Raw genomic sequence first — 57,671 nt, forward strand, 5'->3', positions numbered from 1 at the left:
GATGGGTCGCCGAGGACCCGTGGATCAACGAGGACCCGTGGGGCGCCGTCGCCCTACGGCGTCTCCGACTTCACCCTCGCCTTCTCCCGCGCCTCCACCGGGTCCGGCTCCTTCACCTTCACCGGCTCCGTCCCCGCCGCACTGTGCCGCGCCGCCCAGTTCTCCAGGGCCGTGCGGCAGGCGTGGTCCAGGTGGTGCAGGCCCGCCAGGTGCAGTTCGATCGGGCGGTCCTGGGGGAGGGCCTCCAGACTGTCGAGGATCTTCGGCAGCCGCAGGAAGGTCGCGTTGCCCGACAGGTACACCTGGACGGGACCGGCGCCCTTGTCGATGACCTCCAGCTTGACGTGCGAGGCCTCCCAGGCGGTCTTGACCACGGACAGCGCCAGGCCGATCAGGACACCCTCGAACATGTTCACCGCGACGATGGACACCGCCGTGACGATCAGGATCAGTGCCTCGCCCCGGTGCGACCGCCACAGCGAGGCCACGCCCTTGAACGGGATGAGCTTCCAGCCCGCGTGGACGAGGATGCCGGCCAGGGCGGGCAGCGGGATGTACGCCAGCACGGACGGCAGCAGCGCGGCGAACAGCAGCAGCCAGACGCCGTGCAGGACCCGCGAGGCCTTGGTGCGGGCGCCCGCCGCGACGTTGGCGGAGCTGCGCACGATCACCGCGGTCATGGGCAGCGCGCCGAGCACTCCGGACACGGTGTTGCCCGCGCCCTGCGCCATCAGTTCCTTGTCGTACTGGGTCCGTGGCCCGTCGTGCAGCCGGTCCACGGCCGCCGCGCTGAACAGCGACTCGGCGGACGCGATCAGCAGGAAGGCCAGGACGGTGCCGAGCAGGGCGGGACTGGCGAGCTCACCGAAGGCGTCCAGGCCGGGCGGCTGGACGGACTGCAGCAGTCCCTGTACCTCGACGGTGGCGACGGGCAGGCTGAACACCAGCGTGACGACGGTCGCCAGGATCACCGCGGCGAGTGCGCCCGGAACCGTCTGCACGGCCCCCGGCAGCTTCTTCCACAGCACCATCACGGCGATCGTGCCCGCGCCGACCGCGAGCGAGGCGAGGGCGGTGGTGCTGCCCACGGCGTCCACGGCCGCCCCCGGCAGCCCGAGGATCTTGTCCACTCCGGAGGCGGGTGCCTCCAGGCCGGCCGCCGAGTACAACTGGCCCGCGATGAGCACGAGCCCGATACCGGCGAGCATGCCCTCGACCACGGAGACCGAGATGGCCCGGAAGTAGCGGCCCAGCCTCAGCGCGCCCATGGCGAGCTGGAGCAGGCCCGTGACCAGCACGATCACACCGAGCACGGGCAGCCCGAACTCGCTGACGGCCTCGAAGACCAGCACGGTGAGGCCCGCGGCCGGTCCGGACACCTGGAGGCTGCTGCCCGGCAGGAGACCGGTCACGAGACCGCCCACGATGCCGGTGATCAGGCCGAGTTCGGCCGGCACACCGGACGCGACGGCCACGCCCACGCACAGCGGGAGGGCGACCAGGAACACGACGAGCGAGGCGGTGAAGTCCTGCCGCAGGTGGGGGAACCTGGGCGTACGGGGTGCCTCGGCGGACTGCCGGGGCGCGTCGGGCGCGTTGGTCGTCGTAGACATCGCGCCGCTCACAGGGACTGGAACGTGTCGGTGTCCGCGCGGTGCTCGCGCACGGCTCCGGTGTGCACTTCGTAGTACCAGCCGCGCAGCCGGAGCCGTCCCTCGGCCAGGCGCCGTTCTATACAGGGGTAGGACCGCAGCCGGAGCAGCTGCGACAGCACGTGGTGCTGCACGGCCTCCGCGACGGTGGGATCGCCGGCGTCTGCGGTCTTCGGGTCGTCGCAGGAGTGCGCGAGCCAGTCCCGGACGGCGGGTACGGCGGTCAGGTCGTCGCCGCGGACCAGGGCGCCGACGGCGCCGCAGTGCGAGTGTCCGCAGACCACGATGTCCTTGACGCCGAGGACCTCCACGGCGTACTCGATGGTGGCCGCCTCACCGGTGGGGGTGCCGGAGGCGTACGGGGGGACGACGTTGCCCGCGGTGCGCAGCTCGAAGAGCTCGCCGGGGCGGGCGCCCGTGATCAGGGCCGGAACGACCCGGGAGTCGGAGCAGGTGATGAACAGGACGTCTGGCGACTGGCCGGCCGCCAGAGCGGCGAACTCCTCAGGGCGCTGTCCGAACGTGCGGGCGTTGTCGATGAGGGGCTGCATGTGGTGACTCCTCCTGGCGCGCCGTCTCGGCGCGTCGGGCTGACAAGACAGAGTGTGGGGGGCGGACTCTGCTGCTCAGCAGCGGAATACCTGGAGCGCGGCCGGGGTGTGGGCCGCCCTGGATCTCGCCGGATGGGGCGAGGACGTGGAGGGGACCGGCGGACGAGCGGAGGTCGGGCCCGTCTCCTGCGGCGGGCGCTCGGGCGCCGGAGGCGCGTGGACGGCGGTGACACCGCGATGCCGGTCGCGGGTGCGGAGGGGATCGGTCGGGTCCCCCGCCGGGCCGCAGCCGCGGTGGGTGACGGCCTCGCCGCGCAGCGCCGTGCCCGTGAGTCCGTTTCCGGGCTCGGCCTGGACCTCGGCATGACGGTCCGTGTGCGCGGATGCGAAGGAAGCCGTGGACGCGAAGAACTGGAGGCAGAGCAGCACGGCGACGAGGACCTTGATCGCGTTCCGGGCCGTCGAGCCTCGCAACTTGCCTCCCCCGAGCCTTTACTTATCTCTTCTACGCGTCAACAGTTGGTCAACAACGGGTCAAGAAGAACGTTAACCTGGCGAAGTTGTTTGCTGGGTTAACTTAGCGTTGCGAGCTGAAGACAGCCTGAAAAGCGGCCCTGGCCTGGCTTGAATCGCACCTTGATGTGCGGTGACCGGCTGGCCGGCTAGCACAACGGAAAGCCCCCTGGCGCCTGAGGCGACCAGGGGGCGTCGGGTCCGCGGCTCACTCCGGCCCGACGAGACCCTTGGCGTCACGCGCCAGCGCGGTGAGACGGGAAATGGCGCGGAAGTACTTCTTCCGGTAGCCGCCGTTCAGCATCTCCTCGCTGAACAGCCGGTCGAAGGGCAACCCCGAGGCGAGCACCGGCACTTCACGGTCGTACAGCCGGTCGGCGAGCACGACGAGCCGCAGCGCGGTGGACTGGTCCGGGACGGGGCGCACATCGGTGAGGCACACGGCCTTCACCCCGTCCGTGAGGGCGCCGTACCGGCTCGGGTGCACGCGCGCGAGATGCTCCAGAAGCTGCGGGAAGCCGTCGAGGGAGGCGCCCTCGGTGGCGTACGCGGCCTTGGTGACCTGTTCGTCGGCGTACGGCGCCGGGGCCTCGGGCAGCCCGCGGTGACGGTAGTCCTCGCCGTCGATGCGCAGGGTGCGGAAGTGCGCGGACAGGCCCTGTATCTCGCGCAGGAAGTCGGCCGCCGCGAAGCGGCCCTCGCCGAGCTTGCCCGGCAGGGTGTTGGAGGTGGCGGCGAGGGCGACCCCCGCGTCCACGAGCTTGCCGAGGAGCGACGACACGAGGACGGTGTCGCCCGGGTCGTCCAGCTCGAACTCGTCGATGCACAGCAGCCGGTGGCCGGAGAGCGTGGCGACGGTCTGCTGGAAGCCGAGGGCACCGACCAGGTTCGTCAGCTCCACGAAGGTGCCGAACGCCTTGAGCGCGGGCTCGGCCGGCGTCGCGTGCCAGAGAGAGGCCAGCAGGTGGGTCTTGCCGACCCCGTACCCGCCGTCGAGGTAGACGCCGCGCGGACCGGAGGAAACCTTCTGCCGGTTCTTGGCCGCCCTGCCGAAGCCGAAGAGCCTGCGCCGCCCGCCCGCACCGCCCGCGTGCGCACCGTCCAGACCCGCCGCGAACGTACTCAGGACCCGGACGGCCTCGGTCTGGCTGGGCTGGTTCGGGTCCGGTATGTACGTGTCGAAGCGCGCCCTGCCGAACCGGGGCGGCGGCACCATCTCGGCCACGAGCCGGTCGGCGGGGACATGCGGCTCGCGGGCGCACAGGGACAGGGGGGCCGCTTCGGGTATCGGACGGATCCCGGACACGGTGGAGGACGACGACACGGTCACCCACTTTAAAGGCCGTGTCACACTGCACGGCATGCGACGCCTGCTCCCTGTGACCGAAGAGACAGCCGCCCGAGGGACCGCGGACGCCACCGACCGCGAATGGGGACTCGACGAGCTGGCGGAGGCGTACGCCTACCCCGTCGCCGCCCCCGGCGCGCGGCCCCGGCCCTGGCTGCGCGCCAACATGGTGTCCACCCTCGACGGCGCCGCCCAGCACGACGGACGGTCCCAGCCCATCTCCCACCCGGCCGACATGCGGGTCTTCGGCACGCTGCGAGGGCTGGCGGACGTGGTGATCGTGGGCGCCGAAACGGTACGCCAGGAGGGGTACCGCCCGGCACGCGCGCGGGAGGCGTTCGCGGCCCGCAGGGAGGCGGCCGGACAGGGTCCCGCACCCGCCGTCGCGGTGGTCAGCGCCGGTCTCGACCTGGACTTCTCGTTGCCGCTCTTCACCTCGCCGCTCGTCCCCACGCTCCTGCTGACCGGTGCCGCCGCACCGCCCGACCGGGTGGCCGCCGCGGAGAAGGCGGGCGCCCGGGTCGTGATCGCCGGGGACGGCCCGGGCGTGGAGCCCGCCCGGGCCGTACGCGCCCTCGCCGCCCTCGGCCACACGCGGCTGCTGACCGAGGGCGGCCCGCGCCTCCTCGGCCAGCTGGTGGCGGCCGGTGTGCTGGACGAGCTGTGCCTGACGGTCTCCCCGATGCTCACCGCGGGGGACGCGCAGCGCATCGCCGGGGGCCCCGGGGTCGCCGTGCCGGAGCGCTTCGAGCTGGTGTCGCTGCTGGAGGAGGAGGGATTCCTGTTCAGCCGGTACCGGCGGCGCTGACACGGGGCCCGCGGGGTACGCGATACCCAGCCCCGGCCCCATCACGGGGCAGGATGGTTTCCGCGGTACCGCGGGGTCCGGTGCGGCCCGCGGAGGAGTGAGGGCCCCGGCCCTCGGAGGGAGAAGGGCGCCAGTCGTGTTCACGAGCGTTTTGATGATCGAGAAGGCCCTGACGTCCGTCGACGTGGAGTTCGTCACCACCTTGCACGGTGATGAACCGGTCTCCTTCCACGTACTGCTCCAGCCCCGCGGCGACCAGGCCGACCGCCTGCTGCGCGCCATCGACGACGTCGCCCTCGGCGAGCTGGACGAGGCGGCCCGCGAGGGCGAGACACCGGAGGGCGACGAGGCGAAGGGCCCGGCCCAGCAGGCCCTGGACGTCTCCCTGGTCGCCCTGCGCGCGTCCGGCAGCGAGGCGAGCGGCCGCCTCGTCGAGGACCACCCGCTGGACGCGCTCAAGTCGCTGGTCGAGGAGGTCGGCGCCGACGAGGTCATCGTGCTGACCGACCCGCACTACGTGGAGGAGTTCTTCCACCGCGACTGGGCGTCCAGGGCACGGCACAAGGTCGGGGTGCCGGTGCTCAAGCTGTTCTCGCACGCCAAGGCGCGGTGACGGGCGGCCTGGCGCGGGTGACCCGGCGCGGGTGACCTGGCGCATCGGGGCCGGTACGAGTACGGACCCGCGCACCCGGGGGCATAGGCTGGGCGGCTGAACGTCCGCCTCACCCGTACGCACAGGGAGACACGCATGGCACCCGGCCTTCCCACCGCCATGGTCCGACCGCACTTCATCGGCATCGGCGGCGCCGGAATGTCGGGGATCGCGAAGATCCTCGCCCAGCGTGGCGCCCGGGTGGCGGGCAGCGACGCCAAGGAGTCGGCGACCGCCGGGGCCCTGCGGGCGCTCGGCGCCACCGTGCACATCGGGCACGCGGCGGAGCACCTCGCGGACGACGCGACCTGCGTGGTGGTCTCCTCGGCGATCCGCGCGGACAACCCGGAGCTGGCCCGCGCCGCCGAGCTCGGCATCCCGGTGGTCCACCGGTCGGACGCCCTCGCCCGGCTGATGGACGGGCTGCGCCCGATCGCGGTCGCGGGCACCCACGGCAAGACGACCACGACGTCCATGCTGGCGGTCGCGCTGACCGAGCTGGGCCTGGCCCCCTCGTACGCGATCGGCGGCGACCTCGACGCCCCCGGCTCCAACGCGCTGCACGGCACGGGCGAGATCTTCGTGGCCGAGGCGGACGAATCGGACCGCAGCTTCCACAAGTACGCCCCCGAGGTCGCCATCGTCCTCAACGTCGAGCTGGACCACCACGCCAACTACGCCTCCATGGACGAGATCCACGAGTCCTTCGAGACGTTCGCGGGCCGTATCGTGCCCGGCGGCACCCTGGTGATCGCGGCGGACCAGGAGGGCGCGCGGGAGCTGACGCGGCGGCTGGCCGCTTCGGCTCCCGGCACGCTGCGGACGGTGACGTACGGCGAGTCGCCGGACGCGGACGTCCGCATCACCTCCGTCGTGCCCCAGGGCCTGAAGAGCGAGGTGACCGTCGAGCTGGACGGCGAGCCGCTCACCTTCACGGTCTCCGTCCCCGGCCGCCACTACGCGCACAACGCGGTCGCGGCGCTCGCCGCGGGCGTCGCCCTCGGCGTCCCGGCGGCGGAGCTGGCCCCCGCCCTGGCCGCGTACACGGGCGTCAAGCGCCGCCTCCAGCTCAAGGGCGAGGCGGCGGGCGTCCAGGTGATCGACTCCTACGCCCACCACCCGACGGAGATGACGGCGGACCTGGAGGCCATGCGCGGCGCCGCCGCCGACGGCTCCCGCATCCTGGTCCTCTTCCAGCCGCACCTGTTCTCCCGCACCCAGGAGCTGGGCAAGGAGATGGGCGAGGCGCTGGCCCTGGCGGACGCCTCCGTGGTCCTGGACATCTACCCGGCGCGCGAGGACCCGATCCCGGGCATCACCAGCGACCTGATCATCGAGGCGGCGCGCGCGGCGGGCGCGGACGTGACGGCGGTGCACGACAAGGACGGGGCCCCGGCCGTGCTGGCGGGAATGGCCGAGCCGGGCGATCTCGTTCTCACCATGGGAGCGGGCGACGTCACCGACCTCGGCCCGCTGATCCTGGACCGTCTGTCGCAGCAGCAGTGACAGCACAGAGCAACAAGGGGCTGAGCAGCATGTCGTACGACGTCGAGAAGCCGGACGAGCAGTGGCGCGAGGAGCTGACCCCGGCCGAGTACGCGGTCCTGCGCCAGGCCGGCACGGAGCCCGCGTTCACCGGTGAGTACACCGACACCAAGACGAAGGGCGTCTACTCCTGTCGCGCCTGCGGCGCCGAACTCTTCACCTCGACCACCAAGTTCGAGTCCCACTGCGGCTGGCCGAGCTTCTACGACCCGAAGGACTCGGACGCGGTGGAGCTGCTGGAGGACCGCTCCCACGGGATGGTGCGCACGGAGGTGCGGTGCGCCCGGTGCGGGTCGCACCTTGGGCACGTCTTCGAGGGCGAGGGCTACCCGACGCCGACGGACCAGCGGTACTGCATCAACTCGATCTCGTTGCGGCTGGCGCCGAGCGAGGACTGAGGTCCTTCAAGGCGAGCGACGGGGCCGGTTCCGTATGGGGCCGGCCCCGTCGGTTGTCCATCTGGATCACACTGACGGCCCGAACGGAGCCGGCTGGTGTGCCTCGCGAAGTGATCAGTGTTCGATGTGGTACCGGCTTTGAGCAATGACGGCTTGACGGACTCTGGTGGTGAACTCCGGAGTGCGGGCGATGCGGTCGACACCGCCGGCCTTGCTGTGACGTAAAGCTGTTTTGAAGTTCTGCTCCAGGGTGCCGGCCATGCGGGACATCAGATCGTCGCTGAGATGGTCGTTCGCCTGCAGAATCACCAGATCGATCTTCGATGCTCGTGACGGCAGGAACTGGTGGGAGTCAGCAGTGACGTACCGCTCGTCCACGAAGGTCCAGATGCCGTCGATACCGCAATCGTGGGCTCCGTCCACGATGCCGTCCATGATCTCGTCGTTGTCGAGGTCCAGACTCTGCAAGGCCTTGTCCGCTGCGAAGAACGTGAAGAAGTCGTCCCGGCTCTTCTCAGGAGCCGGCTTCCGATGCTGATCTCCCAGGATGCGGTCGAGTAGACGCTGATCGTTGTCTTGCGTAGACGTCACGAAACACTTCCACCATGACCCAGGACCCTGGGCGTGTAATCCTGACATCCCGGTTGAAGGGTGAACACCCGGCCGGTTGGCCGGGATGAGACTGAGCGGCTTCCGCGGCTCTGGCGATGGCCGGACGTTTGTATGGTGATGCGGTGGGCCGGGGGCAGTGATGCCGCTCCCGTTTCCGATGCACGACCAACTCCGTCAACGTGCCGACAGGTGCTGGCAATATAAGAGTTCCCTTTGCTGCTCGGCGCCGTACGTTCGGATGAGGAGCGTGAACTGGGAGATCAACGTTCATCCGGCGGTTGAGCTGTGGCTGCTGAAGCTGGCGGAGGAAGATCCGGGAAGTGCGGATCTGGTCGAAGCGGCGATCGACACCCTTGCGAGGGAGGGCCCGACGCTCGGACGGCCGCTCGCAGACCGCATTCACGGTAGTCGCGTCCACAACCTCAAGGAGCTGCGTCCGGCGAGTGTCGGCCGCACGGAGGTGCGCTTCTTGTTCGTGTTCGATCCTGCTCGGGAGGCGATACTTCTCGTGGCGGGAGACAAGGCCGGCCGTTGGAGCCAGTGGTACGTCGAGGCGATCGTGCTCGCTGAAACACGCTATAGCGAGTATCTGGCCGACGTGCGACGCACAGGAGAGGACGGCGATGACCGATGAGCGGCTACAGCAGCTGGACCGAGGTGAAGCGGCGCCTGCGCGAAGCGCACCCCGGGACCTCCGACGCACAGTGGGAGGCCCGCAGGCAAGCGGCGCGGACTTCCACCGAGGCGTACGTACTCGGGTCTCATCTGCGTGAAATCCGTGAGGAGCAAGGTCTCACCCAGGCCCAGGTCGCGGCGTCTGTCGGCATCTCCCAGGCCCGGGTGTCCCAGATCGAGAGGGGCGAGATCTCCGACCTCGAGACGGTGCGTACGTATGCCGCGGTGCTTGGAGCTCGTATCACGGTGTCGATTGAGTACGGGGACCGGGCCGACGGAGCCGCTTAGGTTCTGTCCGGCGGATCACTGCCGGAGAGCCGCGTCGCCGAGACCAGCCCCTCGTCCTGACGCCACCGGCACCCTCCGTCGACGATGTCGTTGCTCGGCTTGCTGCGGCACCTCGCCGAGGTGTGACGCGACTGGCGCGACTGGATCGCCGTTCGGGAGCTGCTGGTGCACCGGATCGAGGAGTACGCCCGTCACCGCGGGCACGCAGACCTGTTGCGCGAGTGCGTCGACGGAAGGGAGGCCGGTGAAGAGAGCCGGCCGCCACGCCCGTTCCCCTGCTCAGGCGCGCACGGTCTGAGCCCCGCATCAACCGATCGGCTGATGCGCCCTCGAGCGCGATGGCCGATGTGCCCGCCCCGTCCCTGACGGGAAGCTCGGGGCATGTCGGTCATCGAAGTCAGTGAACTGCGCAAGTCGTACGGGGGGCGGGCCGTCGTCGACGGGGTCTCCTTCGCCGTCGAGGAGGGGGAGATCTTCGGCATCCTCGGGCCGAACGGCGCCGGGAAGACCACCACCGTCGAGTGCGTCGAGGGGCTGCGCGTCCCCGACGCGGGCCGCGTCCGGGTCGCCGGGCTCGACCCCGTCGCCGACCACGAGGCAGTGACCCGCGTCCTCGGCGCGCAGCTGCAGGAGAGCGAGATACAGCCGAAGCTCACCGTGCGCGAGACGCTCGAGCTGTACGCCGCCTTCTACCCGAACCCCGCCGACTGGCGTCCGCTGGCCGAGCGCCTGAACCTGTCCGGCAAGCTCGGCACACGTTTCGCCAGGCTCAGCGGCGGCCAGAAGCAGCGCCTGTTCATCGCGCTGGCCCTGATCGGCAACCCGAGGGTCGTCGTGCTCGACGAGCTGACCACCGGGCTCGACCCGCGCGCCCGCCGGGACACCTGGGAGCTCATCGAGGACGTACGGGCGGGCGGGGTCACCGTGCTGCTGGTCACCCACTTCATGGAGGAGGCCCAGCGGCTGTGCGACCGGATCGCGGTGATCGACCGCGGGCGTGTCGCCGCGCTGGACACCCCGGCCGGGCTGATCCGCCGCTCGGCGGGCGCCACCGTCATCAGCTTCACCTCGTCCGCACCGCTCGACGACAGTGAGCTGGCCGCACTGCCCGGCGTGACGTCCGTCGAGCACAAGGACGGGCGGATCACCCTCGCCGGGACGGACGAGACCGTCAACGCCGTCATCACGCTGCTCGCCCGCAGCCGCGTCACGGCCCATCAGCTCCGCGTCACCGACGCCACGTTGGACGACGCCTTCCTCGACCTCACCGCCGGAGCCGCCCGATGAGCACCGTCATCACCGCCACCCGGTCCGCGACAGCCACCACCGCCGTCCTGAAGACCGAGGCCCGCCTCTTCGGCCGGGAGCCCGGCTCCCTCTTCTGGGTGCTGGTGTTCCCGACCCTGTTGCTGGGGGTCCTCGGCGCCATCCCGTCCTTCCGCGAGGCACAGGACTCGCTCGACGGCCTGCGGACCATCGACCTGTACGTTCCGGTGACCGTGCTGCTCGGCATGATCGTGGCCGGAATCCAGGCCATGCCCCCGGTCGTCACCGGCTACCGCGAGCGCGGCATCCTGCGCCGGATGTCCACGACGCCGGTACGCCCCTCCGCGCTGCTCTCCGCGCAGATGGTGCTGCACGGCGCGGCCGCTCTCGTCTCCGTGCTGCTCTCGCTCGCCGTGGGCCGGCTGGTCCACGACGTGCCCCTGCCGCGCCAGGTGTTCGGTTACGTCCTCGCCCTGCTGCTCGCCGTCGCCGTGGCCCTGGCGCTGGGTGCCCTGCTCTCGGCACTGTCCCGCACCCAGAAGATCGCGACCGCGGCCGGGTCGGCCGTCCTCTTCCCGATGATGTTCACCGCGGGTGTCTGGCTGCCCGTGCAGGCCATGCCGGACGTCCTGGCCCGGATCGTGGAGGTCACCCCGTTCGGCGCCGCCGCACAGGCCCTGTCGGAGGCCACGGCCGGTGACTGGCCCGCCTGGTCCCACCTGGGCGTGCTCACCCTGTGGACCGTCGTGCTGACGGGGGCGGCCGTGCGCTGGTTCCGCTGGCAGTGAGCGGTCCGTCCGGGGCGGAACGCGAAGGGAGGGGGCGGCCGTGCAGACTGGGTGCGTGAAGGACGAGTGGCAGGTGGAGCAGCGCTGGGCCGTGTTCGACCGCTGGGGACCGTACGGCCTGCTGGGGACCGGGCTGGTCGTCTCCGCCGTCACGGCCGGCGAGTTGGACATGACCGGGGCCGACTGGGCTGCCACCGCGGTTCTGGTCCCGGCCGCCCTGGCCCTGCAGCTCGGCTGGGAGCGCAGGGAGCAGCGCCCGTCCGCGGCGGGTGCCTGGTACTTCTTCGCGCGCTGGGCGCTCGCGTTCGGCCTCACCTGGATCAACCCGTTCTTCGGCTTCTACGCCATCCTCGGCTACTTCACCGCGGACCGGTTGCTGCCGCCGCGCCTGGTGAAGCCGGGACTGGTCGCCACCGCGGTCCTCATGGCCGGCTCGAACGTCGGCGGTCTGCATCAGCTGCGCTCCTGGGGCTCGTGGGCGGTGTTCGCGGCCCTGTTGTGCGTGCACATCGGCCTGGTCGGCGTCTTCTCCCACCTGGCCGAGAAAGAGCAGGCGCAGGCCCGTGCCCGGGCCGCCACCATCACCGAACTGGAGCGCACCAACGCCGCGTTGCAGCAGGCCCTCGACGAGAACGCCGCCCTGCACACCCAGCTCCTCGTCCAGGCACGGGAAGCGGGCATCGCCGACGAGCGGCGCCGGCTCGCCGCCGAGATCCACGACACCATCGCCCAGGGTCTGACCGGCATCATCGCCCAGCTCCAGGTCGTGGCGGGCACGGCCGACCCGGACGCCGCCCGCGTCCACGTGGACCGCGCGGCGGAACTGGCCCGGCACAGCCTGGGCGAGGCCCGCCGCTCCGTGCACAACCTCGCGCCGGTCGCCCTGGAACACGACGGACTGCCCGAGGCGCTGAAGAAGACGGTCGCCGAGTGGGGCGAACGGACCGGAGTGCGCGCCGACTTCACGCTCACCGGCACGGCGGAGCACCTGCACGACGAGGTCTCGGCGACGCTCCTGCGCATCGTCCAGGAGGCCCTGTCGAACGCCGCGCGCCACGCGGACGCCTCCCGCCTCGGCGTGACCCTGAGCTTCATGGACGACGAGGTCACCCTGGACGTGCGCGACGACGGCCGGGGCTTCGACCCCCTCGCCCTCCCGCCGCGCACCGGCACCGGCGGCTTCGGCCTCGACGGCATGCGCGCCCGCGCCGAACGTATCGCCGGTTCGCTCACCGTGGAGTCCGAACCGGGCTTCGGGACGGCCGTGTCGGCCCGCGTACCCTTGGTCCACCATGACTGATCATGATCACGCCACCGTCTCCCTGCTGATCGTCGACGACCATCCCGTCGTACGGGACGGCCTGCGGGGCATGTTCGAGTCGGAGCCCGGTTTCACGGTCCTCGGGGAGGCGCCGAACGGCGTGGCGGCCGTGGCCCTCGCCGCCTCCCTCGACCCGGACGTGATCCTGATGGACCTGCGGATGCCCGGTGGTGGCGGGGTCGACGCCATCACCGAGCTGACCCGGCGCGGCGCCCGCGCGAAGGTGCTCGTCCTCACGACGTACGACACGGACTCCGACACCCTCCCCGCGATCGAGGCGGGGGCGACGGGCTATCTGCTGAAGGACGCCCCGCGCGACGAATTGTTCGCGGGGGTGCGCGCGGCGGCGGAAGGCCGTACGGTCCTGTCCCCGGCCGTGGCCTCCCGCCTGGTCTCGGCGGTCCGGGCACCCCGTTCGTCCGGTCCCGGCAGCGAGGTCCTCTCCGCCCGCGAGCGGGAGGTCCTCGTTCTGGTGGCCCGGGGCACCTCCAACCGCGAGATCGCCCGTGAGCTGTTCATCAGCGAGGCCACGGTCAAGACCCATCTGACCCACCTGTACGCCAAACTCGGCGTCAACGACCGCGCGGCGGCGGTGGCGACGGCGTACGAGCGGGGGATCCTCGGCGGCTGAACGTCTCCGCCGCCACGGCTCCCGCGCTACGCTCCCGCTCGGCTCCCGCGCTATGGCTTCCGCGCCACCGCCCCGTACATCGCGATGTCCTCGTCCCGGACGTTCCGCTCGCCGGTGCCGTCCGGGCGCCACTTGTGGACCTGGACGATGCCCGGTTCCACGAGGTCGAGGCCCTCGAAGAACTCCCCGGCCTCGGCGCGGGTGCGCAGCCGCATGGGCATGTCGCGGGCCGCGTACTCGCGGGCGACCCGGCCCACCTCCTCCGGCGCGAAGTCGGCGGTGCCGACGGACATCGCCAGGTAACTGCCCGCAGGGAGCGGTTCCAGCAGCCGGCGGACGATGCCCACCGCGTCGTCCTCGTCCAGCACGAAGTGGACGATGGCGATGACCGTGAGGGCGACCGGACGGGACAGGTCCAGGGTGTCGCGGAACTCGGGGGAGTCCAGGATGGCCGCCGGGTCGAGCATGTCCGCCTCGACGTACGCCGTCCTCCCCTCGGGCGTGCTCGACAGCAGGCCCTGGGACAGGGTGAGCACGATGGGGTCGTTGTCCACGTAGACGACCCGGGAACCGGGGGCCACCGACTGTGCTATCTCGTGGAGGTTGGGGGAGGTGGGGATGCCCGTGCCGATGTCCAGGAACTGGCGTATCCCGGCCTCCGCGGCCAGCCAGCGCACCGCTCTGTTCATGAAGTCGCGGTTGGCGCGCATGTGCACCGGCAGGGCCGGCCACTCGCGCGCCATGGCGTCGCCCGCCTCCTGGTCGGCGGGGTAGTAGTCCTTGCCGCCGATGATGTAGTCGTAGATGCGCGCCGAGTGTGCGTGCTCGGTGTCGATCCGGTCGGCCGGCCATCCGTTGTCGGGCACCGCTGTCCTGCCTTTCGTGGAGTGCTTGAAGTACTTGGAGTACTCGGCGTGCGTCACAGGTCCTTCCGGAGCGCGCGGAGGACGTCCTCGGTCCGCCGCGCGGGTGCCGCCTGGGCGCTGAGCCGGTCCAGGGCCTCGCGGTGGGCCATGACCTCGTCCGCCCGGTCGAGGTAGACGGCCCCCGTCAGGCCGCCGCGGTAGACGATGTCGGGCAGCTCGGGCGCCCGGAACCGGAAGAGGTGGAACGCGCCGGACCGCAGCGCCGGGTGCGGTCCGTTCCCGAACGGCATGACCTGCACGGTCACGTGCGGCAGCCGGCTGACCTCGATCAGGTGGTCCACCTGGGCCCGCATCACCTCGGAGCCCCCGACCGGCCAGCGCAGCACGGTCTCGTCCAGGACCACCCACAGGCGGGGCGGTGCCGGGCGGGAGAGCAGTTCCTGACGCCGCATGCGCAGCGCCACCCCGCGCTCCGTCGTCTCCGTCGGCGCGTGCGGATTGCCGGCGCTCAGCTGCGCGCGGGCGTACGCCTCGGTCTGCAGCAGCCCGGGCACGAACTGCGCCTCGTACGCGCGGATGTGCAGAGCCGCCTGCTCCAGGCTGAGATACGCGGCGAACCACTCCGGCAGGACGTCCCGGTAGGCGTGCCACCAGCCGCGCTTGTTGGCCTCGCGGACCGACTCCAGGAACGTGTCGATCTCCTGCCGGTCGCCGACGCCGTAGACCTGGAGCAGTTTCTCGACGTCGGCCAGCCGCAGCCGGGCCACCTTGGCGGACTCCATCCGCCGGATCGTGGAGTGGCTCACGCCGATCGCCGCGCCCGCCTCCTCGTACGTCAGACCGGCCCGGCCGCGCATCCCTTCCAGCTGTCTGCCGAGGATCATGCGCAGCACGGAGGGGGCACCGCCCCAGTCGGTCTCCGTGGTCACGCCACTCCTCCCCTCACGCTCGCACGCCGGGTGACGGGAGCAGAGTCTGTCACGATCAACCGCTGAGCGGAGTGGACCGCAGTTGACCGAAGGCAGCATGCATCCGACGCTTTGCAATTTTCAACTTGCCGGTTGCGAGCCGTTGTTGGCAGGTGCCAGAGTGGTCGTACCGCCCCCGTCCGGTGAACGAAGAGGCCGACCAGCCCCGTTGGGGGAGACGGGGTTGCTGCGCGTTGCCCCGCGCAGCGAGCCGCCGCAGTGCCGCGGTGGCCGTACGGCGCTCTCGTGCCCGTGCCGGAGGGGACGGCACCGGCACCACCGCCCGTGGTGCGAGCTGACGAAAGGCGAACGGCGATGGCTCCGCCCTCCCTCCCCCAGCCGGCCGGCCGACCGGCCGGACGACCCCGGCCGTCGCCGACCGGCCGTCCGCAGGAGACCGGGCCGCTGCCGGAGACCGAGCCGCTCCAGGCGACGACCTCGCCGCTGTCGGCCGTACCGGCGCAGGCTTCCGGCATCCGCCTGCCGGCCCAACGCCGTCCCGCCCACGCGGACGGGCCCCGGGAACCCCACAGGACCGAGGCGTTCGACCTGCCCGCCACACCCACGTCGGTGGCGGCGGCCCGCAGGACCGTGCGCGCGGCGCTCGCCGGGTGGGCCGTCGACGAGGACACGAGCGACAACGCCGTCCTCGTCGTCTCCGAGCTCGTCACCAATGTGCTGACCCACACCTCCAGCGCCCGGATCGTGTGCCGGCTGCGCACCGAGGGCGGGCGGCTCCGCATCGAGGTCGAGGACCAGAACCGCGGCGGCACGCTTCCCCGGCGGCGGCAGCCCGCGTCCGACGACCAGAACGGGCGCGGGCTGATGCTGGTCGGCGCGCTGAGCCACGACTGGGGAGTGAGGGACACCGCCTGCGGCTCGGGGCGCGTCGTCTGGGCCGAACTGCTCCTCGACGGTCAGGACGACCAGCGGAACCCGGCGCAGCAGCCGTCGCCCGTCGCGCACTCGTCGTTGCCCGTCGTCCGTCCGTCGGCGGCGGTCGTCCGGTCCGCGCGGACGGCCGCGCTGCCCGTGAGAGCGGCCGAGACGCCGTCGCGGGAGGTCGCGTTGTGGGCCGGAGCGGCCCAACTGCCCCCGTGGGAGACGGCGTCACCGCTGAGACCGGCCGTGCCACCGCTGAGACCGGCCGCGCAGACGGCGGGACCGGCCACGTCAGCGGCGAGAGCGGCCGAACCGCCCGCGCGCGGTGCCGCGTTCTCCTCCGGACCCGCCGATCCGCCGTCGTACGCCACCGGCTCCCACCCTGTCCGGCCCATCCCCCACTCGGCCGAAGGACCACTGCCCCATGGACCTGCCTTACACCCCTGATCCACGACCGTACGTCCCGCCCGCCGCCCCCACGGACCCCCACGTCCTGGCCCTGCCCGCGGAACTGCCCGCCCAGCTCGGGTACGACGCGGTGGGCACCCCGCGGGAGCACGGGGAGCGCATCCTGCGCTGCCTGCCCCGGGTCGGCTGTGTCTTCGCCGACGACGAGCGATGGTGGTGGATCGTGCCGTCCGGCTCCCACATCGGCGTCATCTGGCCGGCCGGCGTCCACTACGCCGTGGGAGCCCGCGTGGACGCGGCCGGCACGGACACCACCTGCCCGCTCGAACCCTCCTGGACGCGCACCCGGCCGTCACCCCGGCCCGGCGGACCCCGGCCCGACGGCCCCCGTCTGATCCACAGACCCGACGACGGCTCCCCCTACACACCCCCCATCCCCCTGTACTTCCTCACCTGCCGGCTGACCGGCAACCCCCCGCTCTGGTCGCTCGAACGCGCCGGATGAGCCCGCGGACCGTACGCTGGGGCCCGGCCGGAGCGGACGACGACAGGGGGACGGAGACGGTGAACGCCCACGAGGTGACACAGGAGCAGGCGGAGACGGGGACGGAGACGCCGACCGGGATCGACGTGCTCGTCCTCGGCGGATCCGGTGTCGACACGATCGTGTACGTGCCCGAACTGCCGCTGCCCTTCGCCGACAGCCACCACGTGCCGGCGATCGAGAGCCGCGCCGGGCAGACCGGTGACTTCGTGGCCGTCGGGCTGCACGCGCTGGGACTGCGCACCCACCACCTCGACCTGATCGGCGACGACCACGAGGGCGACCTGGTCCGTGCGCTGCACCGGGAGCGCGGCATCCCGCTCACCGAGGTGCCCTCGCCCGCCGGCACGAAGCGCGCGGTGAACCTGGTCGGGCCGGACGGGCGGCGGCTGTCGCTGTACGACAGCACACGCGCGCGGAACGCCGACCGGCTGCCGCCGGACACCGTGCGGACCCTCGCCGCGGCCGCCCGCCATGTGCACGTCTCCCTCACCCAGCCGTGCGCCCACGCCCTGCCGCTGCTGCGGGAGACGGGGGTGACGATCTCGACCGACCTGCACGACTGGGACGGCGTGAACCCGTACCACGAGCCCTTCGCCCTGGCGGCCGACGTCGTGTTCGTGTCGGCCGCCGCACTCACGGAGCCCGAGAAGACCGCGCGGCGGATCGCCGAGCAGGGCCGGGCCCAGGTGGTCGTCGTCACGGCCGGTGCCGACGGGGCGTACCAGCTCGTCGACGGAGAACTCCGTCATGTCCCGGCCGCCGTGCCGCCCGGCCCCGTCGTCGACTCCAACGGCGCCGGGGACGCGTTCGCGGCGGGGTACCTGTTCGGGCGGCTCTCCGGCGAGGGGCCGGAGCGGTGCGGGCTGTACGGGGCGATCGCGGGCGCGCACGCGTGCACCGTGCCGGCGACGGTCACGCATCCCGTCGGACGGGACGAACTCCTCGCGCGCGCCGCACGATCGGCGGCCTGAGACCCGTGGGCGTCAGGCGCCCGCCGCCGTCGCGAGGCGGGACTCGGCCTGCCTCCTGGCCGCATCCAGGACGGCCAGGAGGACCTCCTTGCTGGAGGCGCGTTCGCGTACGTCGCAGAGGACGACCGGGGTGGCCGGGTCCAGGTCGAGGGCCTGGCGGACCTGCTCGGCGGTCGCCTCACGGCGTCCGTCGAAGCAGTTGACGCCCACGGCGAAGGGGATGTCGCGCGCCTCGAAGAAGTCGATCGAGGCGAAGGAGGCGTCCAGCCGGCGGGTGTCCGCCAGGACGACGGCGCCCAGCGCACCGCTGGACAGGTCGTCCCACATGAACCAGAAACGGTCCTGGCCGGGCGTGCCGAAGAGGTAGAGCACGAGCTCGGGCGAGATGGTGATGCGCCCGAAGTCCATGGCGACCGTGGTGGAGGTCTTCCTCTCGATGCCCGCCAGGTCGTCCACGCCGACGCTGGCCGCGGTGATCCGCTCCTCGGTCTCCAGCGGCGCCACCTCGCTCACCGAACCGACCATGGTGGTCTTGCCGACGCCGAATCCGCCCGCGATGAGGATCTTCAAGGCGGTCGGCATGACCGGCTCAGAGCTGACGGATACCATCCATCACCCTTTCGATGAGTTCCACGCTCGGCTGCTCGCTCAGCTCGGGCGGGGACTGGACAATGATCAGCTCGGCGTTGAGCAGGTCGCCGCAGAGCACCTTCACCACGCTGACCGGCAGATCCAGCTGGCCGGCGATCTCGGCCACCGCCACCGCGCGGTCGCGGCACATGGCCAGGATCGCCATGGACTCCGGTTCTAAGTGATCGTGTTCGTACTCGTGGTCGTGCCGCGAGACGATCAGCGTGATCAGGGTGAAGTGGTGCTGACTGTGCCGGGTCCGGCCGCCGGTGATGGCGTACGGCCGGACATGGCGCCCGGCCTGCTCATCGTCGAGCCACCGTGGGTCACGCATCCTGGGCGTGACCGGCCGGGGTCTCCACGCGGGGCGCGGCGGACAGGTACTTGCCGACCTGCTTGACCAGCGTGCCCATCTCGAACGCCATCATCCCGACGTCGACCTCCTCGGACGCGATGGCGGCGAGCCGCGCGCCCCGGCCGGCGGCGGTGACGAAGAGGAACGCCCGCTCCATCTGGATGACCGTCTGCTGGACCTCTCCGCCGTGGAAATGACGCGCCACGCCCCGGGCGAGGCTGTGCATGCCCGAGCCGACCGCGGACAGGTGCTCCGCGTCGTCCCGGCGGATGTCCTTCGACTTGCCGATGAGGAGGCCGTCACCGGACAGGACGACGGCGCAGCGGATTTCCGGAATCCGTTCCACCAGCCCGTCCAGGAGCCAGTCCAGCTGCGGACCGGTCTGTACCTGCTCAGTCATTCCTGATTGTTCCTCACAGTCAGCGGCGCCGGGGGTGCGCCGGTCTACCGGCGCATCGGGGGGTGCGCCGAGTCGTGGGGCGCCCGCAGGCGCGCGTCAGAAAGCGCCGGGGTTCCGTGGCGGCGCCTTCCGGTCGTCCGTACCGTCCGGCTCGCCGCCCTCGCCGAGCCGGGCCCGCTTCAGTCCCTGCTGGATGGCGATCATCGCGCGGGCCGAGGCGTCGGGGGAGAGGCCGTTCTCCCCGCCGTTGCTGTCGTTCTGGTGTGCCGCCTCCTTGCGCAGCTGCTGCGCGAGGCTGGCTCCGCGGGTCCGCTGCGGCAGGACCGTGGGAGTGGTCAGGGGACCGGACGACTCCCGGCCGGAGCCCGCGGGCGGGGCGGACCGGCGGGCCTCGCCGCCCGGCCGGACACCGGCGCCCGCTCCCGCGCCCGGCGCGGCGGCACCCGGGCCATGGCCCGTGCCGGAACCGGCGCCGTGGCCCGCACCGGTCGCCGTCCGCGGACCCGGTCGCGCCGACGAGCCGGCCGGAGAGGCCGGGGTGGCGGGTCCGGACGGAAAGGCCGGGGCAGCGGGCGACGGCGCGGCAGCCGGGTAAGCCGGGCCGGCCGACGACGCGGCAGCAGCCGAGGCCGCCGAACCAGCCGGTGCCGCGGCACGGCCGGTCGGCCGTGCCGCCTCCGGGCGGTGCGCGGGGTGCTCCTGCGGGGCCGCCCACGCGGCGGCGCCCGAATTCCGGGCCAGGTCCCGCGAGGAAGGGTGCTCCGACACGGGCGGCAGCAGACCGGCGCCGCCGTAGTCGGGGAACCCGCTGTAGTCCGGTGTCCGCGTATGCGTCAGGACCTCGCCCGCGGGCGCCGGGGGAGCCGTGCGCACGCCGGCGGCGCCCGCACCGGTGACCGTGGTGCCCGTGAGGCCCGCGCCGTGCGGGGCCGCACCGGCGACCGTGCCCGCGAGCGCCGGTCCGGCCGCCGCACCCGCGTCGGCGAGCGCGGTGTCCGACACCGCGGAGGGAACGGGGGCCGCCGTGGAGCCGGTCCGCCCGGCCGCCGGGATGCCGGTCCGCTCGCCGGGGTTCCGCACGGCCCGGCCCTGCGCCGCGGCAGCCGACCGCAGCTGGTCCAGGACCGGGGACTCGATGTCCTCCAGCAGTTCGGCCGGCAGCAGCACGACGACGAGCGTGCCGCCGTACACGGACTCGCGCAGTTCGACCTTGATCTTGTGCCGTTCGGCGAGCCGCGCCACCACGAAGTGGCCGAGCCGGGGGTCCTCGCCCAGCGCGGTCATGTCGAGCTTGGGCGGGTGGGCGAGCAGGTGGTTGGCCTTGTCGCGCAGTTCCTCCGGCATGCCGAGGCCGTGGTCCTCGACATGGACGGCGAGACCCTTGGCCACCCGGGTGGCGCTGATGAACACCTGGGTTTCCGGCGGGGAGAAGCTGGTGCCGTTCTCGATGAGCTCGGCGAGCAGGTGGGTGACGTCGGCGACGGCCCGTCCGGTCAGGGCGAGACGCAGGTCCGCGGGCAGGTTCTTCACCTTGACCCGGGTGTACGACTCGGTCTCGGCGACCGCGCTGCGCATCACGTCGGTGATGGAGACGGGCGCGGTCATCCGGCGGCTCGGCGGGGAGCCGGAGAGGATGACCAGGTTCTCGGCGTGCCGGCGGACACGGGTGGCGAGATGGTCGACCTTGAAGATGTCCTTCAGCAGGTCGGAGTCCTCGTGCTTGCGCTCCAGGTCGTCCAGGAGCGAGATGAGGCGGTGGATCAGGATCTGGGTACGGCGGATGAGCTGGGCGAAGACCTTCTCGGTGCCCTCGCGGCCGAGGTTCTGCCGTACGGCGGTGTCGGCGGCCACGGTGCCGAGGTGCTCGATGGCCGCGCCGAGCCGCTCCAGTTCGTCGGCGGCCGGCTGGGGCTGCCGGGGGGCGAGGGGCTGCGGCTCGACCCGCTCGCCCCGTTCTATCCGGGCCAGCAGCTGCGGCAGCCGGACGCCGGACAGCTCCTCGGCCTGCCGCTGGAGCTCGGTGACGCGGTCCAGCGCCGTCCGTCTGCCGCGCAGCGCCAGCAGCGCACCGCCGACGAGGGCGGCGAGCAGGGCGGCGGTGCCCAGCAGCGAACCCAGCAGCAGATCGTCGGCGCGGTCGGAGGCGGAGCCGGCGGCACCCGTCACCGAGTCGCCACCCAGCGACTGCAGGTCACCGACAACGCTGTCGGCCGCGTCCGGCCAGGCGGACGCCTGCTGGGGGAGGGGCAGCCCGGTGCCGCCGGCGCCCGCGACGGCGTCCTCGATCACGCCGATGGACGTCCAGTGCTCTCCGCCGGTGATCTCCCCGTAGGCGGCGGCCCCGCCCGCGGGCAGGTCACGGGCCGTCAGCGCGGCCCGCAGCTCCTGCTGCACCGCCAGGTACTGGAGGAACCGGGAGCGGGTGGAGCCGCTCATCTCCTCCTCGGGCAGCGCGCCGGAGATCAGCGCGTCCTCCCGGGAGAGCATCTCGGTGAGCCGTACCAGGGCCGTGGTGGCGGCGCCGGTCCGGGCGAGGTCGCCGTCGTCGCTGCGCAGGGCGGCGGCGATCACGCCGGTGCCCCCGGAGACGGCGCCGGTGAAGTACTCGAACGCGCCGGCGGCGTCCAGCTTCCGGTCGTCGACGGCGCCGCGCCGCTCGGTGAGGTCGTCCAGCGCCTGGCCGAGCTTCTTGTGCGCGTCGCCGAGCATCGCGGTGTCCAGGGCGGACGAGGCGGCGGTGCGGTACGCGGCGACGGCGGCGTCGGTCCGCTCACGGGCCGCGTCCAGCTCCTCGCGGGTGGCGTCGGTGCGGTTCGCCTGCCAGACGGCGGTGCCCCGGCGCTCCTCCTGGAGCCGGGTGACGAGGGTCTGGGCCGGTCCGGCGGCCGAGGAGGCCCGGTCCGACTCGGCCCGCAGCTGCAGCTGCTCGTCGATCAGTCCGGCCGCCGTGTAGCCCCACACGCCGGTGGCGAGGACCGCGGGCACGACGAACGGCACGACGAACGACAGCCGGAGATTCTTGCGAGAGGCGGACCGATGACGTGTCCGCCGGTCGCGGGTGCCTGGCATCTGATTCCTCGTACGACAGCGAAACACTGATGACGGTAGGGGCGGTGGTGCACATGCCCGAGATCCCCCGCGTGCGCCGCCTTGACACGCCCTCGGCAAATGTCAGCGGCGTGTGAACCGTATCAGGCCCACGGCTCACCGTCAGCATCCGCTTGACCACAACTGGGCAAGTATTCCGGCCAGTTGACGGTGATCACAGAAGCGCGAGCAGCTTCGGGGTGTACAGTGCCCGCGCCGACCCTATACCGGCCACCATGTCGAAGTAGATCGAGGTCAGTTCGGGGTCCTTCTGCACCGCTCTGAGCAGGGACAACCGCTGTTCGTGGGGCTGGAGCCGGGCCACCGACAGGGTGGCCTCGTACCCGGGCAGGAGCGCCGCGTCGCGGTCCTCGGCGAACTTCCCGAGGGCCGCATCGAGCCGTTCCGGACCGTCTCCGAGGGTGGTGCCGAGACGCTCCACGAGCGATTCCACTTGGCGGAAACCATCGCTGATGCCGCGTGCGGTGATGGAGTCCTTGTGGTGTCCGGAGTCGCCGACCAGGACCCAGCCGGGGCCGGTGGCCTGCCGGAAGTAGTTCTGCTGGTCGCCCGTGCCGCGCAGCCGCTCGACCGGCTGTCTGCCCCGCAGCCGCTCGTACAGGTCCGGCGCGGTGGCGCGGATCTGCTCCAGGTACGCGGTGAACGCGTCGGCGCGGACCTCGTCGAAGCGTGACTGCGGGAAGTAGGCCAGGACCAGGGTCGCCTCGTCGTTGGTGGCGACCGCCGCGACCCAGGCACCGGCCCGCTCGTACAGCTCCAGGGTGGCCGGGACGTCCGTCCAGTACGTGTAGTAGGCGCAGGTCAGCCGAGGGTCCTCCACCGTGTACGGCGCCCCGGCGAGGTGGGCGACCGTGGAGCGCATGCCGTCGGCGCCGATCACCAGACGGGCGCGCTCGGTGAAGGCCCGCCCGGCGTGCCGGCCCTCGACGCCGACGACGCGTCCCGTGTCGTCGTACAGCAGGCCGGTCACCGCGCACCGCTCGCGGTACTCGGCGCCGGCCGCGACCGCCGCCCGCACCAGGACGGGGTCCAGGGCGTGGCGGCGGGGCGCGTACCCGGCACGCTGTCCCTCGACGCCCCGGGCGCACCCGTCGAGCCGTATGTCGGTCCCCGTCACCTCGTAGCGGACGCGGTCCAGCGGCGGGCAGCCGGTGGCGCGCACGGCGTCGAGCAGCCCCCAGCGGGCGAGGGCGGCCACGCCGGGCTGGTGGACGAGGTGCGTGGAGAGGACGTCGGAGCCGAAGGCCCCCTTGTCGAGCAGGAGGACCCGGTGCCCCGCGCGGGCCAGCAGCATGGCGGTGGGGGCCCCGGCGCAGCGCGCCCCGACCACGATGGCGTCGTACATGTGCGTGCCTCACTAGCGGTGGTGGACTGGGGGGTGGGTGAGAGTGAGGGTGGGGCGCGGCGGGAGGCTCAGCCCGAGCGGGTCAGTTCCGTGAGCAGGGCCCGGCGGTCGATCTTGCCGTTGGCGTTGAGGGGCAGCGTGTCGCGGACGGAGATCCGGCGCGGCAGCATGTACGGCGGCAGCCGGTCGCCCAGGCCCGCGAAGATCCGGTCGGGGGCGCAGCCGGCACCGCTGACCACGGCCTGGAGCTCCGGTTCGCCGTCGGACGCGGGCACGGCCAGCACGACGGCGTCGCGTACGCTCTCCTGCTCGCGCAGCATGGCCTCGATCTCCCCGAGTTCGATCCGGTGTCCCCTGATCTTCACCTGGTGGTCGGTGCGGCCGAGATGGACCAACTGGCCCTCGTGCAGGGCCACCCGGTCCCCCGTGCGGTACCAGTGCTTCTCGGTCGGCCGCCCCGGGCCGTCGAGGCCGACGAAGCGGCCGGGGTTGTTCGCCGGGTCGAGATAGCCGGGGAAGCGCTGCGGGCCGCGCATGCACAGCTCGCCGCTGTCGGACGGCCGGCCGTCCTCGCCCAGCAGCACGAAGTCCAGCGTGGGGTGGCAGCGGCCGATGGGGGCGGTGCCGTTCGGGGTCGTGGGCCAGTCGGCGGGGTCGGCCGGGAAGCGGTAGCCCGTGCAGGAGATGGTCAGCTCGGTCGGGCCGTACAGCACCTCCAGACCGCTCTGCGGCGCGGCCCGGTGCCACTCGCGGGCCGCGTCCAGGGTGAGCGGTTCCCCGCCGAAGACGCTCCACCGCAGCGTCGGCATGCTGCCGGGCTTCAGTGTGCCGAGCCGGGAGGCGAAGGTGATGAGCGACGGCACCGAGAACCAGTGGGTGAGCCGCAGCGAGTTGATCGTCTTCACGGGGGACAGCAGCTGGCTGCGGGCGGGCACGACCAGCGTCCCGCCGCCCGCCCAGGCGACGAACAGGTCGTGCACCGAGGCGTCGAAGGTGAGCTCGAAGGTCTGGGAGAGGCGGCTGCCGGGCCCGATGCCGTACCGGGGGGCGAGGTGGCCGATGTTGGCGCAGACGTTCCGGTGGGTGATCGGGACGCCCTTCGGTGCGCCCGTGGAGCCGGAGGTGAAGATGATGTACGCGAGGTCGTCGGGGGTGGCCCGGGGGTGGTCCGGGTCGGGGTGCGGGCCGGCGGGGAGGGCGGCCAGCTCGTCGGAGGCGAGGACGAGCTGAGGGACCGTCAGACCGGTGGCCGGTGCGTCGGCGAGGACCAGGTCCAGGGCCGCCGCCCCGGCGATGTCCGCGGTCCGCCCGGCCGGGTGCTCCGGGTTGAGCGGGACGACGGTCGCCCCGGCCCGCAGGATCGCCAGGTATCCCGCGTACGCGAGCACCGACCGGCTCGCCAGCAGCCCGATCCGCCGTGGCGGGACCCCGGCCCCGGACGCGGCCAGCCGGGCCGCGATCCGCTCCGCGAGGTCCCGCAGCCGGGCGTAGGTGTAGCTCTCCTCGCCGATCTCCAGGGCCACGGCCGTGTCCCCGAGCTCGTCGGCGGAGCGGGCGAACCAGGCGTACAGGGTGCCGGGGAGGCCCGTGGCCGCCGGGCCGAGCGGCTTTCCGGGGACGCCGTCCCCGCCGTCGTGCGGCTGCGTCACGCTGCTCACGCCGCGGCCCCCAGCGTCCTCGTCCACGCGCGCAGTTCGCCCACCGTGCGCAGCCGGCCGAACTCCTCGGGGTCTATCTCCCGGCCGGAACGTTTCGTCAGCTCGACGACGATGCGCAGCCTGGCGAGCGAGTCGATGCCTATCTCGGTGAGCGTGGAGCCGTCGTCGAAGCCGGTGCGGGCGTGCTCGCTCAGAACCCAGGCGGACAGGTCGCCATCGTTGTCGGAGCGCTCCTCGCCGGGCCAGTACCGCTCGGTCTGCCAGGCGTACAGCGGGAGCGGCACATAGGTGCCGCCCTTCTTGAACTCCGCGTCCCAGTCCACGTCCAGGCCCGCGCGGTAGCGGTCGGCGGCCTCCGAGGCGCGCCCCGTGCCGACGAGCGTGCCGGTGAGCGCCGCGGCCAGCTCCTCGTGGGTGGCCCCGACGACGGCCGTCCGGTACGGGTGGTGCTGCCGGCGGGTGGCCGCGCTGAAGCAGATGTCCCGCACCGCGTACGCCGCGCCGGCCCCGCCCGGGCCCAGGTACTCGGCGTATCTGCGGGCCAGGGCGGTGAGGGCGGCGGGGGTGCGGGCGGACAGCGGGAGCACATACGGCCTGCGGGGCTTGAGCGCCTTGACGCGGACCGTCGGCGGATCGGCCTGGCGCAGCACCACATGCGCGTTGAGCGCGGAGGAGCCCTGCCCGGAGATGCCGACGACGGCCGGCCGGCCCCGGTCGGGGAGGTCCTGGAGCGCGCGCGGGACCACGACCGGCAGCCGGTGCCAGTCGACCCGCGGGCTCGGGGTGTCCAGGTGCAGGCTGGGCGGCACCTGGCCGTGCTCCAGGCACAGCACCGCCTTGATCAGCCCGGTCAGACCGCCGGCGGCCTCGGCGTGACCGACGTTGGTCTTCACGGAGCCCACCAGCAGTGGCCGGTCGGCGGGCCGTCCCCGGCCCAGGACCTCGCCGAGCGCGGTGAGTTCCAGCATGTCGAGGGCGGGGGACCCGGAGCCGTGCGCCTCCACGTAGTCCACCTCGGCGGGGTCGACGCCGGCGTCCTCGTACGCCCAGCGCAGCACCTCGAGCTGGCCGGTGAGGGAGGGGTTGAGGACCGAGTCGCTGGTGCCGCCGTCGTTGCCGACGGCGCTGCCCTGGATGACGGCGCGGATGCGGTCGCCGTCGGCGAGGGCGGCGGTGAGGGGCTTCAGCACCACGACGCCGACCGCGTCGCCGGGCGCGTGCCCGTCGGCGTTCGCGTCGCCGAATCTGCTGCGGCCGTCGGCGGACATGGAGCCGGCCGCGGTCATCGCCAGGCCCTCGTCCGGGCGCAGCTTGAGGTTCACGCCGGCGGCCAGGGCGAGGGGGCTCTCCCCGGCGCGGATGCTCTGCACCGCCTGGTGCACGGCGGTCAGCGACGACGAGCACGCCGTGTCCACGACAATGCTGGGTCCGCGGAGGTCGAGGAAGTGCGACAGCCGGGCGGAGAGCAGCGAGCGGAAGTTCAGCAGCTGGGCCGCCGTCGCCGCCTGTGGTCCCTGGCGCAGCGTCAGCTCCAGGTAGTCCGTGCGGGCGGCGCCCACGAAGACCCCGGTGCGGCTGCCCGCGAGCAGGTCGGGCCGCTGGCCGGCGTCCTCCAGCGCCTCCCAGGCCGTCATCAGCAGCAGCCGCTGCTGCGGGTCGAGTTCGACGGCCTCTCCGGCGGACATGCCGAAGAACTCGGCGTCGAAGCCGGCGACGTCGGCGACGTACCCGGCGCGCCGGCTCGCGAGCCTGCCGGGCCCCGGACGGGAGTCGTACAGGGCGTCGACGTCATAACGGTCGGGAGGGGTCTCGCTGGTGGCGTCGGTCCCGTCCCGCAGCAGGGACCACAGTTCATCGGCTCCGGATGCGCCCGGCAGCCGGCAGGCCATACCGATCACCGCGACCGACCGTGCGTCCACGTCCGACTTCTTCAACGCAACTCTCCTTCGCTGCTTCGTCGATGTGCGTGTGAGATGGCGCGCTTGACGTCCGCCCGTCATCGCGGTTGCCAACGGGGCGGGTGGGAACAGGGTTACGAGTGTGAGGTGAATCCCCGGACGCCGTCGTACCGGGGTGGTGACTGCTCGGCCGAGCATGGTGCCCGCAGCTGCCCGAAGCGGCGGCCGACCGCTCCCGGTGCCGCGTCGCGGCGCTGTGCGCAATGTGGATCTTGGCGTGAAATCGGCCGGTGCGCCAGAGTGTTCCGGACCACACGGCGACGGGATGCCCGCAGCTCGTACCGCACTTCGCCCACCGGCCCAGGACCTTCCTCACAGGCGCGCCGTACACGCAGTCGTCGAAAACCAGCCCCCGGACGATTGTCGTACCCAAAATCGGATCCGCTCGTTTTCGGATCAAGGAATGGCGAAAAGTGATCGCCCCGGGTTGAAACCTGTAGATATTTGGACAGACTCCGAGACCGGGCTGGTGTGAGGGATGTGACGAGATGTGAGAGGAGAGGCGGTCGCCTGGGGCTTTGTGGGACCACTGGGTCAAGAGTGCCCAGCCGTCGCGGAGTTGAGATCGTGCGGAACGAGACGGGATTCGACGGGTGGGGTGAACCGCGGAGTCCGATTCTCTGCTTTCATCGACCTCATGGATCCCCTGACGACCACCGACCAGGCGCGCCTCGAGGGTGAGCAGCGCAGGCTGCGACTGCAGATTCTCGGCCTCAACAACTCCGAGGCGGAAGCCACGTTCGACCGCGTCGCCCGTCTCGCGGCCAGCTTCACCCAGACCCCGCTGGCCATGGTCAACTTCATCAACGACGAGCGCCAGATGTTCCGCGGCATGTACGTGCCCACCGCGTCGCCCGACGACAAGGCCGACCCCGACGGCGGCGGCATCGTCTTCGACCTCAGCAGCGTCGCCCGTGAGGTGCCCAACGACTACGGCTTCTGCCCCCACGTGGTGGCCCAGGGGTCCCAGCTCGCCCTGGACGACGTCTTCGACTACCCGCGCTTCAAGGGCAACCCGCTGGTCAACGACATGGGCGTGCGCTCGTACCTGGGCACCCCGCTGCGCGACAACACCGGCATGATCCTCGGCACCGTGTGCGTCGCCGACACCAAGCCCCGGGTCTGGGACCGCAAGATCCGCGAGGGCATGCAGGAGCTCACCGAGACCCTGCTCGCGGACTTCAAGCTGCGCGACAGCCTGCTCGCCCAGCAGCAGGAGCTGTTCGCGGTGTTCGACGGCGCGCCGTTCCCCATCATGCTCACCGAGGGCCCGAACCACCTGCTGCGCTACGCCAACGGCAAGCAGGGCGCCGCGTTCGGCATGGTGCCGCAGTTCAGCCCGGGCCGGATGGCGCTGCCCGGCCTGGAGTCCATCGGCGTCTTCAACGCGATGGACGAGGCCTTCCACACCGGCCGCGCGGCCACGCTGCCCCGGGCGCAGATCAGCACGTACGACGTCCCGCAGCCGCAGGAGTTCAGCTTCCTGTGCACCCCGGTGCGCACCTCGCCGGGCGCGCCCATCAGCGGGGTCCTCACCGTGGCCATGAACATCACGGGACAGGCCCTCATCGGCGCCGAGCAGCAGGCGTTCGCCGCGAACGTCCAGGAGCGCTTCGAGCGTCTCGGCTCGGGCGGTGTCGCGGCGGCGTTCCCGGGCCAGCGGGTGTAGGAGCGGCGCCGCGGCCGGCCGGCGGGGCGGAGGCATGGGGGTCCTCCCGCCTCCCGGCCGGCCGCCGCGAGGTGATCAGCCGAGGCGTACGGGCAGCCGCCGGTGACCGTTGGAGATGAACGACTCCACATGTCCCAGGTCGTCGCCGTGCGCGGCCAGGCGGAGGCCGGGGAACCGTTCGAACAGGGCCGGCAGGGCGATCACCGCCTCCAGGCGGCCGAGCGGCGCGCCCAGGCAGCGGTGCACGCCGTACCCGAAGGCCAGGTGCTCCTTGTCGGCGCGGGTGACGTCGAAGAGGGCGGCGTCCTCGCCGTGCCGCCGCGGATCGCGCCCGGCGGCGGCGTACGCGGCGAGGATCGCCTCGCCCTTGCCGATCACCACGCCCTCCGGACCGCCGAGCTCACCGAGCGGAAGGTCCTCGACGGCGTACCGCAGCGGCAGGCTGGCGACCGGGGCGTCCCGCCGCAGGGTCTCCTCGACCACGTCGTCCCACGAGGCGCGGCCCGCCCGTACGTGGGTCAGCTGTTCCGGGTGGGTGAGCAGGGCGTGGATCGCGTTGTCCAGGAGGTTGACGGTGGTCTCGTGGCCGGCGCTGATGAACAGCACCAGGGTGTTGAGCAGCTCGTCCTCGCTGAGCCGGGTGTCCCCCCGCTCGTCGCGGGCGGCGATCAGCGCGCTGGTCAGGTCGTCGCCGGGGGACGTGCGCTTCGCGGCGACGAGTTCGGTGAGGACGCCGTACATCCGCTCGTACGTGGCGTTCATCTCGCCCGGGTCGGCGGCCGTGTGGAACAGGCCGTCCACCAGGCGCCGCAGCTCGGGCGCGAGGTGCCCGGGCACGCCGAACAGCTCGCCGATCACCTGGATCGGCAGCGGATAGCAGAACTCCTCGCGCAGATCCACGCTCCCGGAACGGCGCGCGGTCTCCGCCACCCGGTCCAGGAGTTCACCGGTCAGCTCCGTTATCCGGGGCCGCAGCGCGGCCGTGCGGCGGGCGGTGAACGCCACGGAGATCAGGGTGCGCAGACGCCGGTGCTCGCCGCCGTACGCGGTGAACATGTTCTGCACGGCGACCCAGGTGAACAGCGGCCAGTCGGGGGTGATGCCGCCCTCCCGGAACCGCGTCCAGTGCTGCCGGGGGTCCTTCGACACCCTGGGGTCCGTGAGCAGCCGCTTGAGCAGCTCGGGACTGCTGACCGCCCACGCCTCGACCCGGCCCGGGAGCTCGACGCGGGTCGCCGGTCCTCTCGCGCGGATCCGGGCGGCCTCGCCGTGGATGTCACGGCCGGTCGCGTCGATCGTCAGCGGGCTGGGTTCCGCGGCTGGTCCCATCGGGCCTCCTCGTACTCGAACTCGAAGTACTCACGGCCGATCACGCTGCGGTGCGGTGGTGCCATCCGGCGGCCTCGCGGGGCACGCGCTGCGTGTGGGGAACTTACCGTGCCAGTAGCGGCACGTCGATGCCTCACGCATCCACCGGGCACCGAGTGACTGTGGGGCATCCAGGGGACTTCCCCCCTCCGCATCGAGGGTTTTCCCTGTATCCGCGCAGGCCGGACGGCACCTATCGTTCCCTCCACAGCGAACCCACAGGCAACCCCGAACGGGTCGCTCGCGCACCAGGCCGGCCCCACGCGCCCCACCTTTCTTCGTACCCCCCGCCGCTTCGATGCCGAAGCGATTCACCGCCGCTCCGCGCCGTCCGCGCCGAGCCGGCCAGGAAAGGCAAGCCCTTGCGCACCTCCCCCTCCCGTGCCGCGGGACGGAAGCTGATATCCGTCGCCGCCGTCTCCGCTGTCTCCGCCGCCCTGCTGGCCGGCGCGACCACCACGGCCGCCGCCGCCCAGGCCCCCACCCCGGCCCCCGCCCTCGCCGGTCCGGCCGAGGCCGCCCCCTCCGTCCCCGCCGAGCGTCTGATCGTCGGCTACGAGAAGGGCGCCGCCGAGGCCGCCTCGGACAAGGCTGCCTCCGCCGACGCCGAGACCAAGGGCCGCAAGGCCGGCGAGGACCTCGGTTTCGAGCGCCGCCTCGGCAGCGGCGCCGCCCTCGTCGGCCTGGGCGACGGCCTCACCGAGCAGGACGTCACCGACGTCATCGCCGAGTACCGGGCCGACCCGCAGGTCGCCTACGTCGTACCGGACCGCCTCAACACACCGCAGGCCACCCCGAACGACACGCACTACACCAAGCAGTGGGACCTGTTCGAGGCCACCGCGGGCATGCGCGTGCCCGGCGCCTGGGACCTCTCCACCGGCAGCGGGGTGACCGTCGCCGTCATCGACACCGGCTACGTCGCCCACTCCGACCTCGCCGCGAACATCGTCCCCGGCTACGACTTCATCTCCGACACCTTCGTCTCCGCAGACGGCAACGGGCGCGACAGCAACCCGGCCGACCCGGGCGACTGGTCCAGCGCGGGCGAGTGCGGCACCGGCGTCCCCGCGAGCGGCTCGTCCTGGCACGGCACGCACGTCGCGGGCACCATCGCCGCGGCCACGAACAACGGCAAGGGCGTCGCGGGCGTCGCGTACGGCGCGAAGGTCTCCCCGCTGCGCGTCCTCGGCAAGTGCGGCGGCTACGACTCCGACATCATCGACGCCATCACCTGGGCGTCCGGCGGCAGCGTCGCCGGTGTCCCGGCCAACACCAACGTCGCCAAGGTCATCAACATGAGCCTGGGCGGCTCCGGTTCGTGCACGACGGCCACGCAGAGCGCCATCAACGCGGCCGTGAACCGCGGCACCACCGTCGTCGTCGCCGCGGGCAACAGCAACGCCAACGCCGCGAACTTCTCCCCGGCGAGCTGCTCCAACGTCATCACGGTCGCCGCGACCAACCGCAGCGGCGCCCGCGCCTCGTACTCGAACTACGGCTCGGTCGTCGACATCGCCGCTCCCGGCGGCCAGACCAGCACGGGCTCGGCCAACGGCATCCTGTCCACGCTGAACTCCGGCACGAAGACCCCCTCGACCGAGAACTACGCGTACTACCAGGGCACCAGCATGGCCGCCCCGCACATCGCGGGCCTGGTCGCGCTGATGAAGTCGGCGAAGCCCACGCTGACCCCGGCCCAGATCGAGGCGGCGGTCAAGGCGAACGCCCGCGCCCTGCCCGGCACCTGCTCGGGCGGCTGCGGCGCCGGCCTCGCGGACGCCGCGAAGACCGTGCAGGCGGTGCGCGGCTAGTCCGCCCGCGACGAACGGCCGGCCGGTGCGAGCGCGCACCGGCCGGCCGTTAGCGTAGGCGCATGGAGAGCGAAGTGGCCCCGGGGGCCTGGGGAACGACCTGTCCCGGCTGTGGTGGATCCGCGGTGCGTACCGTGCCGGACACCTGCGCCGACCAGGAGTCCGTACGCAGCCGCCTGTCCGACCGGCTGGCGAGACAACCGGGCGTCACCTCCCGGTTCGACACCTTCACGCACACCGTCGAGGGGCTGCTGCTGACCGCCGTGGGCGGCGCCCTCGCCTATGAGGGCATCCAGAAGGACAAGCAGCTCTACACGATCGGCGGCTCGGTGCTGGCGGTGCTGCTGTTCCTCGGCACGATCTACGTCATCTTCGACGAGATCCGTGAGCGGCGCGTGGTCGCGGCGGGGGAGTCACGCGCCGACGCGCTGTGGCGCTCGGCCTCCTGCTGCTCCGGGTGCGGGGCGGTGTTCTTCCCGGCCGGTTCGCCCTGGCCCCACCCGCTGACGCCCGAGCAGTTCCAGAAGTACGTGTGGACCGAGGCCGGTTACGGCAAGCGGCTCGACAAGCGGGTCAGGGACGTGGCCCTGCCTCCCGCCCACCCCTCCCGGCCGGGTGGAGTATCGGACCATGCCTGACACCGCCGACGTGCCCGAAGCCCCCGTGATCACCAGCTCCGACCCGGAATCCTTCCCGCACAGTGTGCTGGCCGAACGCCACCCCGCGCTCATCCGCAGGGTGCGCGACGCCTTCCCGTACGGCCCCGCACAGCACCGCGCGCTGGACGCGCTGCTGAAGAGCGCCACCGAGGGCGTGATCGAGGCCCTGGACGGCGACGCCTGGTGGGAGGCGTGGGGCGTGGACGAGTACGCCGGCCGCACCTGGTTCGAGGTGCCCTTCCTCTGGTCCGAGAGCTACTTCTACCGCCGGCTCCTGCACGCCGTCGGTCACTTCGGATCCCGCCCGTGGTCCGCCCCGTGGCAGGGCGTCGACCCGTTCCGCCCCTTCAAGCTCGCCGAGCTCGCCGGTCCGGAGGCCCGGGAGGAGATCTCCGCCCTGGACCGGCTCGCCGCCCTGCCCCTCGAGGAGCAGCGCACGGCCCTGCTCCACGGCTCGCTCTGGGGCAACCGCGCCGACCTGGGCTTCCGCATCCAGAAGGACGACGACGAGGCGAGCGCCGCCGAACTCGTCGCGGACGACAGCGACGCGCTGTGGCAGTTGCTCACCGGGGCCGGGACGCTGGTCCTCGTCGCCGACAACGCGGGCCGCGAACTCGTCCCCGACCTCCTGCTCGTCGACCACCTCCTGAGCCACGGCCACATCGAACGGGCCGTGCTGCACGTGAAGCCGTACCCCTACTACGTCTCCGACGCCACGACGGCCGACGTCGTCGACGCCGTACGCCACCTGACCGACGCCGGTACGGACCACGGCCGGCGCCTGTGGTCCGCGATGGCCGACGGCCGGATCGACCTGCGCGCCCACCCCTTCTCCTGCGGCCCGCTGCCGTACGCGGACATGCCGGACGACCTCCGCGCGGAGTTCGCGGCCGCGGACGTCACCGTCCTGAAGGGCGATCTCAACTACCGCCGGCTGGTGGGCGACCGCATGTGGCCGCCGACCACACCGTTCGCGGACGTCACGGCGTACTTCCCCGGCCCGGTCGCCGCGCTGCGCACCCTCAAGTCGGACGTGATCACCGGTCTCGCCCCGGAAACGGAGGCCCGTCTCGTCGCGGCGGAGGGACAGTGGCGCTGGCGGACGAGCGGAACGCATGCGCTGATCCAGGTCCGGTCGTAGCGGGGGCGGGGGCGGGGGCGGGGGTGCGGGAGCGGCAAGGGCGGAGCCGCGCGGGCGCCGGTACGGCGTGACGGGGAGTTCCGCCACCGCCCCCGATTCACGCGATGGTGTGACCATGTCCCGCCGCCCGGATGCGCCCGGAAGGACTCGGGTAGGGCCCGGCCATGACACAGCCGTTCCGCCTCCCGCACTTCTACCTGCCGTACCCCGCACGGCTGAACCCGCATCTGGACGAGGCCCGCGCCCACTCCGTCGGCTGGGCGCGCGGCATGGGCATGCTGGAGGGTTCCGGCGTCTGGGAGCAGGCGGACCTCGACGCGCACGACTACGGGCTGCTGTGCGCGTACACGCACCCCGACTGCGACGGCCCGGCGCTCTCGCTGATCACCGACTGGTACGTGTGGGTGTTCTTCTTCGACGACCACTTCCTGGAGAAGTACAAGCGCACCAAGGACCGCGCCGGCGGCAAGGCCCACCTCGACCGGCTGCCGCTGTTCATGCCGCTCGACCTCGCCACCCCCGTACCGGAGCCGGAGAACCCCGTCGAGGCGGGTCTCGCCGATCTGTGGGCGCGCACGGTCCCGGCGATGTCGGAGGACTGGCGCGCCCGGTTCGCGGTCGCCACCGAGCACCTGCTGAACGAGTCGCTGTGGGAGCTGTCCAACATCGGCGAGGGGCGGATCGCCAACCCCGTCGAGTACATCGAGATGCGCCGCAAGGTGGGCGGCGCCCCCTGGTCGGCGGGGCTCGTGGAGTACGCGACGGCCGAGGTCCCCGCGCGCGTGGCGGGCACCAGGCCGCTCAGGGTGCTGACGGAGACGTTCGCGGACGCCGTCCACCTGCGCAACGACCTGTTCTCCTACCAGCGTGAGGTCGAGGACGAGGGCGAGCTCAGCAACGGCGTCCTCGTCCTGGAGACCTTCTTCGGCTGTACGACGCAGGAGGCGGCCGACACCGTCAACGACATCCTGACCTCCCGGCTCCACCAGTTCGAGCACACGGCGCTCACCGAGGTCCCCGCGCTGGCGCTGGAGAGGGGGCTCACCCCCGGCGAGACCGCCGCCGTCGCCGCCTACACGAAGGGACTGCAGGACTGGCAGTCGGGCGGCCACGAGTGGCACATGCGGTCCAGCCGGTACATGAACGAGGGCGCGGCCTCCGCGCGCGGACCGCTGGACCTCGGCGGCGCGGTGCTCTCCGGTCCGGTACCGCTGTTCCGGGCGGGCCTCGGCCGACGCGGCGCCGACGTGGGCGCCCTGCTCGCCGGGGCCGCCGCCATGGGGGCACCTCCCACGCCTTTCGGGCAGTGGGGGAGGCTGCGGGCCCACACGCACGTACCGTTCCAGAAGGTCGGCCCGTCCCTGCTGCCGCCCTTCCACATGCCGTTCGAGGTCCGGCTGAACCCTGAGCTCGACGGGGCGCGGCAGCGACTCCTGCCGTGGGCACGCCGTATGGGCATCCTCGCCGAGGGCGTCTGGGACGAGGACCGGCTCGACGCGGCCGACCTGCCGCTGTGCGCGGCGGGCCTCGACCCCGACGGCACCCCGGAGGCGCTCGACCTCGGCTCCCGGTGGCTGACCTGGGGCACGTACGGCGACGACTACTACCCCCTGGTCTTCGGCCGCAGGCGCGACCTCGCCGCGGCCCGGCTGTGCACCGAGCGCCTGTCGGCGTGCATGCCCGTCGGGGAGGCGGAGCAGCCGCTCCTCCCGGCGAACGCCATGGAACGCGGTCTGACCGACCTCTGGCGGCGCACCACGGCCGGGATGACCCGGGAGGCCCGCCGCACCGTGAGGGCGTCGGTGGAGGTGATGACCCGGGCCTGGCTGTGGGAGCTGTCCAACCAGCTCCAGCACCGCGTCCCCGACCCGGTCGACTACCTGGAGATGCGCCGCGCCACCTTCGGCTCGGACCTCACCATGAGCCTGTGCCGCGCGGGCCACGGCCCCGCCGTCCCGCCGGAGGTGTACCGCAGCGGCCCCGTCCGGTCCCTGGAGAACGCCGCCGCCGACTACGCGATGCTCGTCAACGACGTGTTCTCGTACCAGAAGGAGATCGAGTACGAGGGCGAGATCCACAACGGCGTCCTGGTCGTGCAGACCTTCTTCGGCTGCGGCTACCCGGCCGCGCTCGGCGTCGTACACGACCTGATGACCCAGCGCATGCGGCAGTTCCAGCACGTGACGCAGCACGAACTGCCCGTCCTGTGCGCGGACTTCGGCCTCTCGCCCCAGGCGCGGTCCGTGCTGGACGGGTACGTGGACCAGCTGCGGAACTGGATGGCGGGCATCCTCAACTGGCACCGCGAGGTCCGCCGTTACCGCCCCGAACACCTCGCCCGCCGCACCCACGGCTTCCTGCCGGACCGGGCACCCGCGCCCCTTTCCGCGGGTCTGCCGGAACCGGTGACGCTGTGAGGCAGGAGACTTTTCGGCCAAGAGGGGGCATTGAGGGAACTTCGGCAGGGCTTCCCAGAGTCCTTCGAAGTGACGGAACGGGCAACACTTCACGGGGGAGTTCGACCTTGACCGACATGATCGAGAGGGCCGCCGACCGCACCACCGGGGACCGGGCGCCCGCCGCGGGGGAACTGGCGCCGTACGTGGCCCCGCTGCCCGTGCCGCCGCTGCTGCGGCCGGCCACCGGAGACGTACCGCACGCCACCGAGATCGCCGTGCGCCCCACCTGGGTGCGGCTCCACCCGCAGCTTCCGCCGACCCTGATGTGGGGGTACGACGGACAGGTGCCGGGCCCGACCATCGAGGTGCGCCGCGGACAGCGCGTCCGTATCGCCTGGACCAACCGCGTGCCCAGGACGGCCCCGTTCCCCGTCACCGCCGCCGAGGTGCCCCGCCGAGCCCAGGGCACCCCGCCCGCCACCACCGAGCCGGGCCGCGGGGGAGCCGTGCCGAACCAGGACGTGGCGGCGCTTCCCGCCTGGCTGGTGACGCATGTCCACGGTGCCCAGACCGGAGGCGGCAACGACGGCTGGACGGACAACGCGGTCGGCTCCGGCGACGCCCAGCTCGCCGAGTACCCGAACGACCACCAGGCGGTGCACTGGTGGTACCACGACCACGCCATGAACATCACCCGGTGGAACGTCTACGCGGGCCTGTACGGCACGTACCTCGTCCGGGACGACGAGGAGGAGGCCCTCCGGCTGCCGCGCGGGAAGCGCGAGATCCCGCTGCTGCTCGCCGACCGCAACCTGGACACCGACGAGGACGGCCGCCTCAACGGGCGCCTGCTGCACAAGACGGTCGTCGTCGAGGAGCGCAACCCGGAGACGGGCAAGCCGGTCACCCTGCCCTTCACCGGCCCGTACACCACGGTCAACGGCCGCATCTGGCCGTACGCCGACGTGGACGACGCCTGGTACCGCTTCCGGCTCGTCAACGCCTCCAATGCCCGCGTCTACCGTCTGGTCCTGATCGACGAGGACGACAACCCGGTGCCGGGCGTGGTCCACCAGATCGGCAGCGACGGGGGACTGCTGCCGCGCCCCGTGCCGATCGACTTCACCGGTGACCTGCCCGTCCTCAGCGCGGCTCCGGCCGAGCGGTTCGACCTGCTCGTCGACTTCCGCAGGCTGGCGGGACGCCGGCTGCGGCTGGTCGACAAGGGTCCGGGTCAGGCACCCGGGGTGCCTGACGCGGTGAACGACGTCCGCTATCCGCAGGTGATGGAGTTCCGCGTCCACGAGAGCTGCGAACGGGACACCTTCGAGCTGCCGGAGGTCCTCTCCGGCTCCTTCCGGCGACTCACGCACGACACCCCCCACGGCCACCGGCTGATCGTCCTCACCCCGCCCGGCACCAAGGGCGGCGGCGGGCACCCGGAGATCTGGGAGATGACCGAGGTGCACGACCCGGTCGGCATCCAGGTCCCCGCGGACGGCGTCATCCAGGTGACCGGCGAGGACGGCACCACGAAGACGTACCGCCGCACGGCACGCACGTTCAACGACGGGCTCGGCTTCACCATCGCCGAGGGCTCCCACGAACAGTGGAGCTTCCTCAACCTCGCCCCGGTGCTCCACCCCATGCACATCCATCTCGCCGACTTCCAGCTGCTGGGGCGCGACGCGTACGACGTCTCCGGCTTCGACCGGGCGATCGGCGGCACGGTGACACCCGTCAGGTTCGACCCGGAGACCCGGATCCCCGTCGCGCCCAACGAGCGCGGCAACAAGGACGTGTTCCAGGTGCCGGGCAGCCAGACGGTGCGCCTGATGGGCCGGTTCGACGGGGCGTACGGCCGGTTCATGTACCACTGCCATCTGCTGGAGCACGAGGACATGGGCATGATGCGGCCCTTCGTCGTGCTGCCCGCGGAGGTACTGAAGTTCGACCACGGCGCGGGCCACGGTGGTCACGACGGCCACGGGGGACACGACGGCCGTACGAGCTGATCGAGCCAGGGCCGACACAACGGCGCCACCCGCTCGCGTACGCGGCGGCCTACGGGCAGGATGCTGCCCGTAGGTCCCCGGCGCCCTCCGGGGAACTCCGGACGCACGGAGGAACGGATGACCGATACGCCCGCGCCCTTCACCGCCGCCGACCACGCGGCCCGTCTGCGGCGCGCGGAGTCGGCCGCGGCGGACGCCGGACTCGACGGCATCCTGGTCGCGCCGGGTCCCGACCTGGTCTGGCTGACGGGGTACCGGCCGGTGGAGACCGAGCGGCTCACGCTGCTGGTGCTGCGGCCGGGAGAGGAGCCCGTGCTGGTGGTGCCGAAGCTGGAGGCGCCCGACGCGGCCCGGGCGGCGCCCGCACTGGCCCTGCGTGACTGGACCGACGGCCAGGACCCGTACCGGGCCGCCGCGTCCCTGCTGGGCGGTACCGGCGGCACCGGCCGCTACGCCGTCAGCGACAACGCCTGGGCGATGCACCTGCTCGGCCTGCAGCGGCGGCTGCCGGACACTTCGTATGTGTCCCTCACCGACGCCCTGCCCATGCTGCGCGCGGTCAAGGACCCGGTGGAGCTGGACCGCCTGGCCGCCGCGGGCGCGGCCGCCGACGCCGCCTACGAGGAGATCAGGACCGTGCGCTTCGCCGGGCGGCGGGAGACCGAGGTCGCCGCCGATCTGGCCGGGCTGCTGCGGCGGTTCGGGCACTCCCAGGTCGATTTCACGATCGTCGCCTCGGGGCCCAACGGCGCCGACCCGCACCACGAGGCAGGCGAGCGGACCATCGAGCGGGGCGACATGGTGGTCCTCGACTTCGGCGGCCTGAAGGACGGGTACGGCTCCGACACCTCCCGTACCGTCCACGTCGGCGAGCCGGACGCCGAGGAGCGCCGGGTACACGACATCGTGCGCGCCGCCCAGGAGGAGGGCTTCCGGGCCGTCCGGCCGGGTGCTGCCTGCCAGGATGTCGACCGGGCCGCCCGCGCGGTCATCGACGAGGCCGGGTACGGCGCGTACTTCGTCCACCGGACCGGGCACGGCATCGGCGTCACCACTCACGAGCCGCCGTACATGGTCGAGGGCGAGGAACGGCCCCTGGTTCCCGGCATGTGCTTCTCCGTGGAGCCCGGGATCTATCTGCCCGGCCGCTTCGGCGTGCGTATCGAGGACATCGTGACCGTCACCGAGGACGGCGGGCGCCGCCTCAACACCACCTCGCGCGAGCTGGCGATAGTCGACTGACCGACCGTGCACGGCGGGACGGAGCGGGACCGGCCGGGGCCCGCCGTGCACGGCCGGACCGACCGCACCGGACCCCAGGAGCCCCCTTTCCCCTACACCGGGATGACGACGGCACGACCATGACCCAGGCACCGACTCCCACCGCGGACACCGTCCGCCGACTGGTCCGTTCCCTGCTGCGCGACAGCGACGGACCCGATGTGCAGCCCGTCGCCGAGGACGGCCGGCACTGCACCTGGTGGGTCGGCACCCGCCATGTGCTGCGCCTCGCCCCCGACCGCGAGGCCTCTGTACGGCTGCGGCGCGAGCTGCGGCTGCGGGACCTGGTCCGCCCGCACCTGCCGGTGGCCGTCCCGGCGAACGTCGCGCACGGCGACTGGGCGCCCGGCCTCGCGTACGCCCTCGACGCCAGGCTGACCGGCGGCACCGCAGAGGAGCACGCGGTCTCGGCCCTCGGCGAGGCCGATCTGGCAGGGCTGCTCACGGGGCTGCGCGAGGTGCCCGTACGGCAGGCGGAGGCGCTCGGCGTCCCGCGTACCGCGCCCCGCTCCCTGGAGACGCTGCGTACGGCCGGGGCGAAGGCGGCCGGTCACCTGGAGGAGGCCGACGAGTTCGCCGCCGGCCGGTTCGGCCGGTTCACCCCGCTCGCGGCGGACCGGCTCACCGGGTCCGCACCCGTGCTCGTGCACCACGGGCTCGAGGGCCGGCACCTGCTGGTGAGCGGTGACGGCCGGGTGCGCGGCGTCCTCGGCTGGTCCGGCGCGGCCCTCGGCGATCCCGCCGAGGACATCGCGGGCCTCGCCCTCGCCGTCGGCTCCCCGGCCGCCGTCCGTGCCGCCACGCTCGCCGGGTACGGGGCCCGCCCCTGTCTGCGCGGACTGTGGCTGGCCCGCTGCGACGCGGTGGTCCGGCTCTCGGACCGTCTCCGGGACCGCGGCGACGACCCGCTTGCCCTGCTGCGCGGCCGGCTGCGCCGTGCCTGGGAGCCCATCCTGCTGGAACGGGTCACGGAGCTGCCGGGGGAGGAGTGAGCGGGTGCGCGCCGGGGAGGGCCGAGCGGCCCCTCCCGGTCACCCCTGGTCACCCCCGGGCACTCCTGGTCACTCCTGGTCACTCCTGGGTCAGCACCACGCACGACTCGCCGGGCAGCCGCAGCACTCCGTCCGGGCCCGGGGCCGCCACGGGCTCCCAGGCAGCCAGTACGCGCGCGCGGTGCACGCCGAGCGGGATCGCGGCGGGCTCCCGGCCCAGGTTGACCGCCACCCGGATGTCGCCGCGGCGGAAGGCGAACCAGCGGGCCTGCCCGTCGTGGGCCGCCCTGACCTCGGCGAGATCCGGGTCCGACAGGTCGGGCTGGGTGCGGCGGAGCGCGATCAGCTTCCGGTACCAGGCGAGCACGCGCGCGTGGGGCTCGCGGGTGGGCTCCGACCAGTCGAGGCAGGAGCGCTCCCGGGTCGCCGGGTCCTGCGGGTCGGGGATCTCCTCCTCGGCCCACCCGTGCTCCGCGAACTCACGGCGCCTGCCCCGGCGTACGGCCTCGGCGAGCTCCGGGTCGGTGTGGTCGGTGAAGAACTGCCAGGGCGTGCCCGCGGCCCACTCCTCGCCCATGAACAGCATCGGCGTGAACGGCGAGGTGAGCGTCAGCGCGGCCCCGCACGCCAGCAGCCCGGGGCTGAGGCTCGCGGAGAGGCGGTCGCCCTGGGCGCGGTTGCCGATCTGGTCGTGGGTCTGCGTGTAGCCGAGCAGCCGGTGCGCCGAGACGCGCGTACGGTCCAGCGGGCGGCCGTGTCCGCGGCCCCGGAACGTCGAGTACGTGCCGTCGTGGAAGTAGCCGCCGGTGAACGTCTTCGCCAGCGCGGCGAAGGGATCGCGCGCGAAGTCCTCGTAGTAGCCCTGGGACTCGCCCGTGAGCGCGGTGTGCAGCGCGTGGTGGAAGTCGTCGTTCCACTGGGCGTGCAGGCCGTAGCCGCCCTGGGCGCGCCGGGTGATGAGCCGGGGGTCGTTCAGGTCCGACTCGGCGATCAGGAACAGGGGCCGCTCCACCTCCTCGGCGAGCGCGTCCACGGCCGACGACAGCTCCTCCAGGAAGTGGCACGCGCGCGTGTCCCTCAGCGCGTGCACCGCGTCCAGGCGCAGCCCGTCCAGCCGGTAGTCGCGCAGCCACGCCAGCGCGCTGCCGGCGAAGTACGCACGGACCTCGTCCGAGCCGGGCGCGTCCAGGTTGACGGCGACGCCCCAGGGCGTGTGGTGCCGGTCCGTGAAGTACGGCCCGAACGCGGGCAGGTAGTTGCCGGACGGGCCCAGGTGGTTGTGCACCACGTCGAGGACCACGCCCAGGCCCACCTCGTGCGCCCGGTCGACGAAGCGTTTCAGTGCCTCGGGCCCGCCGTACGGCTCGTGCACGGCCCACAGGGAGACCCCCTCGTACCCCCAGCCGTGCGTCCCGGGGAAGGGGCACAGGGGCATCAACTCGACATGCGTGACGCCCAGATCGACGAGGTGCCCGAGCCGCTCCGCGGCCGCGTCGAGGGTGCCCTCGCGCGTGTAGGTGCCCACGTGCAGTTCGTACAGCACCGCGCCGGGCAGTCCGCGTCCCGCCCACGGCACGCGCCACGCGTACCGCTCGTGGTCGACCACCGCACTCAGGCCGTCCGGGCCGTCCGGCTGGCGCCGGGAGCGCGGATCGGGCAGTACGGGACCGTCGTCGAGCGCGAAGCCGTACCGCGTCCCGTCCGTCGCCTCCGCCTCCCCCGTCCACCAACCCGAACGCCTCGTATCGCGCTCCAACGCGCGCGTGACGTCCGCGCAATGGAGCGTCACCCGGTCGGCCAGCGGTGCCCACACCTCGAACTGCACGGACGGTTCCCCTTCGGCTGCTCTTCGTGACGTAGCCCGTCCATGGTGCGCCACACACGATCAGTTCGCTGGCGATTCGGCCCGTTTGCCCGGCGGGTGCCTCCGTGACCGGAACGGCCGGCGTCCCGTTTTCTGGACACCCGGGCCCGCACTGACCGACAATCGCCGCGTGACGTCGTCCTTCGAGTTCCACACGTACCCCGCGCGGCTGTCCGACGCGGAGCGCGACCGGGCGCTGAAGGCGCTCCGTGAGGGCGTCGCCCTGGGACGTCTCTCGCACGACACGTTCGTCCGGCGCATGGAGCTCGCGCTCAGCGCCCGCCGCGCCGACGAGCTGGCCGCGCTCACCGCCGACCTGCCCACCGAGAGCCGCTTGTCCCGGCTGGTGTTCGGCACGGTCGAGGCGGTCTCCGGCTTCACCGTGCGGCTGCGCCGGGCCTGGCGCGCCGAGCGGCTGCCCAAGCTGCTGCTGCCCCAGGCGGGCGGCGGGCATCCGCTGCGCATAGGCCGCGACCCCGTCAACGGGCTGCGGCTCAGCCACGAGACCGTCTCCCGCGTGCACGCCGAACTGAGCCGCCAGGGCGGGCTGTGGGTGCTGCGCGACCTCGGCTCCACCAACGGCACGACCGTCAACGGACGGCGCGTCATCGGCGCGGCCGTGGTCCGCGCCGGTGACCAGGTGGGCTTCGGGCGCATGGCGTTCCGGCTGGCGTCGGAGTGAGGGGCCGCCGTGGAGGGGCATGCCGCCGTCCGTGCTCGTGCTCTCCACGGTGTTGACGTACTGCCCAGGGCGTGACTGACTGTGCGTACACCATGCACACCAGGTGAAACGACGGCACCACCTAGTGGAGGTGTGCCCTGCCTCCACTCCTCCACTACCCGACAGTGGACGAACTGGCCGTCCGCGCGGCCGCGCTCGTGGCCCGGCACCCACGGGAGGCCCGCCTGCGCCGCGTGGGAACCTCACGCGAGGGCACACCGCTGTGGCTGCTCTCGGTGGGCCACGGCGGCCGCCACGTCCTCGTCGTCGCCGGGCCCCACGCCAACGAGCCCGTGGGCGGCGCCACGGCGCTGCGCCTGGCCGAACGGGTCCTCGCCGACCGGCGGCTGCGGGAGGGCACCGACACCACCTGGAACCTGCTGCTGTGCCTCGACCCCGACGGCGCGCACCGCAACGAGGGCTGGCTGGCGGGCCCGTACACGCTCGGGCACTACTTCCGGAACTTCTTCCGGCCGGGCTTCCTGGAACAGCCCGAGTGGCTCCCCGAGGGCGCCGGCGGAGACGTCCTGCCGGAGACCCGCGCCCTGCTCGACCTCCAGGACGAGCTGCGGCCCTTTCTCCAGTGCTCCCTGCACGGCGTCGACATCGGCGGCGGCTTCGTCGAGCTGACCCGCGACCTGCCCGGCCTCCCGGAGCGCCTCGCCCGGATCGCCGCCCGCCTCGGCGTCCCGCGGGAACTGGGCCCCTACGACACCCTGTACTGGCCGACGCTCGGCCCCGCCGTCTACCGGGTGCCGCCGCCGCGCCCCGGCGACCTGGCCGCCGCCATCACGGAGGCCGCGGTGGAGTCCACGTGGTTCCACCCGCACCGGTACGGGACGGTGACCGCGATCGTCGAGGCCCCCATGTGGGGCGTGCGGGCCGTGGAGGACGCCTCGGAGCCGGAGGACGCCGACGCGCTCCTCCGCGCCGTCAGCAGGACGCTGCGCCACGACACGGCACTCCTGGAGGACGTCCTGGCCCGCGTCCGGCCCTCGGTGAGCACCGGCCCCGACGCGGCCCGGCTGCTCGCCCCCGTCGACGACTATCTGCTGGTCGGCCCCGGCGTCGCCGACTCCTGGGACCCCGGCGCCCACCGCGGCGCCGGCGGGCGCCCACTGCCGCCGCTCGACACGGCCCGCCTCACCGCCCTCGCCATCTCGGCCCGCCGCGTCGCGCTGCGTACGGCGGGGCTGCTGCACCAGCTCGTCCGGCGGTCCGGCCAGGACCCGGCCGGCGTGCTGCCCCGCCTGGACCGGCTCATCGACGCCTGGTGCGCCGACTACCGCGACGGCCACGGGGCGCGCTGGATACCGCCCGGCCGCCAGGTCGAGTACCAGTCGCGCGTGGTGCTCGCCGCGTTCCGGCTGTCCGGGCGTCCGCACGCGCGCGAGGACCCGGATCCCGGCTCCCCTCCGGGGGAGCCCGGCCTGGGTGTGCAGCGTGCCGTGCCGATGCGCCGCGAATGACGTACCTCACCGGCGTGGGGCCCCGGGGTGCCGTCACCGCGCGAAGGCTGCCCGCCGGCCCGATCGCCGCGGCGGTTCACGTCACATGGTCCCGGGCGTGCAGCGCCGCCGTCACCACGGTGCGGGCCTGGTGCTCCACCTGGTTCTCCAGGGGCACCCAGCGGGCCCGGAAGCGTTCCGCGAAGGAGCCGCTCCAGGTGGCCACGAGGTCTTCGAGACGCGGTGCCGCCCGGTCGTCGGCCTCTCTCAGGACCCGCAGCAGCATCGCGGCGGCCCGCAGCGGCAGCCGCCGCCCGAACGCCTCCACGCTGCCCAGGTATGCCACGGTCGTGTCCGGTGGCGTCCCCCGTGCCCAGTCCGCGGCCAGCCCCGGCACCAGGTCCAGCGCCCACCGGGTGGCCCGCAGCAGCGGCCCCTCCGCACCCGGCAGCCGGGGCAGCGCCTCGGTGAGGATTCGCTCCACCTGGCACGCGTCCCGCCGCAGCCGCCGGGCCAGCTCCCCGAGCGCCGCCTCGGGGGCCGGGTGCGGGGCGGGGTCGTCCACCAGGTCGCTCGCCCACATCGGCACCTCGACCACCGCGGTCAGCCCGCCGTGCCGGTGGGCGCGGTACCAGGTGCTGTGCCGGGCGTCGTCCGGCACGCGCGGGTGGGCGGTGTCCGGGCCGAGGTCGGGCATCACGCGCACACCGGGCCCCGAGGCACGCCAGCCGGCCGCGTCGGAGGCGCTCGTCTCGACCGGGATGTTCAGCTCGGCGGCGGACTTCGCGAACGGCTCGGCGAGCCCGGGAACGTCCTTCGTCAGCTGCACCCAGCTGCCGCCGAGATCGGTGCCGTGCAGGGTCACCTGGAGGTAGGGCCGCAGCTCGTCGATGACGCGGGTCAGGGCGCGGGTCTCCGGCGGCAGCCGGTCGGGGGGCAGCACCGACGGCGACCACTCGGGCTGCTCGGGCCCGGCCGGGCGGAAGAACCCGAGGTGGTAGTCGAACAGGGTGCGCGGCGCCGGGGTCACGTGCAGGCTCGCCCCGTCCGGGTCCGCGCACAGCAGGAAGTGCCAGGAGGTTCCGGTCCGCAACTCCCGCTCGTCCAGCACCCGTTCGGCCACCGCCAGCAGGGTCGAGCCACCCGTCGGCTCATTGGCGTGGGCGCCCGCGACGACGAGGACCGCGCGCGGGGCGTGGCCCACGGACAGCAGCTGGAGGGGCCGTCCCGCGCGCGAGACGCCGATCTGCCGGAAGGCACACAGGGCGGGGCGGCGGGCTGCCAGCGCGCGGGCGGACGACTCGAGTTCCGTGACAGTGGGGTAGCGCAGCTCCCGCAGGAGACTCACCCCCGTCCTGTCCGCCCCGTTCCGGCCCTTCGCAGTGTCCTCGGACCATGAGGGGTGTCAAGGAGGTGACGGGGGCGGCTCCAGGGGGCGCCTGGGGGCATTATGCACCGGCGGGGAGTCATATGACCGGCGCCGCGGTGTTCCTCAGTCCCGGACGCGCTCCAGCAGCGCCACCGGAAGCCGCTCGAAGAGCTCCGCCACGCGCGCGTGCCCCGTGAACTCCCGGTCCGGCGCGAGGACATCGCTCCACCGTCCGGGCGGCAGCGCCAGCCCGGTGTCGCGCCAGCCGCCCGCCTCGGCCAGCCGCAGCGACAGCCGGGTGACGGCGGTGACGACCTCGCCGGAGCGCGCGAAGGCCGCACAGTGCGCGGCGGCCGGACCCTCGGCGGTCAGCGGCCGGTACGTCGCCGTCTCCCCGAAGACATCGGGCCGGCGCCGGCGCAGCCGCAGGGCCGCCACCGTCACCTCGGACTTCTCCGAGGGCTGCCCGGGGGACACGAACGGCCGCCGGTTGTCCGGGTCCACCAGCGCCCGGTACTCGCCCTCCGTTCCCTGGTAGACGTCCGGCACGCCGGGCATCGTCAGGTGGACGAGCGCCGCGGCCAGTACGTTCGCCCGCACATGCGGCTCCAGAGCGCTGCGGAGGGCGGCCACGCGGGCGTCGCCGGCCGGCCCCCGGTCGACGAACTCGGCCACCGCGTGCTCGTACGCGGGATCCTGCTCCGTCCAGGAGGTGTGCAGCCCGGCCTCCCGCACGTGCTTCAGCAGGGCCCCCTGGAGGCGCTCCCCGTCCGCGGGGCCCAGCCCGAACGCCGTCTGCCAGGCGACCCATGCCAGCTGCGCATCGGGCACGCCCGGGCCGTCGCGCGTGACCTCCGTCAGCAGCCCGGCCCACCGCTCCGGGCACTCGGTGAGCACCGCCAGCGCGGCCCGCACGTCGGCGCTGCGCTTGGTGTCGTGCGTCGACAGCGCCGTACCCGTGGCGGGCCAGTCGCGCTGCACACGCGCGCAGTACGCGTGGAAGGCCTCGGGCGTGACGGCGGGGCTGCCCGGGTTCCCGCCCACCTCGTTCGCCGACAGCAGCGGCACATAGCGGTAGAACGCCGTGTCCTCCACGGACTTGGCCCGCAGCGCGGACGCGGTCTGCGCGAACCGCGTCCGGAACTCCTGGAGCCCCGGGCCCTCACCCGCGCGCGCGAGCACCAGGTTCCGCACCGTGTCGACGGCCCGCGCCTCCTCCGGCACCACGAATACCGTGCGCGCCTCGGCGGCGGCCTCCTCGGTGACGACGGTGGAGGCGTCCTGGGAGGCGTACGGCCGGTAGACCTCCAGCCGGACCAGGAGCTCGCACAGCGCGGTGCGCAGGGCCCAGGGGGCGTGGTCCCGCAGCGCGGGATCGGGGGCGTGCACGCACAGGTGGTGCGCCACACGAGTGAGCCGGTCCACCTCCGTGGCCAGCTCGTGCGTGAGCACCTTGTACGCGGCGCGCCGCACGGTGGCCTCCCAGTGGCCGCCCCGGTCGGGCTGAGGGGCCGCGTACCGCCGGTACTGGCCGAGGAGCTCACCGGCGCCCGCCGGGTCGACGAAGAGGCCGTCCACGTGGCGCAGGGCGTCGTAGCCGGTGGTGCCCGCGACCGGCCAGGCCGCCGGCAGCGGCTCGCCCTCGGCGAGGATCTTCTCCACGACCGTCCAGCGCCCGCCGGTCGCCTCGTGCAGCCGCCGCAGATACGCCTCCGGGTCGGCGAGGCCGTCCGGGTGGTCCACGCGCAGTCCGTCGACCACGCCCTCGTCGAGCAGCTGGAGGATCTTGGCATGGGTGGCCGTGAACACCTCCGGGTCCTCGACCCGCACCCCGATGAGCTCCGAGATGCTGAAGAAGCGCCGGTAGTTCAGCTCGGTGCGGGCCAGCCGCCACCACACGGGGCGGTACCACTGCGCGTCCAGGAGCTGCGGCAGCGGCAGCTTCTCGGTGCCCTCCCGCAGCGGGAGGACGTGGTCGTAGTAGCGCAGCTCCCGGCCGTCGACCACGAACTGGTCCAGCTCGTCGCCGAGCGGCCCGCCGAGGAGCGGCAGCAGCACCTGCCCGTCCTGCGCGTCCCAGTCGATGTCGAACCACCGCGCGTACGGCGACGCGGGGCCCTCGCGCAGCACCTCCCGCAGGGCGCGGTTGTGGCGCGGGGACATCGCCATGTGGTTGGGCACGATGTCGACGACCAGGCCGAGCCCGTGCTCCCGCGCGGTGCGCGCCAGCGACCTGAGCTCCTCCTCCCCGCCCAGCTCGCCCCGCACGCGCGCGTGGTCCACCACGTCGTACCCGTGCCCCGAGCCCGGGACGGCCTCCAGCACCGGCGACAGATGCAGATGGGAGACGCCGAGCGAGGCCACGTACGGTACGGCGGCCTGTGCGGCGGAGAAGGGGAAGTCCGGCTGGAGCTGGAGCCGGTAGGTGGCGGTCGGTGCGGTCGTCGCGGTCGGCACGGTGTCGCCCGCGGGCCCGGAGCGCTCAGGTGTCATGCCACCCTACGTACCCGCTCGGCCCGGGAACCTGCGCACCCGCCCGTGGGAACGGCGCGCCGTCCCCTCGTGCCCGGCCATGATCGGGGCACCGCCGCCGAACGGCGGACCGCCCGGGTGAGCGACGCACCCGGGCGGTCCACGCGCGCGCGGGGCCGGCGGCTCACGCCGGCCGCTGGAGCACCGTCAGGCTGCGGTCCGGCAGGGTCAGCCGGTCGCCGGCCTTGACCTTCGCGCCCTCGCCCGGCGGCACCCCTTCCGAGCGGGCGGTGTCGACCACGACCTGCCACTGACGGCCGTGGTTGACCGGCACCACGAACTGCAGTGGTCTGTGCGAGGCGTTGAACATCAGCAGGAACGAGTCGTCCGTGATGCGCTGTCCGCGCACGTCCGGTTCGGAGATCGCGTTGCCGTTGAGGAAGACGGTCAGCGTCGACGCCTGCGCGGAGTCCCAGTCGCGCTGGGTCATCTCCTCGCCCGCCGGGGTGAACCACGCGATGTCGGACAGCTCGTCGTGGGTGCCCTCGACCGGCCGCCCGTGGAAGAAGCGGCGCCGCCGGAAGACGGGGTGGTCCTTGCGCAGCCGCACGATCGCGCGGGTGAAGCCCAGCAGACCGGTCCGGTCGTCGTCCTCGCCGTCCTCCGGCCAGGGCACCCAGGAGATCTCGTTGTCCTGGCAGTACGCGTTGTTGTTGCCGCCCTGGCCCCGGGCGAACTCGTCGCCGTGGCTGAGCATCGGCACGCCCTGGGACAGCATCAGCGTCGCGATGAAGTTCCGCATCTGCCGAGCCCGCAGCCGGAGCACCTCGGGGTCGTCCGTCTCGCCCTCCGCCCCGCAGTTCCAGGACCGGTTGTGGCTCTCCCCGTCGCGGTTCTCCTCGCCGTTGGCCTCGTTGTGCTTCTCGTTGTACGAGACGAGGTCGTGCAGCGTGAAGCCGTCGTGGCAGGTGACGAAGTTGATCGAGGCCAGCGGGCGGCGGCCGTCGTCCTGGTACAGGTCGGAGGAGCCGGTCAGCCGGGACGCGAACTCCGCCATGGTGCGCGGCTCGCCCCGCCACAGGTCCCGCACGGTGTCCCGGTACTTGCCGTTCCACTCCGTCCACAGCGGCGGGAAGTTGCCCACCTGGTAGCCGCCCTCGCCGACGTCCCACGGCTCGGCGATCAGCTTCACCTGGGAGACCACCGGGTCCTGCTGGACCAGGTCGAAGAACGACGACAGCCGGTCCACCTCGTGGAACTGCCGGGCCAGCGTGGCCGCGAGGTCGAAGCGGAACCCGTCCACGTGCATCTCGGTCACCCAGTACCGCAGCGAGTCCATGATCAGCTGCAGCACGTGCGGGGACCGCATGAGCAGGGAGTTGCCCGTCCCGGTGGTGTCCATGTAGTACCGGGGGTCGTCGGTCAGCCGGTAGTACGAGGGGTTGTCCAGGCCCTTGAAGGAGAGCGTGGGCCCCAGGTGGTTGCCCTCCGCGGTGTGGTTGTAGACCACGTCGAGGATGACCTCGATCCCGGCCTCGTGCAGGGCCTTCACGGCCGACTTGAACTCCAGCACCTGCTGCCCGCGGTCGCCCCAGGACGCGTAGGCGTTGTGCGGGGCGAAGAAACCTATCGTGTTGTAGCCCCAGTAGTTGCCGAGGCCCATGTCCACCAGACGGTGGTCGTTCACGAACTGGTGCACCGGCATCAGCTCCAGCGCCGTGACGCCCAGTTCGGTGAGGTGCTCGATGATCGCCGGGTGTGCGAGCGCCGCGTAGGTGCCGCGCAGTTCCTCGGGCAGCCCCGGGTGCCGCATGGTGAGGCCCTTCACATGGGCCTCGTAGATCACGGTGTGGTGGTACTCGGTGCGGGGGCGCCGGTCGTCGCCCCAGTCGAAGTAGGGGTTGACCACGACCGAGGCCATCGTGTGGGGGGCCGAGTCGAGGTCGTTGCGCCGGTCGGGGGAGCCGAAGTGGTAGCCGTAGACCTCCTCACCCCACTTGATCGAACCGCTGATGGCGCGCGCGTACGGGTCCAGCAGCAGCTTCGCCGAGTTGCAGCGCAGTCCGCGCTCCGGTTCGTACGGGCCGTGCACGCGGTAGCCGTACCGCTGTCCGGGCATGACGCCCGGCAGGTACGCGTGCCGTACGAACGCGTCCGTCTCCCGTAGTTCCACCGCCGTCTCGGAGCCGTCGTCGTGCAGCAGACAGAGCTCGATCCGGTCGGCGGCCTCCGAGAAGACCGCGAAGTTGGTGCCGGCGCCGTCGTACGCGGCACCGAGTGGATATGCCTCTCCAGGCCAGACCTGCATGGGAACGACTCTTTCAGTTGGGCCGTACCGTTGGGAGCGTCTTGTAGCCGAGTGTCCCCGAAAGTGATGGAACCACCTTTGACTTCCTCCCCCTGCTGAAGCAGGGGAATTCCTGCGGCTCGCATCGGGGGCTTCTTCGACCCGCACCGGCGGCTTCTTGCTTCGTCGCCGACTGCCCGCCCGGCGTGCTCCGTTGAGGTCGTGCACCGGCACGATCGGTCGCCTCTCCCACTTCGAAGATGAATTCGCTCACTCGGGCCGGGGCCGTGGACCGCAACGGCCGCGGGGAGGTAGGTGGTTGGGAAAGGACCTGTCCATCCGGCTGCACCGCCCGCCGCTCCCGGAGTACCCTTCCTTGATCGTTGAGTGGGGGAGAACCCCGGGGGAGCGGAAGGCGGTGCGTGGGTGGGCTCGGGAGGGCTGGAGCTGCCTCCTGGTGACGAGAGTCGCGAGGGTCACGAGGCGAACTCCACGGAGGTCCCACCCGGCGCGGTGTCGCTGGCACGGCCGATGGAGAGGGGATCCATCGGTCCGGAACTGGACTGGAACGCCGACGCCTGGCGTGAGGTGCGTACGCGCGCCCAGCGGGCCGGACGCGCGTACATCTGGCTTAATCTCGTCGAACAGCGGCTGCGCGCGGTCGTGGCCGCCGTCCTGCGTCCGGTCTACGAGCCCGTCCACGGCGACGACTGGGTGATCGCCGCCGCCGGGCCCGCCGGACAGGAATGGGTGCAGCGCGCGGTCGCCGTCCGGGAGGTCAGCCGCCGCAAGGGCTATCTGCTGGACCCCGCCGACGACAATGTGATCAGCTTCCTCACCCTGCCCCAGCTGCGCGAGCTGATGGTGCAGCACTGGCCGTGCTTCGAGCCGTACCTCGACGAGCGGCGCGACGTGGAACTCGCACTGGACGAGCTGGAGGTGACCCGGAACGTCGTCTCCCGCAACCGGGCGCTGTCGGAGGCCGTGCTGGCCCAGGCCGAGCGGGCCTCGGCCCGGCTGCTGGAGGTCCTCGGCGCGGGCGGTGACGTGCCCTCCGCCCGCCGGCTGCCGGTCGACGCCGTCGAGGACCTGGTCGGCGACCGGTACGCGGACGTCGTGGGCGTCCATCCCGACCGGGTACGCCTGCTGCGGCAGTTCCCGGCGGAGGACCTCTTCGGCGGCGCGCGCCGGCTGGACGCGATCGGGACCGGGCTGAATCTGCTGGTGCAGAACTTCTCCGGGCGGAGGCTGGTGCGGCTCGCCGAGTCGGGGTGCCGGGTGCGGCTGCTGTTCCTGAACCCGGCGTCCAGCGCGGTGAAGCGGCGCGAGCGCGAACTCGGCATCAAACGCGGCGAGCTGAGCCGGGCGGTGGAGATGAACATCCTGCACATGCGCCGGGTGCGCTCCAAGCTGCGCGACCCCGGGGCCTTCGAGATCCAGGTGTTCGACGAGACGCCGCGCTTCACGGCGTACCTCGTGGACGGCGACGGTTCCGACGGCATCGCGGTCGTGCAGTCGTATCTGCGCCGCTCGCGCGGCATGGAGTCACCGGTGCTCGTGCTCCGGGGCGGCGGTCGGCTGCTCAAGGCGGACGAGAGGGATGAAGGCAGCCTTTTCGAGACATACCGTGAGGAGTTCGAACTGGCGTGGGTGGACTCCAGGCCCGTGTCGTGAAGCCCGTGAATCTGCGAAGTCCGTGGAGCCCGTGGAGCCTGTGAAGCCCGTGAAGTGGAAGGTGGCGGTCCGGTTGTCAGTGGCGCATGCGAGGGTGGAGGCCACTGGGGGAAAGCACCACTGAGGAGGGGGCCACCATGAGCTGGCACCGGGAGCCACTGATCGGCTTCGACCTGGAGACGACCGGCACGGACCCGCGCGAGGCGCGCATCGTCACGGCGGCCGTCATCGAGCTCAGGGACGGCGAGCCGGGCGCACGCCGGGAATGGCTGGCCGACCCGGGCGTGGAGATCCCCGCCGAGGCGGTGGCCGTGCACGGCATCAGCAACGAGCGCGCGACGACCGAGGGCAGCCCGGCCGACCAGGTCGCCGACGCGGTCGCGGACGTCCTCGCCGGGTACTGGCGGGCGGGCGTCCCGGTCGTCGCGTACAACGCCGCCTTCGATCTGACCCTGCTCTCGGCCGAGCTGCGCCGGTACGGGCTGCCGTCGCTGCGTGAGCGGCTCGGCGGCCTCGATCCCGCGCCGGTCGTCGACCCCTACACGATCGACCGCCGGGTGGACCGCTACCGCCGCGGCAAGCGGAATCTGGAGGCGGTCTGCGGGGAGTACGGGGTCGTGCTCGACGCCGCCCACGACGCGGCGGCGGACGCGCTGGCCGCGGCCCGGCTCGCCCGCGCGATAGCCCTCCGCCACCCCAAGGTCGCGGCCCTCGGCCCGGCGGAGCTGCACCGCCGTCAGATCGAGTGGTACGCGGCATGGGCGGCGGACTTCCAGAGTTTCCTGCGCCGCAAGGGCGACGCGGAAGCGGTGGTGGAGGCGTCCTGGCCGCTGCGGGAGCCGGCGGACGAGCCGGTCTGAACCGGGGTCGTACCGAGGCCGTCACGCCGGCCGGGGGCTTGCGGTCGGCTCCACCCGGGGCCGCGCGCCACGGGCGTGGTCCGCACCCGGCATGCGCGGCGACCGGTCCGGTCCGGGTGGCGCCGAAGCAGAGGCGAGGAGGTGCGGAGGAGCGAGGGGAGCGGAGGAAGCGGACAGATCAGACGCCGGTAGGTGTCGTGGCCGGGTGTCGGGTGTCCTTTTCGGTGTCTCCGGCATCTCTGGCGTCCTCGGTCTCCTCGGCGTCTTCGGCGGGCTGTTCGGCGGGCTCTGCGGTGGGGGCGGCTCGGGTGCGGTGCGGGGCGGTTGCGCGGTGGGCGCGTTCCACGGACTGGCCCCAGTAGGTGCCGGCGATCATCACGGCCGCCCCGAGACCGGTCAGTGCCGTGAAGCGCTCGCCGCCCAGGGCGACGCCCACGGCGGCGGCCCAGACCGGCTCGGTGCCCAGCAGCAGGCTTGCCCGGCTGGGCGAGGTGCGCTGTATCGCCCAGGTCTGGACGAGGAAGGCGAACACGCTGCAGAACAGGGCGAGATAGAGCAGCTGCGTCCAGGTCCCGGCGTCGGCGCGGGCCAGGGCCGGCAGCTCGCGCGCGGCCGGTACCAGGAACAGGGCCGTGCCGACGAGGGCCTGCACCGCCGTCAGGTGCAGCGGCCGTACGGCCCGGCCCGCGGTGAGCCGGCCGACCAGCGCCACATGGCCCGCCCGGACGACCGCGGCGGCGAGCATCAGCAGATCGCCGGGGCGGGGCGCGTGGAAGCCGTCGCCGGCCATGAGGAGGCCGACGGCCAGGACGCACACGCCGGCGGCGGCGTAGAAGACGGGAGGCAGCCCGCCGGGATGACCGGTGCGGTCGAGGAGGGGGGTGAGGACGACGGTCAGGCTGATGATGAGCCCCGCGTTGGCGGCACTGGTGTGGGCGACACCGTAGGTCTCCAGGACCAGGACGGCGGCCTGTGTGACGCCCAGGGGCACTCCGGCCCGGAGTTCGTCACGGGTCCACCGGCGCGGCCCGCGCCGCGGCCCCCGGCGGGCGGAGAGGAGGCCGAGACAGGCGAGCGCGGAGAGGGCGTAGCGGACGAGCAGGACCAGCAGGACGGGGAGGGCCGCGGTGGCGGTCTGGGCGGACAGATAGCTGGAACCCCAGACGAGCGCGACCAGGAGGAGTACCGCGTCGGTACGGCGGGCGTCGGACACCCGCCCACGGTGCACCGGCGGCATCGCTGAAGCCCAGGGCCACCTTCTTCAATGATCTTTCAGTTCCCCTTCAACGTTCCCTGGATCATGCCCTTCAACGTCCTTCGGACCGGGCCCTACAGTGAGGACGTGGACGAACGCCAGCTGCGGATACTGCGGGAACTCGGCGAACTGGGCAGCGTCACCGCGGTCGCCGAGGCACTGCTGGTGTCGCCCTCGGCGATCTCGCAGCAGCTGCGGCTGCTCCAGCGCTCGATCCCGGTGCCGCTCACCGAGCGCCACGGGCGGCGGCTGGTGCTCACGGACGCCGGGCAGGCCCTGGCGGGCGCGGCCGTCGAGGTGGAGACGGCACTGGCGCGTGCCCGGCACACCGTCGAGGAGTTCGTGGACCGGCCGGACGGCGAGGTGTCGGTGGCGGCGTTCCACAGCGCGGGAGCGGCCTTCTTCCCGCTGCTGCTCCGCGCGTTCGCCGGGCCCGGGCACCCGGTGCTCGCGCTCGCCGACGAGGACGTGGCACAGGACGACTTCCCCCGGCTGACACGGGAGTACGACCTCGTGCTCGCCCACCGCCTCGACCACGCCCCGCCGTGGCCGCGCGCGGTGACCGTGACCACGCTGCTGCGCGAGCCGCTCGACGTGGCCCTGCCGGCCGGTCATCCGCTCGCCGCCGCACCGGCGCTGACCCCGGCGGACGTGGCCGACCAGCCGTGGATCACCGTGCACGACGGCTTCCCGGTCATGGCGACCATCGAGGCGATCGGGGCGGCGGCCGGGCGGGAACTCCGTCTGGCCCACCGCATCAACGAGTTCGCGGTGGCCGCCGAGACCGTGGCGGCGGGCGGTGGACTCGCCCTCATGCCGCGCTGGACCGTGCGTCCGCACCCCGCGCTGGTCCTCAGACCGCTCACCGGCGTCCGGGCGCGGCGCCACATCGACGCGCTCCACCGCCCCGAGCGCACGGCCCGCAAGGCGGTCCGCACGGTCCTGACCGAACTGCGCCGCGCGGCGCGGACGATCCAGGACCGTGACGGGGACCGGGGCAGAAACCGTGACGGGGACCGGGGCAGGGACCGTGACGGGGACCGGAATCGTGGCGCCGGGGCGCTGTCCGCCGACGTATGACCTCCCGTTTCCCGGGCTCGGGCAGGCCCCGGGCTCAGAAGGGGTGCCACCGCACCGTGGTGTCCCCGTCCCGCAGCGATGCCACCCGCCGCTCGAACTCGGCCAGCGCCTTGGGGTTGCCCGGGGCGTGCTGGGCGACCCAGGCGCAGCTGGCCGTCTCGCGGGCGCCGCGCAGCACCGCGCAGCCGTCCCAGTCACGCACGTCCCAGCCGTACGTCGCGGTGAACGCCTCGTACGCCTCGGCCGGGAGCCCGTAGCGGTCGCGGGAGAGCGCCATGACCACGAGGTCGTGCTCCCGCAGATCGGCGGAGAAGGTCTCCAGGTCGACGAGGACCGGGCCGTCCGGGGTGATGTGGACATTGCGGGGGAGGGCGTCGCCGTGGATCGGGCCGGGCGGGAGGTGGGGCGTCAGGGCCGCCGCGGCCTCGGCGAAGCCGTCACGGCGCGCCCGCAGGTACTCCGCGTCCACCGGGTCGATCGCGTCGCCCGCGAGGCGCAGCCAGCGCTCCACCCCGCCCAGCAGTTCGCGGCGCGGCAGCGCGAAGGACGGGGCGGGCAGCGCGTGCACCCGCCGCAGCAGCGCGGCCAGATCGCGGGGCTCGGCGGGGCGCACGGCGGCGGGCAGCCGGTGCCACACCGTCACCGGGTGGCCGTCCACCGACAGCGGCCTCGGCTCGGCGGCCCGTACGGCGGGGACGTCCGCCTCGGAGAGCCAGAGCGCGATCTCGAGTTCACGGCGGGCGCGGTCGAGGAGTTCGGCGTCGCGGCCCACCTTGACGACCAGGTCACCGACGGCGAACACCGCGTTCTCGCCCAGAGAGATGAGTTCCGCGGCGCGCCCCGGCCCGGCCTGCCCCAGCCCGGCCCCGGCCAGTACCTCCCGCGCCCGTGCCTCGTCCATCCGTCGCCTCCGTGTCCGTCGCGTCCGTACCCGCCCCGTCGTTCCACTTCGTCGGTCAGTGTCGCATTCGCACAGGTCGGACGGTGTGCGCGGTCCCTTGACGGCGTGACCGGGGGTCAGCACCATGGCGGCAGCCGCCCGGGCGCCGGGTGTGCCGCAGGGGCCCGGACGAGCCGCCCGGAGGAGCCGAACCCATGGTGCTGGGTGTGGAGTTGGCAGTTGCATGACATCAGTGACCGAGGCGGGAAGAGAGCGGACCCGGAAGGCGGGGCGCACGCCCCGCGCGGGCCGGGAGCGGTCCCTGCTCGACCGGCACGGGGCCTGGTTCCTCGTCCTGCCCGCGCTGCTGCCCATCCTCGTCCTGAGCGTCGGACCGCTGCTGTACGGGATCGCGCTGGCCTTCACCGACGCGCAGTCCGGGCGGACGGCACCCACGCAGTGGATCGGGACCCTGAACTTCCGGGACCTGCTGCACGACACGCTGTTCTGGGAGTCGTTCCGGATCGGGCTGGTGTGGGCGGCCGGGGTGACCGTGCCGCAGTTCCTGCTGGCGCTGGGGCTCGCGCTGCTGCTCCACCAGGACCTTCGGCTGCGCTGGCTCGCACGGGCCCTCGCGATCGTTCCCTGGGCGATGCCCGAGGTGGTGGTCGGGGTCATGTGGCGGCTCGTGTACAACCCCGACGCGGGCATCCTCAACGAGACCCTCCGCGACCTCGGCCTCGGCGACGGCCGCGACTGGCTGAGCGGACTGGCCACCGCCCTGCCCGCGGTGATCGTGGTCGGCGTCTGGGCGGGCATGCCGCAGACCACGGTCGCCCTGCTCGCCGGGCTCCAGAACACCCCGCGCGAACTCCACGAGGCCGCCGCGGTGGACGGCGCGGGCGCCTGGCGCCGCTTCCGCACGGTCACCTGGCCCGCCCTCCGACCGGTGGCGCTCGCGATCACGGCACTCAACTTCATCTGGAACTTCAACTCCTTCGCGCTGGTGTACGTGCTGACCAACGGCGGGCCCGGCGGCCGCACCCGGCTGCCGATGCTGTTCGCGTACGAGGAGGCCTTCCGTTTCGGGCAGTACGGGTACGCGGCGGCGATGGGATGCGTGATGGTGGCGGTGATCTCGGTGGTCCTGGCGCTGCACCTGGTGGGCCGGCTGAGGGGAGGCGAGGACGCGTGAGAACCGGTGCCGCGGCGCGCGCGGGCCAGTACGCCGCTCTGGTCGCCTATCTCGTCTTCCTGGCGTTCCCGTTCCTCTGGCTGG

Annotated in this window: 48 protein-coding genes and 2 pseudogenes (1 of these 50 running past the window's edge); 29 read left to right on the top strand and 21 right to left on the bottom strand. The window is 72.9% G+C overall.

The window, feature by feature from the left end:
• Positions 1–53 precede the first annotated feature (53 nt).
• The 4 genes from IE242_RS26085 to zapE form a co-directional block, all read right to left on the bottom strand.
• Positions 54–1,613, bottom strand: coding sequence for a SulP family inorganic anion transporter (locus IE242_RS26085; RefSeq protein ID WP_189863356.1), 1,560 nt, complete (start codon positions 1,611–1,613; stop codon positions 54–56).
• Between the two features lie 8 nt (positions 1,614–1,621).
• Positions 1,622–2,203, bottom strand: coding sequence for a carbonic anhydrase (locus IE242_RS26090; protein ID WP_189863358.1), 582 nt, complete (start codon positions 2,201–2,203; stop codon positions 1,622–1,624).
• 75 nt (positions 2,204–2,278) lie between these two features.
• Positions 2,279–2,677 carry a hypothetical protein gene (locus IE242_RS26095; RefSeq protein ID WP_189863360.1) on the bottom strand — a complete coding sequence of 133 codons (399 nt, stop codon included), beginning with the start codon at positions 2,675–2,677 and terminating at the stop codon, positions 2,279–2,281.
• 247 nt (positions 2,678–2,924) lie between these two features.
• Positions 2,925–4,040, bottom strand: coding sequence for a cell division protein ZapE (gene zapE / locus IE242_RS26100; protein ID WP_189863369.1), 1,116 nt, complete (start codon positions 4,038–4,040; stop codon positions 2,925–2,927).
• 37 nt (positions 4,041–4,077) lie between these two features.
• Between zapE and IE242_RS26105 the strand changes: the two genes are divergently transcribed.
• From IE242_RS26105 to msrB, 4 genes are all read left to right on the top strand, one after another.
• Entirely contained in the window at positions 4,078–4,872 is a 795-nt protein-coding gene (locus IE242_RS26105; RefSeq protein WP_189863371.1) for a pyrimidine reductase family protein, read from the top strand.
• Positions 4,873–5,026: 154 nt separating this feature from the next.
• Positions 5,027–5,485: an indole-3-glycerol phosphate synthase gene (locus tag IE242_RS26110; protein WP_189863494.1), complete on the top strand. Its 459-nt coding sequence runs from the start codon at positions 5,027–5,029 to the stop codon at positions 5,483–5,485.
• A gap of 135 nt (positions 5,486–5,620) precedes the next feature.
• Positions 5,621–7,030, top strand: coding sequence for a UDP-N-acetylmuramate--L-alanine ligase (gene murC / locus IE242_RS26115; RefSeq protein ID WP_189863373.1), 1,410 nt, complete (start codon positions 5,621–5,623; stop codon positions 7,028–7,030).
• Between the two features lie 29 nt (positions 7,031–7,059).
• Positions 7,060–7,467 (top strand): peptide-methionine (R)-S-oxide reductase MsrB, encoded by a 408-nt coding sequence (gene msrB, locus IE242_RS26120; RefSeq protein ID WP_189863375.1) that lies wholly within the window; start codon positions 7,060–7,062, stop codon positions 7,465–7,467.
• A gap of 114 nt (positions 7,468–7,581) precedes the next feature.
• Here msrB and IE242_RS26125 read toward each other — a convergent pair whose 3' ends face one another.
• Positions 7,582–8,058: a hypothetical protein gene (locus IE242_RS26125; RefSeq protein ID WP_189863376.1), complete on the bottom strand. Its 477-nt coding sequence runs from the start codon at positions 8,056–8,058 to the stop codon at positions 7,582–7,584.
• 259 nt (positions 8,059–8,317) lie between these two features.
• Between IE242_RS26125 and IE242_RS26130 the strand changes: the two genes are divergently transcribed.
• The 7 genes and pseudogenes from IE242_RS26130 (at position 8,318) to IE242_RS26160 (ending at position 13,048) form a co-directional block, all read left to right on the top strand.
• Positions 8,318–8,713, top strand: coding sequence for a type II toxin-antitoxin system RelE/ParE family toxin (locus tag IE242_RS26130; protein WP_189863378.1), 396 nt, complete (start codon positions 8,318–8,320; stop codon positions 8,711–8,713).
• Positions 8,710–9,042, top strand: coding sequence for a helix-turn-helix domain-containing protein (locus IE242_RS26135; protein WP_189863380.1), 333 nt, complete (start codon positions 8,710–8,712; stop codon positions 9,040–9,042). The genes IE242_RS26130 and IE242_RS26135 overlap by 4 nt, the downstream gene beginning before the upstream one ends.
• 60 nt (positions 9,043–9,102) lie before the next feature.
• Positions 9,103–9,279: pseudogene (locus IE242_RS26140) on the top strand (mycothiol transferase); the annotation flags it as partial.
• Between the two features lie 144 nt (positions 9,280–9,423).
• Entirely contained in the window at positions 9,424–10,329 is a 906-nt protein-coding gene (locus tag IE242_RS26145) for an ABC transporter ATP-binding protein (protein ID WP_189863382.1), read from the top strand.
• Positions 10,326–11,096 (top strand): ABC transporter permease, encoded by a 771-nt coding sequence (locus IE242_RS26150; RefSeq protein WP_189863384.1) that lies wholly within the window; start codon positions 10,326–10,328, stop codon positions 11,094–11,096. The genes IE242_RS26145 and IE242_RS26150 overlap by 4 nt, the downstream gene beginning before the upstream one ends.
• Before the next feature lie 55 nt (positions 11,097–11,151).
• Positions 11,152–12,396 (top strand): sensor histidine kinase, encoded by a 1,245-nt coding sequence (locus IE242_RS26155; RefSeq protein ID WP_189863386.1) that lies wholly within the window; start codon positions 11,152–11,154, stop codon positions 12,394–12,396.
• Positions 12,389–13,048, top strand: a complete 660-nt coding sequence (locus tag IE242_RS26160; RefSeq protein ID WP_189863388.1) for a response regulator — start codon at positions 12,389–12,391, stop codon at positions 13,046–13,048. The genes IE242_RS26155 and IE242_RS26160 overlap by 8 nt, the downstream gene beginning before the upstream one ends.
• Positions 13,049–13,098: 50 nt before the next feature.
• Here IE242_RS26160 and IE242_RS26165 read toward each other — a convergent pair whose 3' ends face one another.
• Together IE242_RS26165 and IE242_RS26170 are read right to left on the bottom strand one after the other, a co-directional pair.
• Positions 13,099–13,914, bottom strand: a complete 816-nt coding sequence (locus IE242_RS26165; protein ID WP_189863496.1) for an SAM-dependent methyltransferase — start codon at positions 13,912–13,914, stop codon at positions 13,099–13,101.
• Positions 13,915–13,967: 53 nt separating this feature from the next.
• The gene (locus IE242_RS26170; RefSeq protein ID WP_189863390.1) at positions 13,968–14,843 is read right to left on the bottom strand and encodes a Sco1979 family transcriptional regulator; all 876 of its coding nucleotides are present in this window, start codon (positions 14,841–14,843) and stop codon (positions 13,968–13,970) included.
• Positions 14,844–15,197: 354 nt separating this feature from the next.
• On the opposite strand from IE242_RS26170, the gene IE242_RS26175 reads away from it, so the two are divergent.
• From IE242_RS26175 to IE242_RS26185, 3 genes are read left to right on the top strand one after another with little or no spacing between them, the layout of a single operon-like run.
• Positions 15,198–16,211 carry an ATP-binding protein gene (locus IE242_RS26175; RefSeq protein ID WP_189863392.1) on the top strand — a complete coding sequence of 338 codons (1,014 nt, stop codon included), beginning with the start codon at positions 15,198–15,200 and terminating at the stop codon, positions 16,209–16,211.
• Positions 16,189–16,677, top strand: a complete 489-nt coding sequence (locus IE242_RS26180; RefSeq protein WP_189863394.1) for a hypothetical protein — start codon at positions 16,189–16,191, stop codon at positions 16,675–16,677. Before IE242_RS26175 ends, IE242_RS26180 begins: the two co-directional genes overlap by 23 nt.
• Positions 16,674–17,690, top strand: coding sequence for an adenosine kinase (locus IE242_RS26185; protein ID WP_189863396.1), 1,017 nt, complete (start codon positions 16,674–16,676; stop codon positions 17,688–17,690). Before IE242_RS26180 ends, IE242_RS26185 begins: the two co-directional genes overlap by 4 nt.
• A gap of 12 nt (positions 17,691–17,702) precedes the next feature.
• On the opposite strand, the gene IE242_RS26190 is transcribed toward IE242_RS26185, so the two are convergent.
• From IE242_RS26190 to IE242_RS26220, 7 genes are all read right to left on the bottom strand, one after another.
• On the bottom strand, positions 17,703–18,299 hold the full coding sequence (locus tag IE242_RS26190; protein WP_189863398.1) for a GTP-binding protein: 597 nt from the start codon (positions 18,297–18,299) through the stop codon (positions 17,703–17,705).
• Complete coding sequence (locus IE242_RS26195) at positions 18,280–18,654, bottom strand: DUF742 domain-containing protein (RefSeq protein ID WP_189863400.1); 375 nt, start codon at positions 18,652–18,654, stop codon at positions 18,280–18,282. Before IE242_RS26195 ends, IE242_RS26190 begins: the two co-directional genes overlap by 20 nt.
• Positions 18,647–19,075, bottom strand: coding sequence for a roadblock/LC7 domain-containing protein (locus IE242_RS26200; RefSeq protein WP_189863402.1), 429 nt, complete (start codon positions 19,073–19,075; stop codon positions 18,647–18,649). Before IE242_RS26200 ends, IE242_RS26195 begins: the two co-directional genes overlap by 8 nt.
• Before the next feature lie 96 nt (positions 19,076–19,171).
• Positions 19,172–22,144: a sensor histidine kinase gene (locus IE242_RS26205; protein WP_189863404.1), complete on the bottom strand. Its 2,973-nt coding sequence runs from the start codon at positions 22,142–22,144 to the stop codon at positions 19,172–19,174.
• 193 nt (positions 22,145–22,337) lie between these two features.
• On the bottom strand, positions 22,338–23,528 hold the full coding sequence (locus tag IE242_RS26210; protein ID WP_189863406.1) for an NAD(P)/FAD-dependent oxidoreductase: 1,191 nt from the start codon (positions 23,526–23,528) through the stop codon (positions 22,338–22,340).
• Positions 23,529–23,596: 68 nt separating this feature from the next.
• Positions 23,597–25,186: an amino acid adenylation domain-containing protein gene (locus IE242_RS26215; protein WP_229859457.1), complete on the bottom strand. Its 1,590-nt coding sequence runs from the start codon at positions 25,184–25,186 to the stop codon at positions 23,597–23,599.
• Positions 25,183–27,120 (bottom strand): beta-ketoacyl synthase N-terminal-like domain-containing protein, encoded by a 1,938-nt coding sequence (locus IE242_RS26220; RefSeq protein WP_229859458.1) that lies wholly within the window; start codon positions 27,118–27,120, stop codon positions 25,183–25,185. The genes IE242_RS26215 and IE242_RS26220 overlap by 4 nt, the downstream gene beginning before the upstream one ends.
• Before the next feature lie 661 nt (positions 27,121–27,781).
• Here IE242_RS26220 and IE242_RS26225 point away from each other — a divergent pair.
• Entirely contained in the window at positions 27,782–28,813 is a 1,032-nt protein-coding gene (locus tag IE242_RS26225; RefSeq protein WP_189863410.1) for a GAF domain-containing protein, read from the top strand.
• Positions 28,814–28,888: 75 nt separating this feature from the next.
• Here IE242_RS26225 and IE242_RS26230 read toward each other — a convergent pair whose 3' ends face one another.
• Positions 28,889–30,142 carry a cytochrome P450 family protein gene (locus IE242_RS26230; RefSeq protein ID WP_189863412.1) on the bottom strand — a complete coding sequence of 418 codons (1,254 nt, stop codon included), beginning with the start codon at positions 30,140–30,142 and terminating at the stop codon, positions 28,889–28,891.
• Positions 30,143–30,543: 401 nt separating this feature from the next.
• On the opposite strand from IE242_RS26230, the pseudogene IE242_RS26235 reads away from it, so the two are divergent.
• The 7 genes and pseudogenes from IE242_RS26235 to IE242_RS26265 all read left to right on the top strand — a co-directional run.
• Positions 30,544–31,992: pseudogene (locus IE242_RS26235) on the top strand (S8 family peptidase); the annotation flags it as partial.
• Between the two features lie 65 nt (positions 31,993–32,057).
• Positions 32,058–32,633, top strand: coding sequence for a hypothetical protein (locus IE242_RS26240; RefSeq protein WP_189863414.1), 576 nt, complete (start codon positions 32,058–32,060; stop codon positions 32,631–32,633).
• The gene (locus IE242_RS26245) at positions 32,626–33,795 is read left to right on the top strand and encodes a damage-control phosphatase ARMT1 family protein (protein WP_189863416.1); all 1,170 of its coding nucleotides are present in this window, start codon (positions 32,626–32,628) and stop codon (positions 33,793–33,795) included. Before IE242_RS26240 ends, IE242_RS26245 begins: the two co-directional genes overlap by 8 nt.
• 164 nt (positions 33,796–33,959) lie before the next feature.
• Positions 33,960–36,212 (top strand): germacradienol/geosmin synthase Cyc2, encoded by a 2,253-nt coding sequence (gene cyc2 / locus IE242_RS26250; RefSeq protein ID WP_189863417.1) that lies wholly within the window; start codon positions 33,960–33,962, stop codon positions 36,210–36,212.
• A 116-nt stretch (positions 36,213–36,328) separates the two neighbouring features.
• A complete protein-coding gene (gene phsA, locus IE242_RS26255; protein WP_189863499.1) occupies positions 36,329–38,209 on the top strand; it encodes an O-aminophenol oxidase PhsA in 1,881 nt (626 codons plus the stop codon).
• 117 nt (positions 38,210–38,326) lie between these two features.
• Positions 38,327–39,451, top strand: coding sequence for a M24 family metallopeptidase (locus IE242_RS26260; RefSeq protein WP_189863419.1), 1,125 nt, complete (start codon positions 38,327–38,329; stop codon positions 39,449–39,451).
• Between the two features lie 119 nt (positions 39,452–39,570).
• A complete protein-coding gene (locus IE242_RS26265; RefSeq protein WP_189863421.1) occupies positions 39,571–40,482 on the top strand; it encodes an aminoglycoside phosphotransferase family protein in 912 nt (303 codons plus the stop codon).
• Between the two features lie 79 nt (positions 40,483–40,561).
• Here IE242_RS26265 and treZ read toward each other — a convergent pair whose 3' ends face one another.
• Complete coding sequence (treZ, locus tag IE242_RS26270; protein ID WP_189863423.1) at positions 40,562–42,307, bottom strand: malto-oligosyltrehalose trehalohydrolase; 1,746 nt, start codon at positions 42,305–42,307, stop codon at positions 40,562–40,564.
• Positions 42,308–42,476: 169 nt separating this feature from the next.
• Here treZ and IE242_RS26275 point away from each other — a divergent pair, with 169 nt between their 5' ends.
• Both IE242_RS26275 and IE242_RS26280 read left to right on the top strand, forming a co-directional pair.
• Positions 42,477–43,028 (top strand): FHA domain-containing protein, encoded by a 552-nt coding sequence (locus tag IE242_RS26275; RefSeq protein ID WP_189863425.1) that lies wholly within the window; start codon positions 42,477–42,479, stop codon positions 43,026–43,028.
• Positions 43,029–43,192: 164 nt separating this feature from the next.
• The gene (locus tag IE242_RS26280) at positions 43,193–44,536 is read left to right on the top strand and encodes a M14 family zinc carboxypeptidase (protein WP_189863427.1); all 1,344 of its coding nucleotides are present in this window, start codon (positions 43,193–43,195) and stop codon (positions 44,534–44,536) included.
• Between the two features lie 76 nt (positions 44,537–44,612).
• Here IE242_RS26280 and IE242_RS26285 read toward each other — a convergent pair whose 3' ends face one another.
• The 3 genes from IE242_RS26285 to glgX all read right to left on the bottom strand — a co-directional run bounded on the left by IE242_RS26285 (position 44,613) and on the right by glgX (position 50,664).
• Positions 44,613–45,863, bottom strand: coding sequence for a M14 family zinc carboxypeptidase (locus tag IE242_RS26285; protein WP_189863429.1), 1,251 nt, complete (start codon positions 45,861–45,863; stop codon positions 44,613–44,615).
• A gap of 144 nt (positions 45,864–46,007) precedes the next feature.
• On the bottom strand, positions 46,008–48,377 hold the full coding sequence (treY, locus tag IE242_RS26290) for a malto-oligosyltrehalose synthase (protein ID WP_189863431.1): 2,370 nt from the start codon (positions 48,375–48,377) through the stop codon (positions 46,008–46,010).
• A gap of 163 nt (positions 48,378–48,540) precedes the next feature.
• A complete protein-coding gene (gene glgX / locus IE242_RS26295) occupies positions 48,541–50,664 on the bottom strand; it encodes a glycogen debranching protein GlgX (RefSeq protein ID WP_189863433.1) in 2,124 nt (707 codons plus the stop codon).
• A gap of 405 nt (positions 50,665–51,069) precedes the next feature.
• Between glgX and IE242_RS26300 the strand changes: the two genes are divergently transcribed.
• Both IE242_RS26300 and IE242_RS26305 read left to right on the top strand, forming a co-directional pair.
• A complete protein-coding gene (locus tag IE242_RS26300; RefSeq protein WP_189863434.1) occupies positions 51,070–52,317 on the top strand; it encodes a DUF5919 domain-containing protein in 1,248 nt (415 codons plus the stop codon).
• A gap of 137 nt (positions 52,318–52,454) precedes the next feature.
• The gene (locus IE242_RS26305; protein ID WP_189863436.1) at positions 52,455–53,177 is read left to right on the top strand and encodes a 3'-5' exonuclease; all 723 of its coding nucleotides are present in this window, start codon (positions 52,455–52,457) and stop codon (positions 53,175–53,177) included.
• Positions 53,178–53,355: 178 nt separating this feature from the next.
• Here IE242_RS26305 and IE242_RS26310 read toward each other — a convergent pair whose 3' ends face one another.
• Complete coding sequence (locus IE242_RS26310) at positions 53,356–54,390, bottom strand: DMT family transporter (protein ID WP_189863438.1); 1,035 nt, start codon at positions 54,388–54,390, stop codon at positions 53,356–53,358.
• 129 nt (positions 54,391–54,519) lie between these two features.
• On the opposite strand from IE242_RS26310, the gene IE242_RS26315 reads away from it, so the two are divergent.
• Positions 54,520–55,512 (top strand): LysR family transcriptional regulator, encoded by a 993-nt coding sequence (locus IE242_RS26315; RefSeq protein WP_189863440.1) that lies wholly within the window; start codon positions 54,520–54,522, stop codon positions 55,510–55,512.
• A 34-nt stretch (positions 55,513–55,546) separates the two neighbouring features.
• Here IE242_RS26315 and IE242_RS26320 read toward each other — a convergent pair whose 3' ends face one another.
• The gene (locus IE242_RS26320) at positions 55,547–56,413 is read right to left on the bottom strand and encodes a phosphotransferase enzyme family protein (protein WP_189863442.1); all 867 of its coding nucleotides are present in this window, start codon (positions 56,411–56,413) and stop codon (positions 55,547–55,549) included.
• Positions 56,414–56,636: 223 nt separating this feature from the next.
• Here IE242_RS26320 and IE242_RS26325 point away from each other — a divergent pair, with 223 nt between their 5' ends.
• Positions 56,637–57,587, top strand: a complete 951-nt coding sequence (locus tag IE242_RS26325) for a carbohydrate ABC transporter permease (RefSeq protein ID WP_189863444.1) — start codon at positions 56,637–56,639, stop codon at positions 57,585–57,587.
• On the top strand, positions 57,584–57,671 hold the 5' end (the start) of the coding sequence (locus IE242_RS26330; protein ID WP_189863446.1) for a carbohydrate ABC transporter permease. 746 nt of this gene lie beyond the right edge of the window; 88 of the gene's 834 nt are visible here — the first part of the coding sequence; the start codon lies at positions 57,584–57,586; its stop codon lies beyond the right edge, outside the window. The genes IE242_RS26325 and IE242_RS26330 overlap by 4 nt, the downstream gene beginning before the upstream one ends.

The organism is Streptomyces poonensis, from assembly GCF_014650915.1.
GTDB lineage: Bacteria > Actinomycetota > Actinomycetes > Streptomycetales > Streptomycetaceae > Streptomyces > Streptomyces poonensis.

Bases quoted from the DNA above. Each gene is read 5' to 3' on its own strand.
- msrB (WP_189863375.1), top strand. From the start codon at position 7,060: ATGTCGTACGACGTCGAGAAGCCGGACGAGCAGTGGCGCGAGGAGCTG.
- IE242_RS26230 (WP_189863412.1), bottom strand. From the start codon at position 30,142: ATGGGACCAGCCGCGGAACCCAGCCCGCTGACGATCGACGCGACCGGC.
- IE242_RS26105 (WP_189863371.1), top strand. From the start codon at position 4,078: ATGCGACGCCTGCTCCCTGTGACCGAAGAGACAGCCGCCCGAGGGACC.
- IE242_RS26305 (WP_189863436.1), top strand. From the start codon at position 52,455: ATGAGCTGGCACCGGGAGCCACTGATCGGCTTCGACCTGGAGACGACC.
- IE242_RS26090 (WP_189863358.1), bottom strand. From the start codon at position 2,203: ATGCAGCCCCTCATCGACAACGCCCGCACGTTCGGACAGCGCCCTGAG.
- IE242_RS26160 (WP_189863388.1), top strand. From the start codon at position 12,389: ATGACTGATCATGATCACGCCACCGTCTCCCTGCTGATCGTCGACGAC.
- IE242_RS26200 (WP_189863402.1), bottom strand. From the start codon at position 19,075: ATGACTGAGCAGGTACAGACCGGTCCGCAGCTGGACTGGCTCCTGGAC.
- IE242_RS26265 (WP_189863421.1), top strand. From the start codon at position 39,571: ATGACCCAGGCACCGACTCCCACCGCGGACACCGTCCGCCGACTGGTC.
- IE242_RS26145 (WP_189863382.1), top strand. From the start codon at position 9,424: ATGTCGGTCATCGAAGTCAGTGAACTGCGCAAGTCGTACGGGGGGCGG.
- IE242_RS26205 (WP_189863404.1), bottom strand. From the start codon at position 22,144: ATGCCAGGCACCCGCGACCGGCGGACACGTCATCGGTCCGCCTCTCGC.
- murC (WP_189863373.1), top strand. From the start codon at position 5,621: ATGGCACCCGGCCTTCCCACCGCCATGGTCCGACCGCACTTCATCGGC.
- IE242_RS26085 (WP_189863356.1), bottom strand. From the start codon at position 1,613: ATGTCTACGACGACCAACGCGCCCGACGCGCCCCGGCAGTCCGCCGAG.
- IE242_RS26260 (WP_189863419.1), top strand. From the start codon at position 38,327: ATGACCGATACGCCCGCGCCCTTCACCGCCGCCGACCACGCGGCCCGT.
- IE242_RS26195 (WP_189863400.1), bottom strand. From the start codon at position 18,654: ATGCGTGACCCACGGTGGCTCGACGATGAGCAGGCCGGGCGCCATGTC.
- IE242_RS26175 (WP_189863392.1), top strand. From the start codon at position 15,198: ATGGCTCCGCCCTCCCTCCCCCAGCCGGCCGGCCGACCGGCCGGACGA.
- treY (WP_189863431.1), bottom strand. From the start codon at position 48,377: ATGACACCTGAGCGCTCCGGGCCCGCGGGCGACACCGTGCCGACCGCG.
- glgX (WP_189863433.1), bottom strand. From the start codon at position 50,664: ATGCAGGTCTGGCCTGGAGAGGCATATCCACTCGGTGCCGCGTACGAC.
- IE242_RS26150 (WP_189863384.1), top strand. From the start codon at position 10,326: ATGAGCACCGTCATCACCGCCACCCGGTCCGCGACAGCCACCACCGCC.
- IE242_RS26190 (WP_189863398.1), bottom strand. From the start codon at position 18,299: ATGGTATCCGTCAGCTCTGAGCCGGTCATGCCGACCGCCTTGAAGATC.
- IE242_RS26110 (WP_189863494.1), top strand. From the start codon at position 5,027: ATGATCGAGAAGGCCCTGACGTCCGTCGACGTGGAGTTCGTCACCACC.
- IE242_RS26245 (WP_189863416.1), top strand. From the start codon at position 32,626: ATGCCTGACACCGCCGACGTGCCCGAAGCCCCCGTGATCACCAGCTCC.
- IE242_RS26130 (WP_189863378.1), top strand. From the start codon at position 8,318: ATGAGGAGCGTGAACTGGGAGATCAACGTTCATCCGGCGGTTGAGCTG.
- IE242_RS26225 (WP_189863410.1), top strand. From the start codon at position 27,782: ATGGATCCCCTGACGACCACCGACCAGGCGCGCCTCGAGGGTGAGCAG.
- IE242_RS26185 (WP_189863396.1), top strand. From the start codon at position 16,674: ATGAGCCCGCGGACCGTACGCTGGGGCCCGGCCGGAGCGGACGACGAC.
- IE242_RS26325 (WP_189863444.1), top strand. From the start codon at position 56,637: ATGACATCAGTGACCGAGGCGGGAAGAGAGCGGACCCGGAAGGCGGGG.
- IE242_RS26135 (WP_189863380.1), top strand. From the start codon at position 8,710: ATGAGCGGCTACAGCAGCTGGACCGAGGTGAAGCGGCGCCTGCGCGAA.
- IE242_RS26320 (WP_189863442.1), bottom strand. From the start codon at position 56,413: ATGGACGAGGCACGGGCGCGGGAGGTACTGGCCGGGGCCGGGCTGGGG.
- IE242_RS26240 (WP_189863414.1), top strand. From the start codon at position 32,058: ATGGAGAGCGAAGTGGCCCCGGGGGCCTGGGGAACGACCTGTCCCGGC.
- IE242_RS26210 (WP_189863406.1), bottom strand. From the start codon at position 23,528: ATGTACGACGCCATCGTGGTCGGGGCGCGCTGCGCCGGGGCCCCCACC.
- cyc2 (WP_189863417.1), top strand. From the start codon at position 33,960: ATGACACAGCCGTTCCGCCTCCCGCACTTCTACCTGCCGTACCCCGCA.
- phsA (WP_189863499.1), top strand. From the start codon at position 36,329: ATGATCGAGAGGGCCGCCGACCGCACCACCGGGGACCGGGCGCCCGCC.
- IE242_RS26180 (WP_189863394.1), top strand. From the start codon at position 16,189: ATGGACCTGCCTTACACCCCTGATCCACGACCGTACGTCCCGCCCGCC.